This is a genomic window from Streptomyces typhae (assembly GCF_009755605.1).
GTDB classification, from domain to species: domain Bacteria; phylum Actinomycetota; class Actinomycetes; order Streptomycetales; family Streptomycetaceae; genus Streptomyces; species Streptomyces typhae.
The window spans coordinates 683257-739635 of sequence record NZ_WPNZ01000001.1 but is presented as its reverse complement, the minus strand read 5'-3'; the positions used below and the strand labels follow the sequence as shown (position 1 = coordinate 739635).

The following is a 56379-nucleotide window of genomic DNA, read 5'->3' as shown; positions in this document are numbered from 1 at the left end:
GCGGTGTTCGCCGTCTTCCTGCTCGCCTTCGCGGGCATCCCGCTGACCTCCGGGTTCTCCGGAAAGTTCGCCGTCTTCAAGGCGGCGGCGGACGGCGGGGCCGGTGCCCTGGTCGTCGTCGGCGTGATCTCGTCCGCGATCGCCGCGTTCTTCTACATCCGCGTGATCGTCCTGATGTTCTTCAGCGAGCCGAAGACGGACGGCCCGACGGTCGCCGTGCCGTCGCCGCTGACCATGACGGCGATCGGGATCGGGGTCGCGGTGACGCTGGTGCTCGGTGTGGCGCCGCAGTACTTCCTCGACCTGGCGGGAGACGCCGGAGTCTTCGTCCGGTAGGCAGGGCGTCGGCCCGGGGCCAGAGCCCCGCCGGTCCTGTCCGCGCACGGTGCCGCCCGGCACCCCGGCTCCCCGGGGTGCCGGGCGGTGGCGCGTCCGGAACCCGCGCCCGTGCCCGGGGCCAAGATGGCGCATTTGTCACACCGCCGGGGCGAGCCTGTGGATAACTTCGAGGGCTGTCGGCGCCGACCCCTATCGTGGACGCAGTGGTGGAAGCACGCGGTGGTCGAGGCGTGACGTACGGGGCTGGGCGAGGCATGGGATCGGTGGCATGACTGACATGGAAGAGGGCGCGCGTCCGTTCGCGGACCCTTACGAGGACCCGTTCGACGAGCCGTTCGGGGAAGAGGATCCGTTCGCGGGCGAGGACCCGTTCCTGAGCGGCCAGGCGTCCTCGGCCGCGGGCTCGGGCGGGCCGGCGGCCCCGGGCGTCGCCGCGTCCGGCGGCAGCGCCCAGGAGACCCTGCACCGCGTGTTCGGGTACGACTCGTTCCGCGGTGAGCAGGAAGCGATCATCGACCATGTGGTCTCCGGCGGCGACGCCGTGGTCCTCATGCCCACCGGCGGCGGCAAGTCCCTCTGCTATCAGATCCCCGCCCTGGTCAGGCCGGGTACGGGCGTCGTGGTCTCGCCCCTCATCGCCCTGATGCAGGACCAGGTCGACGCCCTGCGGGCACTCGGCGTGCGCGCCGGGTTCATGAACTCCACGCAGGACTTCGACGAGCGCCGGGTCGTGGAGGCCGAGCTGCTCGCGGGCGAGCTCGACGTGCTCTATCTGGCACCGGAGCGGCTGCGCCTCGGCACCACGCTCGACCTGCTCTCGCGGGCCAGGATCTCCGTCTTCGCCATCGACGAGGCACACTGCGTGGCGCAGTGGGGGCACGACTTCCGGCCCGACTACCTGACCCTGTCCGTCCTCGGCGAGCGCTGGCCGGACGTGCCGCGCATCGCGCTGACGGCGACGGCGACCGAAGCCACGCACCGCGAGATCACCCAGCGCCTGGCCATGCCGGACGCCAAGCAGTTCGTGGCGAGCTTCGACCGGCCGAACATCCAGTACCGCATCGTGCCGAAGGCGGAGCCGAAGAAGCAGCTCCTGACCTTCCTGAAGGAGGAGCACGAGGGCGACGCGGGCATCGTCTACTGCCTCTCGCGCAACGCCGTGGAGCGCACCGCCGAGTTCCTCTGCGCCCAGGGCATCGAGGCGGTGCCGTACCACGCGGGGCTCGACAGCGGGACGCGCGCGCTGCACCAGTCGCGGTTCCTGCGGGAGGACGGCCTCGTGGTGGTCGCCACGATCGCCTTCGGCATGGGCATCGACAAGCCGGACGTCCGCTTCGTCGCCCACCTCGACCTGCCCAAGTCGGTGGAGGGGTACTACCAGGAGACGGGCCGCGCCGGCCGCGACGGCATGCCCTCCACGGCCTGGATGGCGTACGGCCTTCAAGACGTCGTCCAGCAGCGCAAGCTGATCCAGGGCAGCGAGGGCGACGAGGCGTTCCGGCGCCGGGCCGCCTCCCACCTGGACGCGATGCTGGCGCTCTGTGAGACCGTCCAGTGCCGCCGCGCCCAGCTCCTGACCTACTTCGGCCAGGACCCCACGGCCGGCTCCTGCGGCAACTGCGACACCTGCCTCACCCCGCCGGAGACCTGGGACGGCACGGTGGCCGCCCAGAAGGTCCTGTCGACGATCGTGCGGCTGCAGCGGGAGCGTGGCCAGAAGTTCGGCGCCGGCCAGATCATCGACATCCTGCTCGGCCGCAGAACCGCCAAGATCATCCAGTTCGACCACGACCAGCTCTCGGTCTTCGGCATCGGCGAGGATCTTGCCGAGGGCGAGTGGCGGGGCGTGGTCCGGCAGTTGCTGGCCCAGGGCCTCCTCGCCGTCGAGGGTGAGTACGGCACGCTGGTGCTCACCGAGGCGAGCGGCTCCGTGCTCGGCAGACAGCGCGAGGTGCCGCTGCGCAAGGAGCCCAAGAAGGCGGCGGTCGCGCGGTCCGCCGCGAAGGGCGAGCGCAAGGCGCGGGCCGCGGCGGCGGTGGCGGAGCTGCCCGAGGAGGCCGTGCCGGTGTTCGAGGCGCTGCGGGCCTGGCGGGCCGCGCAGGCACGGGAACAGGGAGTTCCGGCCTACGTCATCTTCCACGACGCGACGCTGCGGGAGATCGCGACGGTGCGGCCCGCTTCGGTGGGAGAGCTCGGAGGGATCGGCGGGGTCGGCGAGAAGAAGCTGGCGACGTACGGGGAGGGTGTGCTGGAGGTGCTTGCGGAGGCGGGCGCGTAGGCCTCGCGGGGTCGCCCCCCGCGAGGCCCTCCCGGGGCGCCTCAGCCCGTCGCCGGGGCGATGCGTCCTGTGACCTCGCCGAGGCCCACGCGGGTGCCGTCGGGCCCGGGGGCCCAGGCCGTCATCGTGACGACGTCGCCGTCCTCGAGGAACGTCCGCTTGCCGTCGGGGAGTTCCAGGGGGTCGCGCCCGTTCCAGGTGAGCTCGATGAGGGAGCCGAACTGGTCGGGGGAGGGGCCGCTCACGGTGCCGGAGCCGTACAGGTCGCCGGTGCGCAGGGAGGCGCCGTTGACGGTCATGTGGGCGAGCTGCTGCGCGGCGGTCCAGTAGACGGTGGAGAAGGGGGGCTCGGAGATGACGTGGCCGTTGAGGGCCACGGTGATGCGGAGGTCGTAGCCACCGGGCTCGTCCACGACGGACCCGGCGGGCCCCGCGGAGTCGCTGGCGCCGGAGCCGGAGCCGGAGCCGGAGCCGGAGGCGGTGGTGGCTGCGGTGTCGTCCAGGTAGGGCAGCAGGGGCTCGGTGCGCTCGGGCGGGGTGACGCGGGCGGCGTCCAGGGCCTCCAGCGGGGTGATCCAGGCCGAGACGGAGGTGGCGAAGGACTTGCCGAGGAACGGGCCGAGCGGGACGTACTCCCAGGCCTGGAGGTCGCGGGCCGACCAGTCGTTGAGGAGGCAGAGACCGAAGACGTGCTCACGGAAGTCGGCGAGCGGCACGGGGGTGCCGAGCGTGGACGGGGCGCCGACGACGAAGCCGACCTCCGCCTCGATGTCGAGCTTGATCGAGGGGCCGAAGACGGGCGCGGTGTCCGCGGGCGTCTTGCGCTGACCGGTGGGGCGCACCACGTCCGTGCCGGAGACCACGACGGTGCCGGAGCGGCCGTGGTAACCGATGGGCAGGTGCTTCCAGTTGGGGGTGAGCGGGGTGGGCGCGTCCGGGCGGAACATGCGGCCGAGGTTCGACGCGTGGTGCTCGGAGGCGTAGAAGTCGACGTAGTCGGCGACCTCGAACGGCAGGTGCAGGGTGACGTCGGACAGGGGGTGGAGCAGCGGGCGGACGATGTCGCGGTGCGCGGGGACGGTCACCCAGGCGGTGAGGGCGCGGCGGACGTCGCTCCAGGTGCGGCGTCCCGCGGCGAGCAGCGGGCCCAGGGTGGGCTGGGCGAGCAGCGAGGCATAGGGCGAGCCGAGGGCCGCGGCGGCCGCTCCCGCGTCGAGGACGTACGAGCCGAGCCGGACACCGACCCGGCGGCCGTCCGAGGTGGCGGACCCGTCCGAGGTGGCGGACCCGTCCGAGCGGGCGGACCCCTGCGCGGGGGCGTCCGAGGCCCCGGGCCCCGCCGGGGTGAAGACTCCGTAGGGAAGATTGTGCGGGCCGAAGGGGTCACCCTCGGGGAGGTCGAGCGGGTTCTGCTCGGACATGCGTGCCTGCCTCGCTTTCCAATCTGAGTGCCCCACACGTTACGTGGGAAGCCGCGGTTCGGGCAGTGTCTAAAGAGTTCGTAATGTCCGGATAAAGTGCGAGTGGAACTGCCCATTCCTGCCTAGCTTCCATGGGGGGACGCGGACAGGGGGTGGTCCGGGTCGATTCGCAGGGGACGCCTGGGGGGATCCGTGACCGGTTCCAGGGGTGGCGCGGGCTTGGGCCCGGACCGCGGAGTACCCGGACTCATAGTGAAGTTCGGCGACTATCCACTGCACCACGGCGGCGTCGGAGCGATCCGCAGCCTGGGGCGCCTCGGCGTCCCCATGTGTGCCATCACGGAGGACCGGCACACCCCGGCGGCGGCGTCGCGCTATCTGACGCGGGCGTTCCCGTGGCCGACCACGGGCACCGAGGAGCCCGCGCGCCTGGTGGCGGGACTGCTGCGGATCGGTCGGCGGATCGGCAGGCCGACCGTGCTGATACCGACGGACGAGGAAGCGGCGGTGCTGATCGCCGAGCACCAGGAGGAGCTCGCGGGCGCGGATTTCGGCGGGTTCTTGTTCCCGCGGGTCGCGCCCGCGCTGCCGCGCCGTCTCGCCAGCAAGCAGGGCCTGCACGAACTGTGCGCGGAGCACGGCCTCGCCTCGCCCGATTCGGTGTGCCCGCAGAGCCGGAACGAGGTGGAGAAGTTCGCCTTCACGGCGAGGTTCCCGGTCGTGGCCAAGAACCGGGAGGCGTTCCAGCGCCGCGAACGGCCCGCGGTCGCCGGCACCACGCGTATCAACACGCGCGAAGGGCTCCTGGAACTGGCCCGCGACTGGGGTGAGCGGCCCGGCGTGATCCTTCAGGAGTATCTGCCGCGGGAGCAGGCGGAGGACTGGGTCGTCCACGCCTACTTCGACGAGAACTCCGCCCCGCTGGCCCTCTTCACCGGTGTGAAGGTCCGTTCCTGGCCACCGCACGCGGGCATGACGGCGAACGCGTACGTGGTCGACAACCCGGAACTCGCCGACCTCGCCGCACGTTTCGTCAAAGAGATCGGCTTCACCGGCATCATCGACCTGGACCTGCGCTTCGACCGCCGCGACGGCCAGTACAAACTGCTCGACTTCAACCCCCGCGTGGGAGCCCAGTTCCGCCTCTTCGAGAGCGAGGCGGGAATCGACGTCGTCCGTGCGATGCATCTGCATCTGACCGGTCGCGACGTCCCCGAGGGCGAACAGCGCGCGGGCCACCGGTACGTCGTGGAGAACATAGACCTGCCCGCGTATCTCGCCTACCGGCGCAGCGGCTATGTGACCCCGCACGCCCCGGCCCGCGCCACGGGCACGGAACTCGCCTGGCTCGCCAGGGACGACATGATGCCGTTCTTCACCATGCTCGCGCGGTTCGTCCGGCCGGGCGCCAGGCATCTGATCCAGCTGTGGCGGACCAGCCGCCGCGGCGGCACGACCACGAAGTGACGGTGCGGCGTGCGACGGCACGGCGCACACGACGTCCTGGGGAGGGACTTCGTGCATCAACCGAACCGGCCAACGGCCGTCAGCAGTCCCATAGCTGTCATAGGGGCAGGGCCGTACGGCCTGTCCACCGCCGCGCACCTGCGGGCCCGGGGCCTGCCGGTGCGGGTGTTCGGTGAGCCCATGGTGAGCTGGCGGGAGCACATGCCCGCGGGCATGCTTCTGAAGTCGACGCCCGTGGCGTCGAACATCGACGCGCCGCAGCCCGGCCACACTCTCGTCGACTACTGCGCCGCCGCGGGCCTGCCGCGGCTGATCACGGACGAGGACATCATTCCGGTCGAGACGTTCGTCGGGTACGGGCAGTGGTTCCAGGAGAAGCTCGTACCCGACCTGGAGCAGGTGCGGGTGGTGTCCGTCGACCAGCGTCCCGGCGGGGGGTTCGAGCTGAAGCTGGACTCCGGGGAGCAGTTCACGGCCCGCGCCGTCGTCGTCGCCACCGGCCTGTCCGGCCTGGAACGGCTGCCGGCCGAGCTGGCCGCGGCCGTGCCGGACGGGCCCTCGCCCGCGGGCCCCATGTCGCACAGCGCGCAGCACCACGACCTCACCCGGTACGCGGGCTGCGAACTGCTCGTCGTCGGCGCGGGACAGTCCGCCCTGGAGACCGCGGTGCTCGCCGCGGAGGCCGGCGCACGCGTGCGGATCGTCGCCCGGGGCCGGGGCTCCGTGGCGTTCGGCGAGCCGCCGTGGAAACAGCCCAGGCTGCGCCCGGAGTCGCCCTTCGGCCGCGCCTGGTCGCTGTACGTGCTGAGCTATCACGTCCAGGGCTACCGCCATCTGCCCACCGCGGCCCGGCACTTCCTCACCCGCCGCGTCCTCGGCCCGCTCGGGGCCTGGTGGCTCCAGGAGCGGTACGAGGGGAAGGTCGAGACCCGCGAGGTGCGGCGCGTCGTCACGGCCGAGACGCGCGGGGGCCGCCCGGTCCTCACCGTCGAGACCCTGGGCCGCCGCCCTCAGATACTCGCCGCCGACCACGTCGTCGCCGCGACGGGGTACCGCGTCGACCTCGCCGCCCTCAGCTTCCTCGGTCACGCCCTGCGCGCCCGGCTCGCCGTCAGCCGCGGCACGCCCAAGCTGGGCGCGGGCTACGCCTCTTCGGTGCCCGGCCTGTACTTCACGGGCATGCTGGCCGGATCGTCGTACGGCCCGCTGATGCGGTTCGTGTGCGGTACGGAGTTCGCGTCACCGCGGCTCGCGGGGCACGTGGCCGCGGCGTACGGGGCCTGAGGAGCCTGGGGACCCGAGGGTCCCCAGGGGGGACGGAGGGGCCTGAGGGTCCCGAGGGGGAACGAAGGGTCCCGAGGGGGAACGGAGGGAGCCCGCCCGCGCAGGGTCAGCGGTCGAGGACCGGCATCGGTGCGGGACGTGCCTCGCGCATGCGCTCGGGCGTCCAGTACCCGGCGGCGGACGACCCGCCGCGCCCGGCGGGACTGCCGTTCCCGGCCGCACTGTCACTCCCGGCGTGACTGCCACGCCCGGGGGCGTCGGCAGACCCGGCCCCGGCGTCGCGCTCGGCGTCGCCGCCCCGCCCGGTGTCCGGCGACGCGGAGGTGGCCCCCGTCCGCGGATGCGACGAGCCGTTCCCGCCGGTGTCCGCGGCCGACGCCTGCCAGGCGAGGGTCGCCGTGAGGAGCGCGGCGGCGATCGCGGAGGTGAGGGCGAGCTTGCGGTCCTGGCGGAGTGCCATGTCGATCCTTCGGGCCGGGTGATGTGCGGAGGCGCGCGGATACGCGGACGCGTGCCGGGTGACGGGTACCGGACGGAGGCCTGTCCGCTGGGCAGGGGCTCCGCCGGGGAGAGGGACCCCGCCGGGGAGAAGCCCTCCCGCAGAGGGATCCCCCCGTGCCTCTTTGCGACGTGTCCCGAGCGGGAACGGTTCCGTACGACGTGGTGGCCGGCGAGGCCCGGCCCCTCAGCCCTGAACCTCCCGCACCCACGCCCTGAGCCCCGCCACGAACCCCTCCCTGTGCTCGGCGGGAAGCCCGTCGAGCGCGCGCAGCAGCGGCTCGCCGCGGCGGACGACGAACGATTCGAGCAGCGGGCGGTACTCCTCGACGAGGGACACGAGGACCCGGCGGCGATTGGTCTCGTCCGGGGTGCGCGTGACGATCCCGGCCCGCGCCAGACCGCCGACCAGCTCGCTCGCGGTGGGCAGGGAGACCTGTAGCCGGGCGGCGATGCCGCCGACCGTGAGCGGGGCGTCGGCTGCGAGGAGTTGCGGCAGCACGGCGCCGTGGCGCGGAGTCAGGCCCTGGCTCTCCATCGCCGTACGCAGCCGCTCGGGCATCAGCTCGCTCACCACCGCTCCGCGGAAGTAGGGCTCCAGGAGCGGCACGAGCCCGACGATTCGGATCTCGTCGGCGGTCGGGCTCCCGAGGTGTTCGGGCGGCGGCCCGGGTTCTTGCGCGCTCTGCATGCCGCGAGTGTAGTTTGTTTGGAGTTCCAAACTGTTCTGGATTACGAAGTCTCATGTGTGTCCTGCGCGTCCCATGCGTCCTACGCGTCCCGTGCGTCCCATGTGTCCCGTACGTCCCGTCGGCATGTACGGGACGCACGCACGGGACGCATGTACGGGACGTACGCACGGGACGCGCGTACGCAACGTACGGAAGGTGTGTGCGGCATGTCCTCGATCAGCTATCACGACGCCGTCAACGACGCGTTGGAACGACTCGAAGACCTCGGTTACGAACGTGGAGCCGGCGTCGACCTCGCCAATCACGGCCCGATGGGCGCCGAGGCCGTCGCGGTGCTCGGGCACGGCGACGAGGTCGCCCACTGGACCCGCCGCTACCGGCGCGCACTCGATCACCACGAGCCCCCCGCCGCGCGCTTCGCCCTCGACCCCGCCGACGAGGCGTCGTGGCGGCCCGCCCTCGGGGACTTCGGCAGGGCCGGTGACTGGGAGCGGCTGTTCGCGCGCGAACTCGACGACGCGCCCTGGCGCGACGTCCTCGCGCGCTGGTGGCCGCGGCTGCTCCCCGGTCTGTTCGCCGGTCTCACGCACGGCCTGATCCGGACGGCGCACGCGGTGCGCGGACTGGACGCGGCCGGGGACACCGCGACCCGGCTCCAGCGCGACGAGCTGGGCAGGGGGCTCGCGTACTGGGCCGCGCGCTACCACGCGCTGCCCGGCGACCCCGCCCTGCGCGGGCCGCACGCCGTGCCGGGTGCCGTCGCCGCGCTGCCCCGTGTGCCCCTGGACGGCCCGCGCGGACCGGCCGTCGCCCGCGACCGGCTCGACGCCCTCGACCGGCTCCCCGGCTACACCGAGTCGTTGGGGCAGCTCGCGCCGTACCCGGCCGCGCGCCTGCTCAGCGACATGACGCTGCAGTTCGCCGATGTCTACCTGGGGCACCCCGAGGTCTTCCCCGTCCCGCTCGTGCACGGCGTCACCGCGCCCGCCGCCGCGCGTCTGGTCCTGCCGCACCTGCCCCGGGAGTTGTACGAGCCGACGCTCGCCCGGTTGTGGCAGGTCCAGTCGGCCTTCCTGCTCGCGTTCACCGCGGACCGCGGGGACGAGGGCACGACGGCCTGGCGGGCCGAGGCCGACGAACTGCCGCCTCTCCACGAACTCGGCGCGCGCACCGTCGAGCACGGCGACGAACACGTCATCAAGTTCACGGAGGCCTGTCTGCGCGAGTACGCGCTGCGCCCCGACCCCCGCTATCCGGCGGCCGCGTACGCGGCGCAGTGCCGGATCCCGCGGCTGGCGGACGGTGGGGGTGCGGGGGCGGTGGCCGGGGCTGCGGCGAGGTAGTCCCGTACGGGGAGTTCAGGGGAGGTGCCCCGTGCGGGAAGTTCAGGGGAGGCGTCCCGTGCTGGAAGTTCAGGGGAGGTTCCCCGTGCGGGAAGTTCAGGGCGGCGTGCACGCCGTCCGCTGCGGCCCGTCCGCCCAGGACGCCCGCGGCCCGCCCCGATCCGGTGAAACGGGAGCGCGCCCGCACGCGCGGCGCCCTCGTGCGCCCCGGGCGCGCATCACCGTACGCAACCGGGACCGCGACCCGCTGTCTGCCGGGAGTGCGCCGGGCGCACCCCAACCGTCACAGCTCCTGTCACACGTCTTACCGTGCGGCCCCGGATCCGTATTCTTCGGATCATGGCCGCTCCTCTCGCATATGCCCTCATCGCCACTGACCTGGACGGAACCCTGCTGCGCTGCGACGACACGGTTTCCGACCGGTCGCGCAGGGCGTTGGCCGCCGCGCGCGAGGGCGGGGCACGGCATCTCGTCGTGACCGGACGCCCCGCGCCCCGCGTGCGCCCGCTCCTGGAAGAGCTCGACTACGACGGTCTCGCGGTGTGCGGACAGGGGGCTCAGCTGTACGACGCGGGGACCGGCCGCATGGAGTGGTCGGTGACCCTGGACCGGCAGCTCGCGGAGGTCGCGCTGGGGAAGATCGAAGCCGAGGTCGGGCAGGTCTTCGCCGCGGTCGACCAGGACGGCGTCGACGGTCTGACGCTGATCGAGCCCGGGTACGAGATGCCGCACCCGACGCTGCCCGCGGTGCGGGTGCCCCGGCGCGACGTGCTGTGGGAGGAGCCGATCAGCAAGGTCCTGCTGCGGCACCCCGCACTCGCGGACGACGAGTTGGCGGCGGTGGCCCGGGGCGCGGTGGAGTCCCTCGCGACGGTGACGATGTCCGGGCCCGGCACCGTCGAGCTCCAGCCGTGCGGGGTGACGAAGGCCACCGGTCTCGCGCTCGCGGCGGAGCGGATGGGGATCGGGGCCGCCCGGACGATCGCCTTCGGGGACATGCCGAACGACATCCCGATGTTCGCCTGGGCCGCGCACGGTGTGGCCATGGCCAACGCTCATCAGGAACTCAAGGCGGTGGCGGACGAGTTGACGGCGTCGAACGAGGAGGACGGCATCGCGGCGGTCCTCGAGCGGCTGCTGGCGGCGCGGTGACGCGACCCGTCCCGCGCGTGCGGCGTGCGGCCGGGCCGGGTGCGGCTCGCGGATGGCCCGATTGCGGCTCGTGGCGGCCTCGTAGCCCGCTGCCGCGTACGGGTACGCCCCGCGGGCCCGAGCGGGCGTACGCAGGCCCGTGCGGCCCGCGCTGCTCGTGCGGCTCGTGCGGCCCTTACGGCCCGCGCTGCTCGTGTGCTGATTGTGGAGTGGGTGCTGGTTGTGGAACGGGTGCCGGGTGCGGACCGGATGCCAGGTGTGGACCGGGTGCCAGATGTGGACCGCATGCCAGGTGCGGACCGGGTGCCGAATGTGGACCGTGGCCGGAAACCGGCCCGCCGCGGAGGCTTGGCCGGATGCCGTCGAGGGAGGGTTCCGGCGCCTCCGGTTCCACCGCCGCGGAGCCGCCGCGGAGCCGCCGCTTCCCAGCGCGGTGCGGCTGGTGCGCACGTGGCTCGACCCGACGGGACGGCCACGCCACCGGGTGGCCCGGGACCGGCCCGGCGGCCCGGCCGGGAGCCCGCCCGAAGGGGCGCATCACTCCCGCCATGTGGGGCACATCATCCATGGTGCACCATTTCGGTCATTCCATGTCTATCGGGCAGGCTGGTCTCCTCTGCTCGGGCGGGCGCTGGCTGTGATCGAAAGGCGACCGGATACGCTGACTTGAGTGATGGCAGCGACACATCGACAAACCGTGTCATCGACGAATGATCGACCGAGTGATCGACTTGTGATCGTCAGCAGACAGGAGAACCCCTCGTGACCGTCGTCGGGCCCTTCGGGCTGAGCGTGCGGGACCAGGCTCTCGAAGCCGATGTCCAGGCCGGGTTGGCGGCTGTCGAGGAGGGCCTGCTCGAGGCCACCAAGAGCGAGGTCCCCTTCATCACCGAGGCCGCGCAGCACCTCGTGCGGGCCGGCGGTAAACGTTTTCGGCCACTCCTGGTGATGCTGGCGGCCCAGTTCGGCGACCCGTACGCGCCCGGAGTGGTGCCGTCCGCCGTGGTCGTGGAGCTGACGCACCTCGCGACGCTGTACCACGACGACGTGATGGACGAGGCCGATGTGCGCCGGGGCGTGGCGAGCGCCAACCAGCGCTGGGGCAACTCCGTGGCGGTCCTCACCGGCGACTTCCTGTTCGCGCGCGCGTCCCACACCCTCGCCGACCTCGGCCCCGAGGCCGTCCGTATCCAGGCCGAGGCGTTCGAGCGCCTCGTCACCGGGCAGATCCTGGAGACGGCCGGCCCCTCCGACGGGCGCGACCCCGTCGACCACTACCTGGAAGTGCTCGCGGGCAAGACCGGCTCGCTGGTCGCCGTCGCCTGCCGGTTCGGCGCGATGATGTCGGGCGCCGACGAGACCGTGGTGGACGTGCTCACGCAGTACGGGGAGCGGCTCGGCGTCGCCTTCCAGCTCGCCGACGACGTACTGGACATCGCGTCCGAGTCGACCGAGTCCGGCAAGACCCCGGGCACCGACCTGCGGGAGGGCATCCCCACGCTGCCGGTCCTGCGGCTGCGGGAGCGCGTGGAGCGCCTCGGGCTCGCGGAGGACGTCGCGCTCTGCGAACTGCTCGACTCCGACCTCACGGACGACGCGCGGCACGCCGAGGCGCTGTCCCGGCTGCGGTCGCACCCGGCTCTGGAGCAGGCCCGCCGGGACACCGTGCGGTACGCCAAGGAGGCGCGGGCCGCGCTGGCCCCGCTGCCCGAGTGCGACGCCAAGGCGTCCCTGGTCGAGCTGTGCGACCTGGTGGTGCACCGGGCGGGTTGAGCGACCCGCCGCCCCCGGGGCCGGGGCGCGCCGAACGAGCGCGCGTGACGTACATCACAAAGGGAGTTCGAGACTGGATTGAGTCCAGTCTCGGATCCGTTCCGTACCTCTGCCCGTGAGCCGACGCAGGGGGCGTCGGCGTGGCGAGGGGGAGACGCCGATCATGGGTACGACCACTGCAAAGACCAGCACGAAGGCAACGATCAGCGCGACTCGTCGCCGCCGGGTGCGGCTGCTCACCGACGCCGTCGCGGTCGCCGCTGCCACGGGTGTCGCCGCCGTGACCCTGCCGGCGTCGGCGGACAGCGGCAGTTCGGCGGCCGGGACGGCGGCGACGCCAACGACGGCGCCAACGACAACGACGACCACGACTACGACAACTGCGGCGGCAGCAGCGGCGGCGCGGGCGAATGGCAGTGCCCTCTTCGTGGCGAGTCTGAACGGCGCCAACGAGGTACCCGTTGCCGGCGGCCCCGCCGTCGGTGACAAGGACGGTGCGGCCCTGCAGTTCGTCAAGGTCAAGGGCGACAAGGTGTCCGTGACAGTGAAGTGGCGCGGCACCGCCGAGCCCACCGCCCTCCACATCCACCAGGGCGCCAGGGGCACCAACGGCGCCGTCAAGATCGACTTCACCAAGCTGCTGGCCAAGGCGGAGAACCGGCGCGTGACCGGCACGGTGAAGGTCGCGGGCGCCGCCCTGCTCAAGAAGCTGAAGGCGAACCCCAACGGCTTCTACGCCAACCTGCACACCGCCGAGTTCCCCGGCGGTGCCGTCCGCGGTCAGCTCCACAAGGTCACCGCGAACGTCTCCCTGGGCGCGGCGGCCCGCAGCTTCCAGGCATCCGTGGTCAAGGGCAGGCAGATCTACCAGTGCAAGAAGGCCGCGGGCGGCTCCGGCGGCTTCACCTTCCAGCAGCGCGACGTGCGGGCGACGCTCGGCGGCCGTATCGCCCACGACTTCGTCAGGCCGAACTCCGGCACGCCGCGCTGGATCGCGCCCGACCGCAGCGCCGTCACGGGAAGCCTGATCTCCAAGACGCCCAACGGCAAGAAGAACATCGCCGAACTGGACCTGCAGGCCGATCGGGTGGGCAAGAAGCGCGGGCTGCTCGCGGGCACGACGGAGATCCTGCGGCTCAACACCGTCGGCGGGGTGCAGCCGTCGGGCGCCTGCAAGCCGGGCACGCCGAAGAGCGTCGTGTCGGTGCCGTACGGCGCGGACTACGTGTTCGTGGCCCGCTGAACCACCGGCCGGGCCACGGGGCGAGCGATCGGGCGAGCCACCGGGCAAGTGACTGGGCAAGTGACCGTCGAGCGATCGGGCGAGCCACCGAGAGACCACGTGACGTACGTGCGTACCCCCCCCCGTGACGCACCGACCGTCACCGCCCCTGGCGGCGCCTCCCCTTACGGGACGGGGGAGGCGCCGCCTCTTTTTGTCATCCCCAAGCAGTAGGAGGAGTTGCTCCCCGGGTCTGACGCTTCCCGCTGGCCGATTTGGTCGGATGGAGACAGCCGAAGACAGGCGCGGACAACCACTCCTGACCAATTCGGGTGAGAATGGCGGCGCGGGGTGGACGCGTGCACGCGAGGAATGAACGCCGCCGCCGACCACGGAGGTAAGGCAGACAATGGCACCGTACGAACCGGAGCAGGACACCAACGAGGCAGGGGAGCTCAGGGCGGGGCGCCGCAAGGCGGTGCGCTATGTCGTCCCGCTCGCGGTGGCCGGTGTGGCCGCGGCGACCATCGGGCTCGTCCCGGCGCTCGCCACGTCGGGCGACCCCGACCTGCCGGAGATCACCGCGCAGGAACTCATCGAGAAGATAGCCGCGTCGGACACGGAGCAGCTCTCCGGCACGGTGAAGATCAGCACGGATCTGGGCCTGCCGTCGTTCGCCTCCGGCATGACCGGCTCCTTCGCGCCGGGCGCGGGCGGCGGCGGCGAGGACAAGGGCGACGGCAAGGGCTCGGCCGCCGACCCCTCCGCCAAGCTGCTGGAGCTGGCCACCGGTACGCACACGCTGCGGGTCGCGGCCGACGGCCCGGACAAGCAGAAGCTGTCGGTCCTGGACGACGCCGCCGAGTACAGCCTGATCCACAACGGTGACGACGTGTGGGCCTACGACAGCGCGTCCAACGAGGCGTACCACTCCAAGGACGGCGGCAGGGCGGGCGAGCACGCGGACGAGCGCGGCAAGTTCGGCAAGCCCGGCGGCGAGGGGCTGTCGAAGGGCGACGTGCCCGCCACGCCCAAGGAGTTCGCCGAGCAGGCCCTGAAGGCCGCCGACAAGTCGACGTCGGTGAAGGTCGACGGCAGCGCGCAGGTGGCGGGCCGTGACGCCTACCGCCTGGTCCTGAAGCCGAAGGACTCCGGTACGACGGTCGGCCAGATCACCATCGCGGTGGACGCGAAGACGGGGACGCCGCTGAAGTTCACGCTGTCCCCGGCCGGTGGCGGCGCCGCCGTCGTCGACGCGGGCTTCACGAAGGTCGACTTCGGCAAGCCGGCCGCGTCCACCTTCGACTTCGAGCCGCCGAAGGGCACGAAGGTCACCGAGGAGGGCGAGGGCAACGACGCGTCCCGGCACGGGAGCGGCAAGGACTTCAAGGACTTCGAGGACTCCGCGGGCGCCGAGCCCGGCGTGAACGTCATCGGTGAGGGCTGGACGTCCATCGCCGAGCTGAGGCTGCCGGGCGGCCAGGGCCTGCCCACCTCCGCGTCCGACGACGTACCGCAGGAGGCCGCGAAGTTCCTCGACTCCCTCGGCGACAAGGTGCAGGGCGACTTCGGCTCGGGCACGGTCTTCAAGACCCGCCTGGTCAACGCGCTGATCACCGACGACGGCAGGATGTACGTGGGCGCGGTCACCAAGAACGCGCTGGTCGAGGCGGCGAACGGGGCGCAGTAGCGCCCGGACGCGAGCGGAGGACGACCCGGCGGTGGATCCGGGGTGCCGAGCAGTGGGGCACCCCGGATCCGTCGTACGGCGATCGGGCTCCGTGCGGAGGCAACGGCCGTACAGCAGAGGAAACAGCCATACAGCAGAGGGGACGGCCATACAGCAGAGGGGACGGCCGTACAGCAGAGGGGACGGCCGTACATCAGAGAGAACGGCCGTACACCAGGAAACAGCCGTACAGAGGAAACAGCGGCACAGAGGGAACAGCCGCACAGAGGAAACAGAAGGCGCGGGTGCCGGGCAGGCCGGAAACGGGCGGGCCGCGGGCGCCGGACGAACGGGAGGTACGGGTGCCGAGCACCAGCGGGGACCGCACGGTCAGTGTGATCGAGACGTCCGGGCTCACCAAGCGCTACGGCAAGCACCTGGCCGTCGACAGTCTCGACCTCACCGTCCCGCGCGGCAGCGTCTTCGGTTTCCTCGGCCCCAACGGCTCCGGCAAGACCACGACGATCCGCATGCTGATGGGCCTGATCGAGCCGACTTCCGGCCGCGCCAAGGTCCTCGGCCGCCCCATGCCGTACGACGGCCGCAGGGTGCTGCCGCGCGTGGGCGCGCTCATCGAGGGCCCGGCCCTCTACGGCTTCCTGTCGGGCCGCGACAACCTCCTGCGCTACGACTCCGCCGACCCGACCGCCGACCCCCGCACCCGGCGCGCCCGCGCCGAGGCCGCCCTGGACCGGGTCGGCCTGACGGCCGCCGCGAACAAGAAGGCCAAGGCGTACTCGCTCGGCATGAAGCAGCGCCTCGGCCTCGCCGCCGCCCTGCTCCAGCCGCGCGAACTGCTCGTCCTCGACGAACCCACCAACGGGCTCGACCCGCAGGGCATGCGCGAGATCCGCTCCCTGGTGCGGGAGCTGGCGTCGGACGGCACCACCGTCTTCCTGTCCTCGCACCTCCTCGACGAGATCGAACAGGTCTGCTCGCACGCGGCCGTGATGACGCGGGGCAGGCTGATCACGCAGGGCCCGGTCGCGGAACTCGCAGCGGGTGCCCGCGGGCGGCTCTTCGTGACGACCCCGGACACCGCGGACGCGGCCCGCGTGCTCAAGGAGTTCGGCGTGGCCGACCTGGTCGTCGCCGACGACCGGGTCACGGGGGAGCCACCGGGCACGGAACTCGCCGACGTGAACGTCGCGCTGGTCGAGGCGGGCGTCCGCGTCCGCGGCTTCGGCGTCGAACGGGCCTCCCTGGAGGACGCGTTCGTCGCCCTGACGGGAGAGGGATTCGATGTCGCGGGCTGAGGTGGCGGGGCCGGACGGGCGGGCGGGGGCCGCGGGAGCGGGGCCGGACGGGCGGGCGAGCGCCGCGGGAGTGGGGCCGCGCGGGCGGGAGTCGGCGATCACCGCACCTGTTCCGGAAGACGGAACCGGAGGCGGGGGACCCGGAGGCGGCGGCCCCGGAGGCGGGCGGGCCGTGAGTCTCGCCTGGACCCTCGGTCTCTTCCGCAGCGAGCTGTCCCTCACCTTCCGCCGCTGGCGCACCCTCGCGCTGCTCGCGGTGCTCGCCGCCGTGCCCGTGCTCGTCGGCATCGCCGTCAGGATCGAGACGAGCGACGGCGGTACGGTCGGCGGTGGCGGCCCCGACGGCGGTGGCGGTCCCGCCTTCATCGCGCAGGTCACCAACAACGGCCTCTTCCTCGTCTTCACGGCGCTGGCCGCGACGCTGCCGTTCTTCCTGCCGATGGCGATCGGCGTCGTCGCCGGGGACGCGATCGCGGGCGAGGCCAGCGCGGGAACGCTGCGCTACCTCCTGGTCGCGCCCGCGGGCCGCACCCGGCTGCTGCTCGCCAAATACGCCAGCGCACTGGCGTTCTGCCTGGTCGCGACGTTGGTGGTGGCGGTGTCGGCCCTCGCGGTCGGGGCGCTGCTGTTCCCGCTCGGCGAGGTCACCACGATCTCCGGGACCCGGATCAGCTTCGCCGACGGACTGCTGCGCGCGCTGCTGATCGCGCTGGTCGTGGCCGCCTCACTGATCGGTGTGGCGGCCCTCGGCCTGTTCGTGTCGACGCTGACGAGCAGCGGCATCGCCGCCATGGCGACCACCGTGGGCCTGCTCATCACCGTGCAGATCGTCGACCAGATCCCGCAGCTGCACGCGATCCACCCGTATCTGTTCTCGCACTACTGGCTGTCCTTCGCCGACCTGATGCGCGAACCCGTCTACTGGGACGACCTGGTGAAGAACCTCGGCCTCCAGGCTCTGTACGCAGGGGTGTTCGGGTCGGCGGCCTGGGCGAGGTTCGGAACGAAGGACATCGCCTCCTAGGCCCGCTGGTCCCCCTCCGACCCCCCTGGTTCCTCGTACGAGACCCCCGGGTCCTCACACGAGACCCCCTAGTCCTCGTACGAGGACTCGCCGAACGGGAAGCGGGCCAGCGGGACGTCCTCGCGGGTGAGGAACGTCTTGGCGCGCGCCAGGGCCTCGGTGTCGTTCAGGACGTGGCCGGGGCGGGTGCCGTTGCCGAGCAGGACGCCGCCGAAGCGCATCGGGAAGAACGCGGCGGTGTTGCGCAACGTGCCGACCAGCGGGTCCGCGGCGGCCTCGTTGCGGTCGGCGAGGGTGGTCACGCCCCACAGGGTGCGGCCCGCGAGGGTGTTCTTGAAGTCGAGCTCGGGCACCTCAAGCCAGGCGTCCCAGTAGTCGAGGTAGCGCTTGACGGTGGCCGACACCGAGTACCAGTACAGCGGCGACGCGATGACGATGTCCGTCGCGGCGAGCGTGGCGTCCAGGAGCAGCGCCTCGCTGTCGCCCTCGGGCCGGGGGCGGGCCCGGGGCCGGGTCTCGTCGTGCCGCAGGTCCTGGAAGTCCGGGAGCGGATGGTCCGCCAGGTCGATCCAGCGCTGCTCGACGTCCGGCGGCAACTGCTCGGCCGCCTTGCGGGCCAGGATCTCGGTGTTGCCCCGCGGGCGGGCGCTGCCGTGGACGAAGAGGAACGAGCGAGTCATGGGATCCCCCTGGGTGCTTGCGTACGATGATTGCTTGCGTGTGCACTATATGCACGCGCAAGCAATCTCGTCCAGGGGGTTCCGGGACCTGTGGACGGGCTCCGGGGCGGGCCCGGCCACAGGCCCGTCCACAGGTCCGGCGATCAGGAGGACAGCCCCCACACCGCGTACGCCACCGCGTCGCTGTTGCGGTCGAGCGCCGTGTTGTTGATGTTCGACGAGGAGTCGCACGACGCGTGGTAGCAGCGGTCGAACGCCTGGCCCGCCGTGCCGCCCCACTTCTGCGCCTGGGCCGCGGACTTGGTGTTGCTCGCACCGGTGAAGACGCCGCCGACCGGGACGCCCGCGTTCTTGAACGGGGCGTGGTCGGAGCGGCCGTCGCCCTCGCGCTCCGGCTCGGTGCCGATGTTCAGACCCGAGTAGTAGGCCTTGAAGGTCCGCTCGATGGTGGGGTCGTCGTCGTAGACGAAGTAGCCCGGGTTCGGCGAGCCGATCATGTCGAAGTTCAGATAGCCCTTGATCTTCGAGCGCTCGGCGGCCGGCAGGTTGCGGACGTGGTACGTGGATCCGACCAGGCCGAGCTCCTCGGCGCCCCACCAGGCGAACCGCAGGTGCTTGGTCGGCTTGTACTTCTCACGGGACACCGCGAGGGCGGTCTCCAGGACGGCGGCGGAGCCCGAGGCGTTGTCGTTGATGCCGGCGCCGCGGCTGACGCTGTCCAGGTGGGCGCCCGCGAAGATGACCTGGTTCGCGTCGCCGCCGGGCCAGTCGGCGATGAGGTTGTAGCCGGTACGGCCACTGCTGGTGAACTGCTGCACGGTGGTGGTGAATCCGGCGGCGTCCAGCTTGCCCTTGACGTAGTCGAGCGAGGCCTTGTAGCCCGCGGTGCCGTGGGCGCGGTTGCCGCCGTTGGCGGAGGCGATGGACTGGAACTGCGAGAGGTGCGCCTTGACGTTGGCCACCGGGATGTCCGGGGCGGCGGCCGCTCGCTGGGGTGCGGCGGTGCCGGGGGACCCGGTGGCCGCGGTGGATATCGCGCTGGTCGTCAGGAGGGCGGTGGCGGCTATGACGGCCGCTGCCGCACTGCGTCCGGACAGGGAGAGTCTCATGTGGGGGGCTCCGGCTTCCGTTGGGTGTGAATTCGGGTTGCGTTTGAATTCCGAATGAGCCTGGAGTGCCCGATGGTGGAGGCGTGTTGAGTTCACGTCAAGAGCGGGATCCGGACGCGCTGTTCCGCATACCGGTTCCCGGTAGACATTTGGGGTACGTGGCGGGGGCCTCGCACGCCGGGATGTGAAGGGCGGTTCGGGCGGGGAGTTCAGGAGGCGGCCGGGGGCGCGGGTGGGCCTGGCGGGCCGGGCGGCAGGTGGACCTGCCAGCCCGGTGCGTAGGTGTCGGGCACGGGGATCCTGATCCAGTCCCGGGCCCACGCGGGCGCCGCGTGCCGCCGCAGGACGAGGGCGGAGGGGCGGCGGTCGTCCCCTCGGGGGGCGGGCTCGCACCCGGCCGTGTACGCCAGCGGGATCACGGTCGTGTTGCCCCGCAGCAGACAGGGCGGCCGCACCCCGTGCCGGTGCAGCACCTCGGCGACCCGCTGCCAGTCCTCCCTCGCCGCCGCCTGGATACGGGTGTTGCCGGAGGTGAGCGTGGCCTGGACGGTGAGGTGCGCGGCCAGCAGCACCGCGAGGACGCCCCCGGCGAGCACCGGCTGGCGCGCCCGCCGGGCCCACCGCGCCGCGGCGAGCACCCCGAGGGCGGCGGGGACCGCGAGCAGGGCGTGGGCGGGGAGCAGGAAGCGGGGAGCCGTGTAGGGGACGAGGAGGACGTAGGGGAGTGCCGCGCACAGGGCGGTGGTGAGGGCCAGGAGGAGGGCTGCGGCTGGTCGCGTCGGGGCCTGGGGCTCCCGAATCCGTCGTGTCCGCCGCAGTCTCCGTACCGACCACACTCCGAGGGGCACGAACACGGCCAGCAGCAGCCACCACGACAGCGCGGGCACCCGCACGCCGTCCCCGGTGCACGGGCGGCACAGCAGGGGCCCGTCGACGGCTGTGAACTGGTGCCGTGCCGAGTCCGTGAACCGCAGCCCGCCCTGCACCTCGCTGGCGTCGTCGAGGCGTTCGCGTACGCCACCGAAGCGAACGTACGCCTCGACCACCCACGGCAGCAGACCGGCCGCCGCCCCCGCGGCCACGGCGAGCGCCCGGCCGCGTGCGCGCCACAGCGGTACGAGCGTGGCCGCGGCAAGGAGCGGGAGGGCCACGGCGACGCCGTCGTTCGGCCGCATCAGGGCGGCGAGCGCGAGACCCGCGGCGATGCCCGCGTACGTACGCGGGCGGGGCGCGGGGTGCAGGAAGAGGCCCACGGCGGCTGCCGCGCCCATGGCGGTGTAGTGGTTCGGCATGGCCGCGCCCGCGTAGAACAGGGCGATCCACAGGCTGCCGTACAGCGCGGCGGCCACGCCCGCGGCCTCGGGGAACCGGGGCAGGGCCCGCCGCCAAGGGGCGAAGCCGAGGTAGAGCGCGGCTGTCGCCAGGGCCGTCAGCCACAGCCGGAGCAGCACCACCGAGTCGCTCCACGCCGCCACCGGCGCGACGAGCACCGGTACGCCGCGGGTGCGGGGGGCGCTGAACGGGACACCGGGGGCCGCGCCCGGCTCGAAGGGGCCGAAGCGGCTCGCGTAGACGATCTCGTCCCAGCCGAGCGGCAGCTCCAGGGGCACCAGGACCGCCGACGCCGACGCGAACACCATGCAGACGCCGAGGAGCAGGAACCGCGCCCACCGTTCGCGCTCGCGACGCGTACGGGGGGTGCTCCGCGGTTTCCTGTCCTCGACGACGGTCACCTGTCCACGGTAGGAAACGGCGGGCGGGGTGGGGAGTAGGTGAGGGGTGGGCGTGGCGCTCCCGGCACGTGGGCGGCGCCGTTGCGGAGCAACGAAGAAGATAAAGAGGTAAGGGGGATAAGGGAGATAAGGGGGAGGGGGCGGGTTCAGAGGGCGAAGCGGTGGCGGTAGGCCGAGGGCGTGAGGCCGGTCTCCCGGCGGAGCCGCACGCGGAGGTTGGCCGCGGAGCCGAGGCCGCTGAGCCGCGCGACGACGTCGAGCCGCTCCTCGCCCCGTTCGATCAGGCGGCAGGCCAACGCCGTCCGCTCCCCGTTCAACCAGGCCAACGGCGTCGTACCGAGCTGCGCCCGGAACCGGCGGTGCAGCGTCGCCGGACTGACCGCGGCCCGCGCCGCGAGACCCGCGACCGTGAGCGGCTCCCCGAGCCGCTCCAGCGCCCAGGCGAGCACCGGCGCGAGCGACTCGTCCCGCACCTCGGGCACCGGCCGTTCCACGAACTGACGCTGCCCGCCGTCCCGGTGCGCGGCGAACACGAGCCGCCGCGATACGGAGTTGGCGACCTCCGCCCCGAAGTCACGGCGCACGACGTGCAGTCCGAGATCGAGCGCGGCGGCACTCCCCGCCGCGGTGAGGATGTCGCCGTCGTCGACGAACAGGACGTCCGGTTCGAACCGGACCGCGGGAAAGCGGCGCCGGAAGCCGTCCGCCCACTGCCAGTGCGCGGTGGCCCTGCGTCCGTCGAGCACCCCCGCCTCCGCGAGCGTGAACGCGCCGCTGCAGAAGCCGATGAGCCGGGCCCCGCGCGCACGGGCCCGGCGCACCGCGTCCAGGACGGCCCGGCGGCGCGGCACCTCCGTATCGGGCCGGTTCGGCACGATCAGGGTGTCCGCGGTGTCGGCCGCCGCCAGCGGCGCGACCCCGGTGAGCGTGAAGAAGCCGTCCCGCATCAGGGTGCTCGGCTCGGGTGAGCAGAGCGTGAAGTCGTACAGGTCATGGCCGAGTTCGGGCCTGCGCAGGCCGAAGATCTCGATGGCGCAGCCCAGCTCGAAGGGGTTGGAGTTCGCGTCGACGAGAGCGACGACGCGGTGGAGCCGCGCCTCGTGCGCGGGCGCCCGGTGCGACGGGGACCGGTCCGTGGGCGTCCGGTGCGCGAGTGTCCGGTCTGTGGGCGTCCGGTCCGTGGGGGACCGGTCTGTGGGCGTCCGGTGCACGAGCGCCTGGGGGGCGGCCGTCCGGCGCGTGTGCGTCTGGTGCGAGTTTTCTTGCGCCATATGCGATTTCTAGCACTCGTGGGCCGGCCCGGCCAGGGTCCACGATGAACCCATGACCGACGAAACAGCTGTCCACCGGCGTGCGCCCGTCGACCTGAGCAAGGCCCTTGCCTCCTTCGACGCGGTGTGGAGCCCTCGCATCGTCACCCACGTCAACGACTACGACGTACGCGTCGCCAAGTTCGAGGGCGAGTACATCTGGCACGTCCACGACGACACCGACGAGTTCTTCCTCGTCCTGGACGGCGAGCTGGACATCGCCCTGCGCGACGCCTCGGGCGAACGCACCGTCACGCTGACCAAGGGCTCCGTCTTCACGGTCCCGCGCGGCACCGAGCACAAGCCGATGGCGCACGGCCGCGCCTCGGCCCTGCTCTTCGAGCCCACGGGGACGCTGACGGTCGGCGACCGGCACGACGAGGTCCCGGACCGCGTGGACGCGACGACGGGCCACGCGCTGGACTTCTGAGTCCTCTGCGGCCTCGGCCTCAGGGCTCCACGAGGCCTCAGGGCTCTCCGAGACCTCAGGGGCCTCAGGGGCCTCCGAGGCCCCCGCCCGGCCGTGTCAGTGCAGGCAGAACTCGTTTCCCTCCGGGTCGGCAAGCATCACCCATCCCGTGCCCGCCTCCTCCACGAGGCGCAGCACGGTCGCGCCGAGCGCCTCCAGGCGGGCCTGCTCCTCGTCGCGGGTACCGGGTGTGGAGTGCACGTCGATGTGCAGCCGGTTCTTCACGGACTTCGTCTCCGGGACCCGCTGGAAGAGCAGCCGCCGCCCGAGGCCCGTGCCGTTCTCCTCGTCGTACGGATCGTCGGGATGCCGTACGGCGATGAGATCGCGGAAGCTGCGGCGCCCCCGGAATTCGACGGTCTCCGCCTCCGTCACGGCGCCGAAGCCGAGCAGCCGCTCGATCAGGGCGCTGTTGTCCTCGACCTCGTACCCCAGCGTCTCGCTCCAGAAGGCGGCCTGGGCGTGCGGGTCCTGCGCGTCGATGACGAGTTTCCAGTGCAAGGTCATGACGTCATAGTAACCAGTTATAGTGGTTACATGGCAACAGGGAGAGCGGACGGCGCGGCGGAAGCGGGTGGTGGCGCGGGTGCGGGCACGGGTGTGGGGGTGGGTGCGGGTGTGGGCGTGATCATGCGCCCGCCCGACGGGCAGGTCTACCGGTTCGATCCGGGCGCCCTGTGCCTGGAGCTCCTCGCCACCGGCGGCCCCGGCCCCTTCGCCCGCTTCGAGACGCTGCACGGGCCGTCGGAGCTGTCGGCCTGGGCCGCCGAGAGCCGCCTCGGGCCCTGCCCCGGGCTGACCGTCACCGAGCCGGAGCTGGCCGCGGTGCGGCAGCTCCGTGACGCCCTCTTCCTGTTCACGGCCGACCATGCCCACGGCCGCCCCTGGGACCCTCGGCATCTGGAGCTGATCAACGACGCCGCGGCCGCGCCCCCGCTCGCCGCCCGGATCGAGGCGGACGGCAGCCGCTCCTGGGCGCCGGGCGCCACCGGCACCGGGCTCCTCTCCACGGTCGCCCGCGACGCCGTCGACCTCTTCACCGGCCCGTACGCCTCCCGCGTACGCGAGTGCGCCGCCGGCGACTGCTTCCTGCTGTTCGTGGACACCTCGCGCCCCGGGCGGCGCCGCTGGTGCGCGATGGAACGCTGCGGGAACCGGGCGAAGGCGCGCACGCACCGCGCGACCAAGGCGTAACCGGCCTGGCTGCCCCTGCTGCCACCGCTGCCTGCCCCTGCCGCCCCTGCTGCCTCCGCTTCCTCTGCCGCCCCTGCCGCCCCTACGCCTGCGTGTCGGCGGCCGCCGCCTCCGCGGCGATCCGCGCGTCGTACGCCGACCGTGCCGCTGCGACCTCGTACTGGTGCTCCTCCGTCCAGGTCACCAGGGCCCGGATGGTGTGGTGCAGCGTGCCGCCGAGCGGTGTGAGTTCGTAGTCGACGCGCGGCGGCACCACCGGGTGCACCGTGCGTCGCACCAGGCCGTCGCGCTCCAACTGGCGCAGCGTGACCGTCAGCATGCGCTGGCTGATGCCGTCGATCTCGCGCCGCAGCTCCGTGAAGCGCAGGCACCGTCGCTCCAGGAGCGCGATGACGAGCAGCGACCACTTGTCGGCGACCCGGTCCAGGATCTGCCGCACCTGGCAGTCCTCACGGGTGTCCCACTGGAAGGGGTCGTCGCCCCCGAAACCGCCGTCGGTCTCCGCGGTGCCTTCCGCCCGTGCCGTGCCTTCCGTCTCTGCCGTGCCTTCCGTCCCTGCCGTACCTTCCGTCCCCACGGTGCCCTCGCAGTGCCTCGGTGACTTCAAAGTGCCTACTTCCACCTCTGTCGATGCTGCCGCAGCATTCCATTGGTTACAAGAGGGAACTGAGCCTCACCGGAGTAACCATGTGGCCCGCTACTCCCCGAAGGAGTCCTCATGGGCGCCCGCGCCTGGGCACTGCTGCTGGTCCTCTGCGGAACGATCTTCCTTGAGGGCGCCGACATCGCCATGCTCGCCGTGGCCATCCCCGGCATCCGGTCCGACCTCGATCTCTCGACCGGCACCGCGGCCTGGGTGATCAGCGCGTACGTCCTCGGGTACGCGGGCTTCACCCTGCTCGGCGGACGCGCCGCCGACCTGCTCGGCAGGCGGCGGATGTTCCTCACCTGGCTCGGGGTCTTCATCGCCTTCTCCGGGCTCGGCGGCTTCGCCACCGAGGGCTGGATGCTGATCGTCGCCCGGTTCGTGACCGGGGTGTCCGCGGCGTTCATGACACCGGCCGCGATGTCGATCATCACCACCTCGTACGCGGAGGGGCCCGCTCGCGAACGGGCACTGCTGATCTTCGCCGGGACGTCCGCGGGCGGGTTCTCGCTCGGCCTGGTCGTCGGCGGGCTGCTCACCGAACTCGGCTGGCAGTGGGTGTTCTTCGCGCCGGTGCTCGTCGCGGTCGTGATCCTCGCGGGGGCGCTCTGCCTCATCCCGAAACCGGCGGGACCGGTGGGACTGGCAGAACCGGTGGAACCGGTGGAACCGGTGGAGTCGGTGGGACCGGTGGGACCGGTGGGACCGGTGGTGAAGGGCTTCGACCTGCCGGGGGCCGCCGCAGCCGCGGGCGCCATGCTCCTGCTCGCCTTCGGCATCGTCCAGCTCGAACACGGCCTCGCCGACTGGCCCCTGACGGCCGCCGCCCTGGCCGCGGGCCTGCTGCTCGGCGCCGCCTTCGTGCGGATCGAGCGGCGCTCGGCGCAGCCCCTGGTCCGGCTCGGGATCTTCCGTACGGGGTCGGTGGTGCGGGCCGGGCTCGGCGCCCTGCTGTACCTCGGCGCCTTCATGGGCTTCCAGCTCGTCCTGACGCTCTACCTCCAGGACCTGCGCGGCTGGTCGTCCTGGCAGGCCGCCGTCGCGATGGTCGTGCTTGGCTGCGACGTGTTCCTGTCGCCGACGCTCACGCCGCGCCTGGTACGGCGGTACGGAAACCCGCGCGTGATCCTCGGCGGCTTCGTCCTGGCGCTCCTCGCGTACGTCCTGTTCCTGCCGGTCGGCATGGACTGGCCGTATCTGCTGATGTTCCCGACGCTGCTCCTGGCGGGCACCGGCTTCGCGCTCACGCTCGGCCCGCAGATGATCGCGGCGACGGACGGTGTGGCCGAGCGGGAACAGGGCCTGGCGAGCGGACTCCTCCAGACCGCAACGCAGTTCGGCGCCGCGATCGGGATATCCGCGGTGACGGCCGTCATCGGCCTGGTCTCGGCGGGCACGCACACGGGCGCCGGAGCGGTGCAGACGGATCTGTCGGCGTTCCGCTGGGCACTGGTCGTCCCGGTGGTCATGGCAGCCCTCGGCGTGGTCGTGGCGACGGCAGGAGTGCGCGGCGACAAGGAGAGGAACGGAAGGGGTCGCCACGACGACAGGAACGACGTGGGCGGCTACGACCGCCGAAACCGCGGCCCCGCCGGCCCCGCCGGCACAGCCCCCGCAGGCACAGCCCCCGCCCCCAGCCGGTCACCGGCCCCTCAGCCCACCGCCCCGAGCGGGCCCGCCGACGTCCGCCCCGCCACCAGCGAGGCCCGGTAGCCGCTCGGTGCGATGCCGCGGATGCGCTTGAAGGCGTCGCTGAAGCCGTACCCGTCGGCGTACCCCACCTGCCCCGCCACCGCGGCAACCGTCGCGCCCGGCTCGGCGAGCAGCTCCGCGGCGAGCGCCATCCGCCACTCCGTGAGGTAGGCCATCGGGGGCCTGCCGACCAGCTCGCTGAAGTTCCTGGCGAACGCGGCGCGCGAGACCTGGGCGCGCGCCGCCAGCGCCGCCACCGTCCAGGGACGGGCCGGCTCGTCGTGCATGGCCCGCAGGGCCGGACCCACCACGTCGTCGCCGAGCGCGCGGTACCAGGCGGGCGGCCGGGCGTCGGGCAGCTCGAACCACCCGCTCAGGGTGCAGGCCAGCATCCAGTCGAACATGCGGTCCCGCACGAACTGGCGCTCCGGCTTGCCGGAGGCCACCTCGGCGGCGATCAGCTCCACGACGGGCACGTTCTCCGCGCCGGTCGGTACGACGAGCAGCTGCGGCAGCGCGCCGATGAGGCGCCGCCCGACGGAGCCGTCCAACCGGTAGGCCCCGGCGATCAGTTCGCTCTCGCCCACGGCCGGATCCGCCGCGCACACCGTGAACGGCGCGGTGGTGCACACGACCGCGGCGTCGCGCTCCCGCAGGTCGCGCGACTCGCCCGACGCCACCACGATCCGGGCCGCGCCGCGCACCACCACCACCAGTTCGAGCGCCGCGCCACCTGCGCACGCCACCTCCCAGGGGCCGACCTGAACGGCCCGTTCGAACAGCGCGCCGTCCGCGCGCACGCCTCGCAGCAGATCCCCCAGAGCGTCCATCCCTCCACGGTAGACGGACACCCATCAGCCGGAGACGGATGCCCATGTATCCCGTGCGGCAAAGGACGTTGGCTTGAGCCATGACGAACGCAGTGCACGACGCGGAACGGATCCGCGAGCGGAAGGACGCAGAGCGGACCCGACGGCGGAAAGACACGGAACGGACCCGCGAGCAGCAGGACACGGAACAGATCTGGGAGCCGAGCAGCGCCGACCCTCCCGTCCTCGTCCTCGGCGCCACCGGCAGGACGGGCCGCCGCGTGGTGGCGAGGCTCCGCGACGCCGGGCGCACCGTGCGCGCCGCTTCCCGCAGCGCCGAGACCCCGTTCGACTGGACGGACCGCGCCACCTGGGCAGCCGCCGTAGACGGCATGCGGGCCCTCTACCTGGTCGCACCGGCCGACCCGGAGCCGATCGCCGACTTCGTCGCCGAGGCCAGGGCCGCGGGCGTGCGCCGCTTCGTGGTCCTCTCGGGGCGCGGTGTGCACCGGTACGGCATGGCCCTGGAGCCGTCCATGGCCGAGGCGGAGCGCGCGGTCCGCGAGGCCGACGTCGACTGGACGCTGATCCGGCCCAACAGCTTCTCGCAGAACTTCGCCGACGACCTCTACGCGGCACCCCTGCGCGCGGGCCTGCTGACCCTGCCGGTGGGCGCCGTGGCGGAGCCGTTCGTGGACGTGGAGGACGTCGCGGAGGTGACGGTGGCCCTGCTCACCGAGGAGGGCCACACCCACCGTACGTACGAGCTGTCCGGGCCCCGCGCGCTCACCTTCGCCGAGGTGGCCGCGGAGATCTCGGCGGTGTCCGGGCGGCCGACGCGCTTCGAGGCGGTCACCGCGGAGCAGTACGTGGCGGACCTGATCGCGGGCGGCATGCCGGAGAAGGACGCCCGTTCACTCGCCTGCGTGCACGTCTTCCTGTCCGAGGGCCACAACAGCGAGCCGACGACGGACGTCCGGTACATCCTCGGCCGCGAGCCCCGGGACTTCTCGGAGTACGTGAAGTCGGTGGCGGCAGCGGGCATCTGGGCCTGAGCCGCCGCTCCCGCGCACCGGGCGCAGGCGCGGTTCAGACCGCGGGTTCCCGCTCCTCGCGGACGGGCGGCACCGCGCCCTGCGCGGCCGCCGCCACCCGCGCGGCGGTCAGCTTCGCGGCGTTCCGCCGCGCCGTCCGCAGCGCGTCCCCGGTGAGCAGCGCGAGCGCCAGCCACACGAGGGCGAACCCGGCCCACCGCTCGGGCGGCATCTCCTCGTGGAAGTACAGAATTCCGCACAGGAACTGGAAGACCGGCGCCAGATACTGGAGCAGCCCCAGCGTCGACAGCGGCACCCGGATCGCGGCGGCACCGAAGCAGACCATCGGCGCCGCCGTCACCACGCCGGTCGCGGCGAGCAGCGCGCCGTGCCCGAATCCCTCCGTGGCGAACGTCCCCTGCCCCTGGGCGCCGAGCCACACCAGGAAGGCGACCGCGGGCAGGAACTGCACGGCCGTCTCGGCGGCGAGCGACTCCAGGCCGCCGAGGTTGACCTTCTTCTTGACCAGGCCGTACGTCGCGAAGGAGAAGGCGAGACAGAGGGAGATCCACGGCGGGCGGCCGTACCCGACGGTGAGGACGACGACGGATGCGGCGCCGACGCCGACCGCGGCCCACTGCACGGGACGCAGCCGCTCGCCGAGCAGCAGGACGCCGATCGCGATGGTGACCAGCGGATTGATGAAGTAGCCGAGGGACGCCTCGACGACGTGGCCGGCGTTCACGGCCCAGATGTACACGCCCCAGTTGATGGTGATCACCACGGCGGCGATCGTCACCAGGCCCAGCTTGCGCGGCTGGCGCAGCAGCTCGCCCGCCCACGCCCAGCGCCGTACGACGAGCAGCGCGATGCCGACCACCACGAGGGACCAGACCATCCGGTGTGCCAGGATCTCGCCCGCGCCCGCCGGTTTGAGGAGCGGCCAGAACAGGGGGACGAGCCCCCACATGCCGTACGCCGCGAACCCGTTCAGCAGGCCCATACGTGCTTCGGCCCTCGCCTGCGCTGGGGTCACGGCTCCTCCTCGGTACTGGGCGGCCCGACGCTGCCGTGCACGAAGGTAGCGCCCGCGCGGGACGCCTGTCATGCCCGTATCGCCATACGGTCATGACATGTATGTCTCGTAAGACGCACGAGCCCCACCCGGCACATGGCAGGGCCCGGCGGCCGCACACGCCGAGGCCCGGCCCTGACGGATCAGGACCGGGCCTCGGACGCGAAGGCGGGCGGGCTGCGGCTAGCCGACGACCGTCCAGGTGTCGCCGCCGGCGAGGAGCGCGGCGAGATCGCCCTTGCCGTGCTGCTCGATGGCGGTGTCGAGCTGGTCGGCCATCAGCGTGTCGTACACCGGGCGGTCCACGTCGCGGAAGACGCCGATGGGCGTGTGGTGCAGCGTGTCCGGGTCGGCGAGCCGCGACAGCGCGAAGGCCGTCGTCGGGGACGCGGCACGGGCGTCGTGGATCAGGAGATCCGCCTCGTTGTCCGGCGTGACCGCGACGACCTTCAGGTCGCCGGTGGCCGGGTCGCGGACGACGCCCTTGGAACCGTCGGTGCCGAAGCGGATCGGCGCGCCGTGCTCCAGGCGGATCACGGCCTCCTCGGCCTGCTGCTTGTCCTTGAGGACCTCGAAGGCGCCGTCGTTGAAGATGTTGCAGTTCTGGTAGATCTCGACCAGGGCCGTGCCGTCGTGGTCGGCGGCCTGGCGCAGGACCTCGGTGAGGTGCTTGCGGTCGGAGTCGACCGTGCGGGCCACGAACGAGGCCTCCGCGCCGATCGCGAGGGACACCGGGTTGAAGGGCGCGTCCAGGGAGCCCATCGGCGTCGACTTCGTGATCTTGCCGACCTCGGACGTCGGGGAGTACTGGCCCTTGGTGAGGCCGTAGATCCGGTTGTTGAACAGCAGGATCTTCAGGTTCACATTGCGCCGGAGCGCGTGGATGAGGTGGTTGCCGCCGATGGAGAGCGCGTCGCCGTCGCCGGTGACGACCCAGACGCTCAGGTCGCGGCGGCTGGAGGCGAGGCCCGTGGCGATGGCCGGGGCGCGGCCGTGGATGGAGTGCATCCCGTAGGTGTTCATGTAGTACGGGAAGCGGGACGAGCAGCCGATGCCGGAGACGAAGACGATGTTCTCCTTGGCCAGGCCGAGGTCGGGCATGAAGCCCTGCACGGCGGCCAGGACCGCGTAGTCACCGCAGCCGGGGCACCAGCGGACTTCCTGGTCGGACTTGAAGTCCTTCATCGTCTGCTTGCCCTCGGCCTTGGGCACGAGCTTCAGGAGCGTGTCGGAGCCGGTGGGCCCTTCGAGCGTGGTGTCAGCCATCGATGGCCTCCTTGAGAGCCGTGGCGAGCTGCTCGGCCTTGAACGGCATGCCGTTGACCTGGTTGTACGAGACCGCGTCCACGAGGTGTTCGGCGCGGATCAGCGTGGCGAGCTGGCCGAGGTTCATCTCGGGGATCACCACCTTGTCGTAACGCTTCAGGACCTCACCCAGGTTCCGCGGGAACGGGTTGAGGTGGCGCAGATGCGCCTGCGCGATGCTCTGCCCGGCCGCGCGCAGCCGCCGCACCGCCGCTGTGATCGGCCCGTACGTCGAGCCCCAGCCGAGGACCAGGAGGCGGGCGTCACCGCTCGCGTCGTCGACCTCCAGGTCGGGCACCTCGATGCCGTCGACCTTGGCCTGACGGGTGCGGACCATGAAGTCGTGGTTGGCCGGGTCGTAGGAGATGTTGCCCGTGCCGTCCTGCTTCTCGATGCCGCCGATGCGGTGTTCGAGGCCCGGCGTCCCCGGGATCGCCCACGGCCGGGCGAGGGTCTTCGGGTCCCGCTTGTACGGCCAGAAGACCTCGGTGCCGTCCGCCAGGGCGTGGTTGGTGCCGGAGGCGAACTGGGTGCGCAGGTCGGGCAGTTCGTCGGTCTCCGGGATCCGCCACGGCTCGGAGCCGTTGGCGAGGTAGCCGTCGGAGAGCAGGAAGACCGGGGTGCGGTACGTGACCGCGATCCGGGCCGCCTCCAGGGCCGCGTCGAAGCAGTCCGCCGGGGTGCGCGGCGCGACGATCGGCACCGGGGCCTCGCCGTTGCGGCCGTACATCGCCTGCAACAGGTCCGCCTGCTCGGTCTTGGTCGGCAGGCCCGTGGAGGGGCCGCCGCGCTGGATGTCGACGACCAGGAGCGGCAGCTCCAGGGAGACCGCGAGCCCGATCGTCTCCGACTTCAGCGCCACACCGGGACCCGAGGTGGTGGTGACCGCGAGCGAACCGCCGAAGGCGGCGCCGAGGGCCGCGCCGATCCCGGCGATCTCGTCCTCGGCCTGGAAGGTGCGCACACCGAAGTTCTTGTGCTTGGACAGCTCGTGCAGGATGTCCGACGCCGGCGTGATCGGGTACGAGCCCAGGTAGAGCGGCAGGTCCGCCTGGCGCGCGGCCGCGATCAGGCCGTACGACAGGGCGAGGTTGCCGGAGATGTTGCGGTAGGTGCCGGTGGGGAACGCCGTGGCGGCCGGCGCCACCTCGTAGCTGACCGCGAAGTCCTCGGTGGTCTCGCCGAAGTTCCAGCCCGCCCGGAACGCCGCGATGTTCGCCGCCGCAATCTCCGGCTTCTTGGCGAACTTCGTGTTCAGGAACCGCTCGGTGCCCTCGGTGGGCCGGTGGTACATCCACGACAGGAGACCGAGCGCGAACATGTTCTTCGAGCGCCCGGCGTCCTTGCGTGACAGGTCGAAGTCCTTCAGCGCCTCCACCGTCAGCGTCGTCAGCGGCACCGGGTGCACCTGGAAGCCGTCCAGCGAGCCGTCCTCCAGGGGCGAGGTCTCGTACCCCACCTTCTGCATCGCGCGCTTGGTGAACTCGTCCGTGTTGACGATCACCTCGGCGCCGCGCGGCACGTCCCCGATGTTCGCCTTCAGGGCCGCCGGGTTCATCGCGACGAGGACGTTCGGCGCGTCGCCCGGGGTCAGGATGTCGTGGTCGGCGAAGTGCAGCTGGAAGGAGGAGACGCCGGGCAGGGTGCCTGCGGGGGCGCGGATCTCGGCGGGGAAGTTCGGCAGCGTCGACAGGTCGTTGCCGAAGGACGCCGTCTCGGAGGTGAAACGGTCACCCGTGAGCTGCATGCCGTCACCGGAGTCACCCGCGAACCGGATGATCACCCGGTCGACGCGGCGCACATCCTTCCCGTCCCCAGCGGGCCTGCGCTGCCCTCCAACGACAGCTCCGTCGGCTTCGTCGGCCTGCTCGGCCGGGCTACTGACCTGGCTGGTCACTGAACTGGACCTCCCTCGAGGCGGCGACTCGGGAGCGGCAGGCCGCCCTGCGCTCCCAAGGCCCACCCTACGTCTGTAAGGGTCACGTTCTTAGGGTTGCTCGTATGGTGGACGCACCTTTGAGACAGCTGGATGCCCCGATTTGTCATGCTGTGAATCGCCCCCCGGCCTTCCATGAAGACGCTCTCCGCTCATCCTTTAGTTCTAGGACTGAGTCCTTCTAGAACCTTGCTGCGGTGCCGTGTCGTGTCCCGGTGGCGGGACGGCGGCCGACGGGGTCCGGGTCGGCCCGGGGCGGGCGCGGGGCCGGGGCGGACCGGGTCGGCCCGCCCGGTCCCGGTCAGGAGTTCAGGTACCGCAGGACCGCGAGTACCCGGCGATGGTCCCCGTCGCTCGGGGAGAGTCCGAGTTTCAGGAAGATGTTGCTGACGTGCTTCTCGACGGCGCCGTCGCTGACCACCAGCTGCCGCGCGATCGCCGAGTTCGTGCGCCCCTCGGCCATCAGGCCGAGGACCTCCCGCTCGCGCGGCGTGAGGTTCGCGAGGACGTCCTGCTTGCGGCTGCGGCCGAGCAGCTGGGCCACGACCTCCGGGTCGAGCGCGGTGCCGCCCTGCGCGACCCGCACCACCGCGTCCACGAACTCCCGCACCTCGGCGACCCGGTCCTTCAGCAGATACCCCACGCCCCGGCTGGACCCGGCGAGCAGCTCCGTCGCGTACTGCTCCTCCACATACTGGGACAGCACGAGCACCCCGAGCCCCGGATGCCGCGCCCGCAGCTTCACGGCCGCGCGCACCCCCTCGTCCGTGTGCGTCGGCGGCATCCGCACGTCCGCGACCACCACGTCCGGCAGCATCTCCTGCGCCGCCAGATCGGTGATCGTCTTGATCAGCGCCTCCGCGTCACCCACCCCCGCGACGACGTCGTGCCCACGGTCGGTCAGCAACCGGGTCAGGCCCTCCCTGAGCAGCACTGAATCCTCGGCGATGACCACCCGCACCTTGTCCTCCACGATGTTCCGGCCCCCATGCCCTGTTCCCACCCCGTTGACAGGGACCAGCATCCCAGCATTCGGACGAGGCTGCGCCGTGGTGACGTGAAGAGTGGTGTGCGCCTCGGGGCGCACGGGCATTTTCAGCCGTGGCGAGACTGTTTCGGCCCGCGCGCTGCCGCCTTCGGCTTGAGCGGCGTCTTTCAGCCCGTCCGACGTTTTCAGCCCGTCCGGCGTTTGAGGACGAGGCGCGAAGCGCCGATAAGGGGGGTCCAGGGGGCGCAGCCCCCTGGTTACGGGAAGGGGCGGGCCTGGGGCGCCCAGCGAGGGCCCGCCCCGACGACCGGGGGGCACCTACCCCGCGAGGGCCCGCCCCCCCCCAGGCGGGGGCGCCTAGCCCCGCCAGGGCAACTCGGCGGTGACCACCGTGGGCCCACCGACGGGAGACTCGACGACGAGGATCCCGTCGACGGCGTCGAGCCGCTCCCCGAGCCCCGCGAGCCCCGACCCGGCCGAGGCATCGGCCCCACCCCGCCCGTCGTCGAAGACCTGAAGCATCAGCCGCCCCTCCACCTTCCACACATCCACGGAGGCCCGCCGGGCCCCACTGTGCTTACTGATGTTCTGCAGCAGCTCGGACACGGTGAAGTACGCGATCCCCTCGATGGCGGCGGCGGGCCGCGCGGGCAGGTCCACCTCCACGTCCACCGGCACGGTGCACCGTGCGGACAGCGCGGACAGCGCCGCGTCGAGCCCCCGGTCGGTGAGCACCGCCGGGTGGATCCCGCGCGCCAGGTCCCGCAGCTCCTGAAGGGCCACCTTCACCTCGCCGTGCGCCTCGTCGACCATCCGCGCCGCCGCCTCCGGGTCCTCGGCCAGCTTCTCCTTGGCGAGCCCGAGGTCCATGGCGAGGGCGACGAGGCGGGCCTGCGCGCCGTCGTGCAGGTCACGCTCGATGCGCCGCAGGTCGGCCGCCGCGGTGTCCACGACGACACCCCGGTCGGACTCCAGCTCGACCACACGTGACACCAGACGGGAGGGGCCGAGCAGCCCGAAGACCATGACCCGGTCGACCGTCGTCAGGGCACGGATGATCCAGGGCGTGGCCAGCGTGACGAGCAGACCCGTGGCCGAAGTCAGCCCGATCTCAAAGGGGTTGTCCAGATAGACCCGGTGGTGGTCGTCGCCGTAGATCTGTATGCCGTCCTGCCCCGCGTGCATCGGGAACACCCAGAACCACAGCGGGTACGTCAGCATCGCCCAGCCGTACGTCCAGAAGACCACCGACACCGTGAACGAGAAGATCGCCCACGGCATGTGGAGCACCGCGTACACGACGTGCCGCCAGGAGACGCCGCTCTTGAGGACCGCCCCCATCCACGTCATGAACCCGCCGCGGGCCTGCAACGGATGCGGGTCGCCGACCTCCACGCCGAGCAGCGCCCGCGCCCGGATCCGCTCCAGCGCACCGAAGCCGCGCAGCGAGGCCAGGCCGAGGGCGAGCACCGGCACACCCACGAACGTGATCAGCAGGCCCGCGCCGACCGACAGCATCGTCACCGCGAAGACGAAGCCGATGATGCTGAGCGGCAGCGACAGGAGCACGTACAGGAACTCACGCCACGTACGTCCCTCCAGGGGGGCCCGCAGCGCGGCAGGCAGACGCCGGAATCCCGCGCGACCGCGCTCGCCGCTCCCGAGGGGGTATCCCTGTCCGTAATCCGTGGCCATCGGTGCCGTCCGTTTCTCCTCGTACTGCTCACCTGTACATCCAGGATGCGCGCCCCCGACCACCGGGACCATGGAGCACGTCGGCCTCTTCGACCGGGGGTTTTCCCTACCTCGCGGGGGTTCTTCGGGGGCGTTCAAGGCCCCCCGAAGGGGCGCGGGGGAGTGCGTGCTCCGCGCACGAGGGCCGCAGACGTTACTGCGGCGTGCTCAGCGCACCGAGGGCCGCAGACGTGTCCGCGGCGCACGCAGAGCCGCGGCCGCGTCTGCCGCGTTGCTCCGCAGTCGCGTCTGCCGCGTTGCTCCGCAGTCGCGTCTGCGGCCTCTGCCTGGTTGCGCGCGCAGTTCCCCGCGCCCCTTGCGGGGCCCGGTCAGGCGCCCGCGCGGGCCCGGTCCGGCTCACGGTCCCGCCACGGCAGCTCGGCCGTGATGGTCGTCGGACCACCCTGCGGGGAGTCGATGACGAACAGGCCGTCCACCGCGCCGAGCCGGTCCGCGAGCCCCGCCATGCCGGAGCCGCCGTCCAGGCTGGCGCCGCCGTGGCCGTCGTCCCACACCTGTATGAGCAGCCGCTGGTCGGAGCGCCACACCTCGACGCTCGCCGTCCTGGCACCGCTGTGCTTGCTCACGTTCTGAAGCAGCTCGGAGACCGTGAAGTAGGCGATGCCCTCGATCGCCGCCGCCGGGCGGGTCGTGAGGTCGGCGGTCACCTTCACCGGCACCGTGCAGCGCGAGGCGACCGACGACAGGGCCGCGTCGAGCCCCCGGTCGGTGAGCACCGCCGGGTGGATGCCGCGCGCCAGGTCCCGCAGCTCCTGGAGCGCCAGCTTCACCTCGCCGTGCGCCTCGTCGACCATCGCCGCCGCGGCGTCCGGGTCCTCGAGGAGCTTCTCCTTGGCGAGCCCGAGACCCATGGCGAGGGCGACGAGGCGGGCCTGCGCGCCGTCGTGCAGATCACGCTCGATGCGCCGCAGGTCGGCCGCCGCGGTGTCCACGACGATGCCCCGGTCCGACTCCAGTTCGGCGATGCGCCGCTCCAACTCGTCCGAGCGCGACAGCAGACCCCGCACCATCGCCCGGTCGGCGTTGGCGAGGCCCCGCGCGATGAACGGGAGAACCGGCCACAGCACGAAGAGGCCCGTGGCCATCACCGTGAACGTCACCACGCCCCACGGCAGCCGGATGAAGAAGTACAGCATCGTCCGCCAGCCGACCGGGTCCTTCAGGCTGGACCACAGCCAGTTGAGGAAGCTCCCCGACCGCTTCGACGGGCCCGGCATCGGGCTCGGCTCGTCGATCCGCACCCCGAGCAGCCGCCGTGCCCGCGCGCGCTCCCCCCTGCCGAGCAGCCGCGCGCCGAACAGGCCGAGCGCGAGCAGCGGCAGGCCGACCGCCGTGACCGAGAGGAAGGCGCCGACGAACAGCGCCGTCATCACGTACGTGAATCCCACGATGGCGATCGGCAGGTTCACCAGAAGGTGCGCGATCTCCTTCCAGGTGTGCGCGCCGAAGGCGAAACGAGCAGGCGGCGGGTCCTGCGGCGCGTCGTGGGCGCGCATGGTGCTTGCGGTCATACGGAACAGCGTGCCCGGCGCGCCGCCCCGGCGCCATGAGGGGGGCCGCACGATCGCACTGGGGATAACCCCACCTGCGGGCTGCGGGACCCCTGCGCGGTGCCCGCGGATGCCTGCGCGGCGCCCCGTACTCCCCGCCGGACGGCCAGGCCACCCACGGTTGTGCGCCATCGTCGCCGACAGTCGCCGACGGACTGCTTACCTCGCCTTTAGCAGGCCCTAGACTCCCGTGCGTACAGATCGCCCGTACAGAGCGTCGAACAGACGAGCCGGACGGGACGGCAACGCGAGTTTCGGGAGTGAGGGGCCGACGTGCCAGTGACGTGCCAGTGACGACGTACCGCACGGACGTCGCGGCGAGCCGCACGGACGTCGCGGCGAGCTACTTCGAGTCGTACTCCGTCGTCGGGCTGCTCGCCGTCGTCGGGGTGCTGTTCGTCGCCGTCGCCTTCGGCGCGAGCCGCCTGCTGCGGCCCGTGGTGCCGACTCCGGAGAAGCTGCTCACCTACGAGTGCGGCGTCGACCCGGTCGGCGAGGGCTGGGCCCACACCCAGGTCCGCTACTACGTCTACGCGTTCCTCTACGTCATCTTCGCCGTCGACTCGATCTTCCTCTTCCCGTGGGCGACGGTCTTCGCCGCGCCCGGCTACGGCGCCGCGACCCTCGTCGAGATGTTCATCTTCCTCGGCTTCCTCGCCGTGGGTCTGCTGTACGCATACAAGAAGGGCGTGCTCACATGGGCGTGAACCAGGAGCCCGTGCTGCTGCCGGAGCCGAAGCGTCTCGGTGTCCTCTCCCGCCTCGCTCCCGAACCGATGAAGGTCGTCCTCAACTGGGGCCGCCGCTACAGCCTGTGGGTCTTCAACTTCGGGCTCGCCTGCTGCGCCATCGAGTTCATCGCCGCCTCCATGGCGCGGCACGACTTCATCCGCCTCGGCGTGATCCCGTTCGCGCCTGGTCCCCGCCAGGCCGACCTGATGATCGTCTCGGGCACCGTCACCGACAAGATGGCGCCCGCCGTGAAGCGCCTCTACGAGCAGATGCCCGAGCCCAAGTACGTCATCTCCTTCGGCGCCTGCTCCAACTGCGGCGGCCCCTACTGGGATTCGTACTCCGTCACCAAGGGCGTGGACCAGATCATCCCCGTCGACGTGTACGTGCCCGGGTGCCCGCCGCGGCCCGAAGCCCTCCTCCAGGGCATCATCAAGCTCCAGGAGAAGATCGCGCGGGAGTCGCTCGGCGAGCGCTACGCCGCGAACGGCTCCCGGCCGTCCACGGCGGCCCTGCGCAGCGGGCTCGTCACACCGCCCGCGCCCGGCACGCCGGGGGTGGACGCCGGATGACCGGCTGGCTGCCCGCTCCCGTGGAGGAGCTGTTCGGTACGGAGGCGAGCGCCGAGGAGGCGTACGAGGTCCTCACCGTGGACGTCCCCGCGGCCTCCTGGCTCGACGCCCTGCGCACCGCCCGCTCCACGCTCGGCTGCACCTACTTCGACTGGCTCAGCGCCGTCGACGAACCCGGTACGGGGTTCCGGGTGTCCGCCCACGTCGTCGCCCTCGCCCCGGTGCGGCGCCTGCTCGTCCGCACGACCGTGCCGCACGAGGCGCCGGTCCTCGCGACCGCCGTCGACGTGTACGCGGGCGCCGCCTGGCACGAGCGCGAGACCCACGAGATGTTCGGCGTCCGCTTCGACGGCCACCCCCACCTCGTACCGCTGCTGCTGCCCGAGGGCTTCGAGGGCCACCCGCTGCGCAAGGACTTCGTGCTCGCCGCGCGGGTCGCCAAGGCGTGGCCCGGCGCGAAGGAGCCGGGGGAGTCCGAGCACGGCGGCCCGAAGCGCCGTCAGATGCTGCCGCCCGGCGTACCCGACCCGAACGAGTGGGGCCCGCTGAAGGGACAGCTTCCGGCTGCTCCGGCGCGGCCAGCGCGGGGGGCCGGACGTGCCGCGGGCGCCGGCGCCCGCGCCGGGGCCGGGACCGGGGAGCGCCCGGCCCGGCGGACCCGCTCCGCGAGCGCGGGGTCGGCCAGCCAGGCGCCCCCTGCCCCTGCGGGGCCGGCGCCCGCGGACCCTGCCGCCCCGGGCGCCGCCGGGGCTGCCGGGGCCGCCGGGGCCTCTGCGAACCCGGATGCCGTCACCGGGGCCTCCGCCGCCCCGGATGCCGCCACTGGGGCGGGGCGTTCCTCGGACGCTCCGGAAGCCGCCCCCGAGGCGCCCGCCGCCCCGGCCAGGCCGCGGCGCGCACGCAGCGCGAGTGCGGGTTCCGCTTCGCAGCGGGGCGCGGGCGCGGGCCCTGCGACGGGCGGCACCGGGGATACTCCGGCCGGCGCCCCTGCGGACGCCTCGGCCCGCAACCTGGCGGGCGACCCGGCGGGCGCTGCGGCCGGTGCCTCGGCTGGTACCGGGGCGGGCGCTGCGGCCGGTACCTCGGAGGGTGCCCCGGCTGGTACCGGGGCGGGCGCTGCGGCCGGTACCTCGGCGGGCACCCCGGCAGCGAACAAGCCGCGGCGCGCCTCCGGCAGCTCCGACGCCCCGTGGCACCACGCCCGCCCGGCTTTCGACGACCCGGCGACTCCGATGGCCCCTGCGACTCCGACGGCTCCAGCGGCCCCGACGGCTCCAGCAGCCCCGGCGCCCCCGGCAGCCCCGGCGGACGCGCCGCCCGCTGCTCCCGAGCCGGACGCACCGAAGAGGCCCGCGAAGCCGGAGAGCCCTGAGAACCTGCGGGAGCCCGAGAACTCGGCGAAGCCCGAAAACCAGGAGAGCCCGGGGAAGCCCGAGAGCCCTAAGAACCCGGAGAGCCCGGACAACCCCCAGAACCCGGAGAGCCCTGAGAACCCGCGGGAGCCCGAGAACTCGGCGAAGCCCGAAAACCAGGAGAGCCCGGGGAAGCCCGAGAACCCGGAAAACCCGGATAACCCGCGGCAGCCCGAGAACTCGGCGAAGCCCGAGAACCCGGGGGCCCCGGCGAGCCCCGAGACCCCCGTGACCCCCGAAAACCGCCAAGGAGAACCGCAGTGAACGACGCCCTCGACGTCGCCCTGCGACTCCTCGTCGTCTTCGTCGTCTTTCTCGCCCTGCCCCTGGTCATCGGCCAGACCGAACACAAGGTCATGGCGCACATGCAGGGCCGCCTCGGCCCCATGTACGCGGGCGGCTTCCACGGCTGGGCCCAGCTCGTCGCCGACGGCGTCAAGTTCGCGCAGAAGGAGGACGTCGTCCCGGCGGACGCCGACCGCCGGGTGTTCCAGCTCGCCCCGGCCGTGGCCCTGCTCCCGTACCTGCTCGTCCTCCTCGCCATCCCGATCGGCCCGAGCGAGGGCGCGGTCGGTGAGGTCATCGACGCGGGCATCTTCTTCGTACTCGCCGTCATGGGCGTCGGAGTCCTCGGCTCACTGATGGCGGGCTGGGCGTCGGCCAACAAGTTCTCCCTGCTGGGCGGCCTGCGCACGGCCGCGCAACTGCTCGCCTACGAACTCCCGATGCTCCTCGCCGCCGCCTCCGTGGCGATGGCCGCGGGCACCGTCTCGCTGCCGGGCATCGTGCACGCCTTCGAGTGGTGGTGGCTGCCCTGGCAGATCGTCGGCGCCCTCGTCTTCTTCGTCGCGGGCCTCGCCGAACTCCAGCGCCCGCCCTTCGACATGCCGGTCGCCGACTCCGAGATCATCTTCGGTGCGTACACCGAGTACACGGGCCTGCGCTTCGCCCTTTTCCTGCTCGCCGAGTACGCCGGGATCGTCGTCCTGTGCGGACTGACCACCGTCCTGTTCCTGGGCGGCTGGCACGGCCCCTGGGGCGCCGACGGGCTCGGCTGGGTGTGGACCCTCCTGAAGACCGCCGTCCTCGCGTTCGTCGTCATCTGGCTGCGCGTCAGCTACCCACGGCTGCGCGAGGACCAGCTGCAGAAACTCGCCTGGACCCTCCTCGTCCCGCTCGCCCTCGCGCAGATCGCGCTCACCGGAATCGTGAAGGTGGCGATCAACTAGTGCCCCCGATCCCAGGAAGCGGCCTCGCCAAGGGCCTCGCCGTCACCCTGCGCACCATGACGAAGAAGACCGTCACCGAGCAGTACCCCGCCGTCCAGCCCGACCTGCCGCCCCGCACCCGCGGCGTCATCGGCCTGTTCGAGGAGAACTGCACGGTCTGCATGCTCTGCGCCCGCGAGTGCCCGGACTGGTGCATCTACATCGACTCCCACAAGGAGACGGTCCCGGCCGCCGCGCCCGGCGGCCGCGAACGCAGCCGCAACGTCCTCGACCGCTTCGCCATCGACTTCTCGCTGTGCATGTACTGCGGCATCTGCATCGAGGTGTGCCCCTTCGACGCCCTGTTCTGGTCCCCGGAGTTCGAGTACGCCGAGACCGACATCCGCGAACTCACCCACGAGCGCGACAAGCTCCGCGAGTGGATGTGGACCGTCCCGGCCCCGCCCGCGCTCGACCCCGCCGCCGAGGAGCCCAAGGAACTCGCCGCCGCCCGCAAGGCCGCCGAGAAACTGGCCGCCGCGCAGGAGGCCGCACCGGCTCCCGGGGCGTCTCCCGGGGCTCCTGGGGCTGCGCCCGGGGCGGGATCCGCACCCGCACCCGAGGGGGACGCGTGAACGTCGCCGCAGCCGCACCCCAGGGCTTCCTCTCCCCGACGGGCGTCGAGATCGCCTTCGTGCTCGTCGGCCTCGTCACCCTCGGCGCCGCCGTCGTCACCGTCACCACCCGGCAGCTCGTGCACGCCGCGCTGTGGCTGGTGGTGGCGCTCGGCGGGCTCGCCGTCGAGTACCTGCTCCTGACCGCCGAGTTCATCGCCTGGGTCCAGGTCCTCATCTACGTGGGTTCCGTCGTCGTCCTCCTCCTCTTCGGCCTGATGCTCACCCGCGCGCCCATCGGCCGCTCCCCGGACGCCGACTCCGGCAACCGGCCCGTGGCCCTGGCCGTGGCGCTCGCCGCCGCTGCCGCCCTGGTCTGGGTCGTCGTGGACGCCTTCCGCACCCAGTGGGTCGACCTGGGCCAACCGCAGGGCACCACCGACGTCACCGGCTCCATCCTCTTCCGGCACTGGGTCCTGCCCTTCGAGGCGCTCTCGGTCCTGCTCCTCGCCGCACTGGTCGGCGCCATCGTCCTGTCCCGCAGGAACGCCACCGCCCGCGACGCCACCGCCCGCGACGCCACCGCCCGTGACGCCGCAGCCCGCGACGCCGGGTCCCGTGACGCCGTCTCCCACGACACCGGCGACAAGGAGCAGCGCTGATGCACCTCGCCTATCCCGCCGTCCTCGCCGTCCTCCTGTTCTGCGTCGGCCTGTACGGCGTCCTCGCCCGGCGCAACGCGATCCTGGTCCTGATGTCCGTCGAGCTGATGCTCAACGCCGTCAACCTCAACCTCGTGGCCTTCGACGTCTGGCTCCGCGACGCCCTGCACGCCGGCCAGGCCCTGACCCTGTTCACCATCGCCATCGCCGCCGCCGAGATCGGCATCGGCCTCGCGATCGTCCTCGCCGTGTACCGCAACCGCGGCACCTCCGCCGTCGACGACCTCCGCGACACCGCCGAACGCCCCGGTGACGACCCCGGCGACGGCCCCGGCCCCGACGGCGGCCACGGCCCCGGAGACGGGCCCGGCACCGGAGGCGCCACCGCCGACGAGCCCGCGCGGACCGGTGCGTCCGCGTCGCGGACGGCTGCCGCGGCACAACAGGCTTCGGCGTCACAGAAGGCTGAGGCCACCGCGTGACCACGACCACCCTCGCCGTCCTCGTCCCCCTCCTGCCGTTCCTCGGCGCGGTCGCGGGCCTGCTGCTCGGCCGCACGGCCCCCGGCCTCGCCCGCCCCCTCGCAGTGCTGCCCGCGCTGACGTCCCTCGCACTCGCCGCCGTCGTGGCCGCGCGCCAGGGCGGCGACGCCGCCGTCGACGCGGCCACCCAGCTCACCCCCACGGGCTCGGTCCCCATCGACCTCGCCCTGCACATCGACGGCTTCGCGGCCCTCGTCGCCGTCCTCGTCGGCCTCGTCGCGTCCTGCGTGCAGATCTACTCCACGGCCTATCTGCACGACGACCCGCGCTACCCCTCGTACGCCGCGCTCGTCTCGCTCTTCACCTCCGCGATGCTGCTCGTCGTCTACTCCGGCGACCTGATGGTGCTCCTGGTCGGCTGGGAGATCATGGGCATCTGCTCGTACTTCCTCGTCGGCCACTACTGGGAGACGCCCGAGGCGCGCGCCGCCTCCCTGAAGGCCTTCCTGGTCACCAAGCTCGGTGACGTCCCCTTCCTCATCGGCCTGTTCGCCCTCGCCGCGGACGCGGGCTCCTTCCGGATCACCCGGATCCTCGCCACCGTCGCGGACGGCGGCCTCGACCACCCCACGCTGATCGCGCTGCTGCTCCTCACCGGTGTCGCGGGCAAGTCCGCGCAGTTCCCGCTGCACACCTGGCTGCCCGACGCGATGGCGGGCCCGACACCCGTCTCGGCGCTCATCCACGCCGCGACGATGGTCGCCGCCGGTGTCTACTTCGTCGCCCGGCTCCTCCCCGTCTTCGCCGCCTCCGCGGCGGCCCTGGTCGTCCTCGCCCTCATGGCCGCCGTGACCATGGCGGGCTCGGCGCTCGCCGCGCTCGCCCAGGACGACATCAAGCGCGTCCTCGCGTACTCGACGGTCGGGCAGCTCGGCTACATGACCGGCGCCCTCGCCGTCGGCGACCGCGGTGCCGCCGTCTTCCACCTCCTCGCCCACGGCGCCTTCAAGGCGCTCCTGTTCCTCGCGGCAGGCGTGATCATCCATGCCGCGGGCACCAACTCGCTGGCCGCGATGTCCCGCATGAAGGACCTGCGCGCCCGTGTCCCCGACGCCTACTGGACGATGACCGTGGCGCTCCTCGCGCTCGCCGCCGTCCCGCCGTTCAGCGGCTTCTTCTCCAAGGAAGCCGTCCTCGGTGCCGCCGAGCACACGGCCACCGGCCACGCCGGGTCCGCTCCGGCCGCGGCGGGCTGGATCGTCCTGCTCGCCGGCCTCGTCACCGCCCTGCTCACCGCCGCCTACGCGACCCGTCTGTGGCTGCTCGCCTTCCGCGGCAGGGGCGCCGAGGCTCCCGACCACGGCAGGCAGCCCGTCGCCATGACCGCCGTCCTGTGGGTGCTCGCCGTGCCGTCGCTCGCCTTCGGCGTGACCGTCGGCGTCCTCCCGGACTGGTTCGACGGCCACAAGCTCGCCCCCACGCTCACCACCTCCGTCCTCGGCACCGGCTTCGCCTTCGTCGGCGCCCTGGTCACCTACGGCGCGTGGCGGCAGACCACGGCGCTCGCCGCGCGGGTCCCGATCGGCGCCGTCGCCGCGCACCGCGACGGCGACGCCGGACTGGTCGAGGCCGAGGCCATCGCCACCCACACGCCCGCGTACGGAGACGTGGCCGCCGCGCCCGACCCGGCGGACCCCGGCCGGCTCCTGCTCGGCCCGCTGCACCGCCACGCCGCCGCCGGGTTCCGCCTCGACGCGCTGTACGCGGGCCTGTTCGTCCGTCCCGTCCAGGCGGGCGCCCGCCTGGTGCGTTTCCTCGACCGGGAGGTCGTCGAGACGTACGTCCGCGGCGCCGGGGCCGCGCCCCGCTGGCTCGGCGTGGCCGTCCGCCGCGCGCAGACCGGCAACGTGCAGACCTATCTGAGCGCGCTGCTCGCGGGCACCGTCGTCCTGGCGGTCGCCGCCGTCCTCGTCGCCACCGCCGGAGCGTGAGCAGCCGTGATCGATATCAGTGAGTCAGTGATGCAGTTCCTTCTCGCGTTGATCGTCGTCGGTCCGCTCGTCGGCGCCGTGGCCGCTCTCCTGCCGGCTCCCCCCGGGCTGAAGGGGAAGTCCCCCGAGCAGGCCGTGCTCCGCCACGGCGTGACCGTGACCGGGGCCGTCCTCGTCGCCGCGATCGTCCTCGCGCTCGGCTTCGACCACGACCATCCGTCGAAGATGCAGGCCACGACCGACATCAGCTGGATCCCCGCACTCGACGTGCGCATCCACCTCGGCATCGACGGCATCTCCCTCCCCCTGCTGGTCCTGACCGCGCTGCTGACCTTCCTCTGCGCGCTGTACTCCTACTTCAAGATGCCGGCGGGGCCTTCCCCCAAGGCATTCGTCGCGCTGATCCTCGTCCTGGAATCCGGCACCCTCGCGACCTTCGCCGTCCTCGATCTGCTGCTGTTCTTCCTGGCGTTCGAGATGGTGCTCATCCCGATGTACTTCCTCATCGCGCGCTGGGGCGGGGCCGAACGCACGCAGGCGGCTTGGAAGTTCATCCTCTACACGCTCCTCGGCTCCGTCGTCATGCTGCTCGGCCTGCTGCTCATCGGGCTGCGGGCCGGCACATTCGACATGGTGGCACTCGCCACTGACAACGGCTCTGGACTGAGTACATCCGTGCAGGTCATCGCGGTTCTGGCGATCGGGATCGGGCTCGCGGTGAAGACGCCGATGTGGCCGCTGCACAGCTGGCTGCCGGACGCCCACACCGCCGCTCCGACCGTCGGCTCGGTCCTCCTTGCCGGTGTCCTGCTGAAGATGGGTACGTACGGTTTCGTCCGGATTCTGCTGCCGATCGCGCCGGACGGCATGGAGACCTTCGCGCCCTACCTCGCCGCGTTCGCCGTCGTCGGGATCGTCTACGGGTCCCTCGCCTGCCTCGCCCTCGCCAGGCCAGGCGCGAAGGGCGACCTCAAGCGCCTCATCGCGTACTCGTCCGTGGGCCACATGGGTTTCGTGCTGCTCGGCATCTCCACGATGAGCCCGACCGGCGTGAACGGCGCACTGTTCGCCAACATCGCCCACGGTCTCATCACCGGCCTGCTGTTCTTCCTCGTCGGCGCGCTCAAGGACCGCACGGGCACCAGCGACCTCGACGCCCTGTCCCTCCCGTCACCCGGCCACCGCCCCGCAACGAGCGGCTCCGCCGCGCCGGACTCCTTCCAGTCCGGCGCCGCCCTCTACGGCAGGGCCCCGCGCCTCGGCGGCCTGCTCGCCTTCGGCGCCGTCGCCTCGCTCGGCCTGCCGGGGCTCGCCGGGTTCTGGGGCGAGATGCTCGCGCTGTTCGGCGCGTTCAAGCCCGCCGACGGCCTCAGCCGCCCCGCGTTCCTCACGTTCATGGCGATCGCCGCGTTCGGCACCCTGCTGACGGCCGCGTACATGCTCATCGTCGTACGCCGGGTCTGCATGGGGCCCGCGCCCGGGAGTGCGGGTCCCGCGTCCGGAGCGGCGAGTGCGGTGTCGGGGGCCGCGGCTGCGGTGTCCGGGGGCGCGAGTGCGGCGCCCGGCGGAGCGGAGGCGGCGCCCGCAGCCGTGCGTGCGCCGGGAGGCGTGAAGGCGGCGCCCGGAGCCGAGCCCGCACCCCGCCTTGCCGACGTCCACGGATACGAGCTCGCCGCCTGGGCGCCGCTCGTCGCCCTCACCGTCCTCGCCGGCCTGTGGCCCGCGGCCCTCCTCGGCCTCACCGACCCGGCCGTCCAGCAGCTCCTCGCAGGAGGCAAGTCGTGACCGCCGCCGAATCCACCGCGAGCCTCATCCAGTCCGTCGACTGGGCCGCGGTCGCGCCGCCGACGATCGTGGCAGTGGTCGGTCTCGCCGTCCTCGTCGCCGACCTGTTCCTGGGCGAGCGCAACAAGCACCTGCTCGGCTGGTTCTCGCTGGCGGGCCTGGCCGCGGCGGGGCTCTTCCTGCTGCCGCTGACCGACTCGGACCGCGAGCCGCGTTCGACGTTCTGCCTCAGCGGCCCCGGCGAAACCGCGTGCAGCTACACCGTCGACGAGTTCACCCTCGTCATCCAGCTCCTCGTCATCGGCGGCGCGCTGCTCACCGCCCTGCTGTCGATGACCACCCTCAAGGACGCCCGGAGCACCGACAAGGGACTCCCCGAAGGGGAGTACTGGTTCCTGCTGCTCTCCTCGGCCGCGGGCGCCGCCCTGCTGCCCGCCTCCCGGGACCTCGCGACCCTCGTCGTCGCCCTGGAGGTCGCCTCCCTGCCCGCCTTCGCGCTGGTCGGCCTGAAGCACGGCGACAAGCGCTCCTCCGAGGCGGCCCTGAAGTTCTTCCTCTCGTCGGTGACGGCGACCGCCGTGACCCTCCTCGGCGTCAGCTTCGTGTACGCGGCGACCGGCACCATGCACCTCACCGAACTCGGCGCGAAGCTCGGCGACGTCGGCGGGCAGCTGGACACCCTGGCACGGACGGGAGTGGTCCTCACCCTCGTCGGTTTCGCCTTCAAGGTGGCCGCCGTCCCGTTCCACTTCTGGGTGCCCGACACCTACGTAGGCGCGCCCCTGCCCGTGGCCGCGTACCTCTCGGTCGTCGGCAAGGCGGTCGGCTTCACCGGGCTGATCCTCGTCACCGTCGTCGCCTTCCCGGAGTACGCGGACGTCTGGGGCCCCGCGCTCGCCGCGCTCGCCGCGCTCACGATGACAGCGGGCAACGTGGCCGCCCTGCGCCAGCGGTCCACGCGCGCGTACAGCGCGGTCCGGCTGCTCGCCTGGTCCTCGGTCGGGCAGGCGGGCTACCTCCTGGTGCCGATCGGGGCTGCCGGGTACGCCGACCGGAACACCGACGTCCTGGAGAGCACCGGCGCCACCGTCGCGTACGCCCTGATGTACGCCGCAGTGAACCTCGGAGCGTTCGCCGTGGCCGCCCTGGTGGGCCGCACCAAGGCGCTGAACCGCGTCAGCGACTACCGCGGCCTGTACGCGCGGAGCCCGCTGTCGGCCCTGGTCCTCGCCTTCTTCCTGCTCTGCCTCGCCGGGCTGCCCCCGGGCATCATCGGCCTGTTCGCGAAGGTCACCGTCTTCTCGGCGGCGGTCGACGCGGGCCTGGGCTGGCTCGCCGTCGTCATGGCGGTGAACGTGGTGGTCGCCCTCTACTACTACCTCCAGTGGACGGCGCTCCTCTTCCGCGCGCCCGAGGGCGAACCCGTACGGCACCGCATCCCGGCCCCGATCACCGCGGCGATCGCCGTGACGGCCGTCCTCGGTGTCGCGCTCTCCGGGGCACCGCAGCTGGTGCTGCAGTTCGCGGAGCAGGGCGTGCGCTGACGCGGCGCACGCCGTCCGGCGGGGCCGTCACCCGGGCGGCCCACACCACTCCTGGAAGCACAAGGGAACTAGCTCCCTCCGCCTGGCGTTGACCAGTGAGGGAGGGTCCACTGAACAGTGGAAGCACCAGCAAGCAGAGGGTTCCCCCGCGCACCACCAGGAGGGCGTACCGTGCACCGCCGGACCAACGGGCTGAAAACCGCCGTACTCCTCGGGGGACTGTCGGCACTCATCCTCGTCATCGGCAGTTTCTTCGGGCGTACGGGCCTGCTCATCGCGCTAGTCGTCGCACTGGGCACCAACGCGTACGCGTACTGGAACAGCGACAAGCTGGCCCTGCGCGCCATGCGGGCCCGCCCGGTCAGCGAATTCGAGGCCCCCGAGCTCTACCGCATGGTGCGCGAGCTCTCCACGCAGGCCCGCCAGCCCATGCCCCGCCTCTACATCTCGCCGACCGAGGCCCCGAACGCCTTCGCGACCGGCCGCAACCCACGCAACGCCGCGGTCTGCTGCACCGACGGCATCCTGCGCATCCTCACCCCGCGCGAACTGCGCGGAGTCATCGGCCACGAGCTCAGTCACGTCTACAACCGGGACATCCTCATCTCCTCGGTCGCCGGCGCGCTCGCCTCCGTCATCATGTTTCTGGTCAACTTCGCCTGGCTGATCCCGGTCGGCCGCTCCAACGACAACGACGGGCCCGGCATCTTCGGCATGCTGTTGATCATGCTGCTCGGCCCGCTCGCCGCCTCCATCATCCAGCTCGCCATCAGCCGTTCCAGGGAGTACGAGGCCGACGCCTCCGGCGCGCAGCTCACCGGAGACCCGCTGGCCCTCGCCAGCGCCCTGCGCAAACTGGACGCCGGTACCAAGCAGTTGCCGCTGCCTCCCGAGCCACGCCTGGAGACGGCGAGTCACATGATGATTGCGAATCCCTTCCGGCCGGGTCAGGGTATGTCGAAGATGTTCTCAACCCACCCGCCGATGGCGGAGCGCATCGCCCGGCTCGAGCAGATGGCAGGTCGCCAGCAGTGAAGACAGTTCTGAACATCATCTGGCTCATCCTCAGCGGCCTGTGGCTGTGTCTCTTCTACCTGTTCGCCGGGGTGCTGCTGTGCGTCACGATCATCGGCATCCCGTTCGGCCTCGCCGCGTTCCGCATCGGCCTGTTCGCGCTGTGGCCCTTCGGCCGCATGGCCGTCGAGCGCCGTGACGCGGGCGCCGCGTCGCTGATCGGCAACGTCCTGTGGGTGATCCTCGCGGGCTGGTGGCTGGCCCTCGCCCACGTCTTCACCGGCCTGCTGCTGTGCCTCACGATCATCGGCATCCCGCTCGGCCTGGCCAACTTCAAGATGATCCCCATCTCGTTGCTGCCACTGGGCCGCGAAATCGTCCCCACGGACCAGCCGTTCACGGCGGTCGGCCCGATCGGCGGCCCCGCGCCCGCGGCGGGCGGGCCCGCTCCGTACGGGCAGCAGCCGCCGCAGGGGCCCGCCGGGGGCGGGCGGAACTGGTAGACCGCTCCGCCGCGAGGCCGGTGGACCGCCCCGCACGTCCATGTGCCTGCATGTTGAGGCCGTGCCCGCGCGATGAGGCCGCGCCTGCACGATGAGGCCGCGCCCGCGCGATGAAGCCGCGCCCGCGCGATGAAGCCGTGCCTGCACGTTGAGGCCGCGCCCGCACGCCCAAGCCGCGCCCGCACGCTCAGTCCGGGGGAGGGCGGCGCCCCGCAGCCCTCCCCCGCCCCTCGTACACATTCCGTACCCCGTACACGGCGACGCCCGCCACCAGCACCGCCCCGCCCGCCACCACCGAGGCCCCGGGCAGGGCGAAAGCCAGCGTCACACAGCCGACGAGGCCCACGACGGGGGCCACGCGCGCGAGGGGTGCGGAACTGAGCGTCCACGCCGAAGCGTTGGCGACGGCGTAGTACACGAGGACGCCGAACGACGAGAACCCGATCGCGCCCCGCACGTCGGCCGTCGCCGCGAGCACGGCGACCACCGCGCCCACGGTGAGCTCCGCACGGTGCGGCACGCGGAACCGCGGGTGCACGGCGGCCAGCCCGCCCGGCAGACGACGGTCCCGCGCCATCGCCAGCGTCGTCCGTGACACCCCCAGGATCAGCGCGAGCAGCGAACCGAGCGCCGCCACCGCCGCGCCCACCCGCACCACGGGCACGAGGCCCGGCACCCCGGCAGCCCGCACCGCGTCCGCCAGCGGAGCCGAGGCCTTCGCCAGGCCGTCCGCGCCGAGCACCGAGAGCGCCGCCACCGCCACCGCCACGTACACGCACAGGGCGATGCCGAGCGCCACCAGGATCGCCCGCGGAATGGTGCGCGCCGGATCCCGTACCTCCTCGCCCAGCGTCGCCACGCGCGCGTACCCCGCGAAAGCGAAGAAGAGCAGCCCCGCGGCCTGGAGCACCCCGCCGGGGCCGCCGTCCGACGGCCCCGCACCGAAGAGCCCGCCGTCGGCCCCCGCGGCCCCCGACCAGACGGCCCCCGCGCAGACAGCGACGACCCCCGCCAGAACCACGAGCACCACGGCCACGATGCCCCGCGTCAGCCAGAGGGACTTCTGCACGCCTACGTAGTTCACGGCAGTGAGCCCCAGGACGGCAGCCACGGCGACGGCGTGCGCATGCTCCGGCCACACGTATGTGCCCACGGTCAGCGCCATGGCCGCGCACGAGGCCGTCTTGCCGACGACGAACGCCCACCCGGCCAGGTACCCCCAGAACTCGCCGAGCCGCTCCCGCCCGTACACGTACGTCCCGCCGGACGCCGGATAGCGCGCCGCGAGGCGGGCCGACGCCAGGGCGTTGCAGTACGCGACGACGGCGGCGATGCCGAGCCCGAGCAGCAGCCCCGGACCGGCGGCTTCCGCGGCGGGCCCGAGCACGGCGAAGACCCCGGCGCCGACCATCGCGCCGAGCCCGATCACCACCGCGTCGAAGACCCCGAGCGTCCGCCGCAACCCGACCGCACCGGCAGCTTTCTCGGCCCCCGCCTGCTGTGTCATGCGCCGCACCCTACTGACGCCGGGGAACCGCCCGCTCCCCGCACGTCGTCCTCCAGGACAACAGCACACGAAAAGGTACGAAGAGTCACAGGGGAAAACGGGGGCAGAAGAGCCCCACGCACAACAGAACGCGTACGGGCGTCACATGCGGCGGCAGCTCAGCCGCGGACCAGACGCCGAACAGCACGAAACGGCCTTCAGAGGCACGCAACGGCATGAAAAGGCAGGTCACATGGGCATCATCAGCTGGATCGTTCTCGGACTGCTCGCCGGTGCCACCGCCAAGATCCTGCTCCCGGGCCGCGACCCCGGCGGATTCATCGGGACGACGCTGATCGGCATCGCCGGCGCGTTCATCGGCGGCTGGATCTCCGCGCGCTTCCTCGACCGCCCGATAGCCGACCACTTCTTCGACGGCGCGACGTGGCTGGCGGCCATCGGAGGCTCCCTGGTCCTGCTGGTCGCGTACCGCATCCTCTTCGGCCACTCGCGCCGCTGACGGCGACGCCACCACAGACTGCGGCCAGCAGCAAGGGCGGGCACCCGAGCAGGGTGCCCGCCCTCCGTCATGGTTTGCCGAACCCCTACCGGTAGTTCACGAACTGCAGGGCGAAGTCGAAGTCCTGGCCCTTCAGGAGCGCCTGTACGGCCTGAAGGTCGTCGCGGCTCTTGGAGCTGACGCGCAGCTCGTCGCCCTGCACCTGCGCCTTGACGCCCTTGGGGCCCTCATCGCGGATGATCTTCGCGACCTTCTTCGCGTTCTCCTGGGAGATGCCCTCCTCGATGGAGGCGAAGATCTTGTACTCCTTGCCCGACAGCTGGGGCTCGCCCGCGTCCAGGGCCTTCAGCGAGATGCCCCGCTTGATCAGCTTGGACTGGAAGACATCGAGGATCGCCTTGACCCGGTCCTCCGAGTTCGCCTCCATCAAGATCTTCTCGCCCGACCAGGAGATCGAGGCGCCGACGTTCTTGAAGTCGTAGCGCTGCGAGATCTCCTTGCCCGTCTGGTTGAGGGCGTTGTCGACCTCCTGCCGCTCGACCTTCGAGACGATGTCGAAACTGGAGTCGGCCATGTCCTGTGGCTCCTTGTATCGGTGTCTGCGTACACAGCGGGTACACGGCCTTCAGTCGCCGACCGCATCCGCAAAGCCTAGCCACTGCCCCCGCGCGAGGTGCGGGTCAATCGGGTGGCGAAGCACCCCCGGTCATCAGGTATCGTTTACGTCGTTGCCACGGAGCGCCGCGCAAGCGGAGCGAGGCAGCAAACCCGGCGGTGTGCCCGAGCGGCCAAAGGGAGCAGACTGTAAATCTGCCGGCTCAGCCTTCCCAGGTTCGAATCCTGGCGCCGCCACGCTGAGAGAAACCCTCTCCGACCTGCGATCACGTAGGTTCGGAGAGGGTTTTTGCGTATATCAGGCCGCTCCGGTTTTTGCGTATATCGGGCCGCTCCGGGGGCAGCCTTTCGGGCAGAATCGAAACAGGGTGACTTGTCTCACGCTGCGACGGTCGCATCACGGCAGTGAACCAGGGGTGGGTCGAGTCGTGCTCAAGGGCTTCCGGGGGGATGCATGAGGCGCGCACGCAAGAGGTGGACAGCCGCTGTCGTCGCCGTGGTGGCGCTGTCCGGCGGGTTGGCGGCGTCGGCGGCTGACCGGCACGGCGTGCCTTCTTCTGCGGCACTCTCCGTGAGCGAGGTCGACGCTTTGGCGCGGATGGCGCAGAACCATTTGCAGACCCGGGCCAGCATGGTGACCGCGGAGCATCCTCCCCTGAAATCCCTCAGGAGGTCGTCCCTCGCCGCGGCCACCCCCTCCATGGCGGACCGCGCCCAGGACGACTTCACCAAGCTGGTGACCAAGGGCGAGGCGTACGAAGACCTGGACGGTGGCTACACCAAGGCCGTCGTGGACGTCAGCGTCGTCGACTCGTCCGTGGACGGCGACACGGCGACGCTCCGCGTCACCGAGGACACCCGGCTCCACCACCCCTTCACCGCGGCTGAGGTAGCTGAAGGAGCCCCGGAGTACGAGGAGTTCTCCTTGCCGCACACGATGAAGTTCATCCGGGGCGCCCGCGGGGGCTGGCTCCTGGCCTCGGACGTCGCGGACGTCGGCGTCGGCCCGACGCCCAGTACGCAGTTGGAGGCGGCGCAGTAGGCCGAAGGCCGCCAGGAGTGGCGAGAACAGGCCAACCAGTGTGCTTCCAGACACCGTTCGCGAGGAGTTGTCCCCGAACGCACCCGGAATTGTCCGTGATCTGTAACGGGCGGATCCCGGCGCCCGTATGCCTCGTCCTGCCGGTTGGTCGTGACGCGACCGGGGTTGGGCGAGGGACTGGGCGAGAGGGGCGGACATGGCACGGCACGGTGGCGGGCGAGTCTGGTACGGCAAGGTCATCGGGGCGGCGCTCGGGGTGATGATGCTCGCCACCGGCGCCTCGGTGTGGACCGCGCAGGCCGGCGACGCGGACGACTCCCCGCCCGAGGCCACCGCCCCGGCCAAGCCGGGCAACAACGGCAAGCGGGTCTCGACGACCATCGCGCACGCCTCGGACAAGGGGAAGCGCGGCGTCAACATCACCATCGACGACGGCCCCGACCCCAAGTGGACCCCCCAAATGCTCGACCTGCTGCGGCAGTACGAGGTCAAGGCCACGTTCTGCATGGTGGGAACGCAGGCCCAGGCCCACCCGGACATCGTGAAGAAGGTCGTCGCGGAAGGGCACCGCCTGTGCGACCACTCGGTGTCGCACAACACCGCCATGGACAAGGACACCCAGGCCTACCAGTCCCAGCAGATACTCGACGCCGAACGCATGATCACCAAGGCTTCCGGGGGCGTACGGCCCATGTACTACCGGGCGCCCGGCGGCGCCTTCACGCCCTACAGCCGCGACCTCGCCGCCTCCCGCGGCATGCGCCCGCTCGGCTGGAACGTGGACACCAAGGACTTCGAGCTTCCGGGTACGGCCGCCATCGTCGCCACCGTCGAGCGGGAACTGCCCAACGGGCCCACGCTCCTCTTCCACGACGCGGGCGGCGACCGCACCCAGACCGTCGAGGCCCTGCGCACCATCCTCCCCCGGCTCAAGCAGCAGGGGTACTCCTTCGGCTTCCCGGTGCGCTGAGACGGGCACACTGGGCTCATGTCGTCCAGTTCAGCGCGTCGCAGGCACTGCCCCATGTGCCGTCGTGAAATCGCGGTCGTCGGCGGGCGGTTCGCCCGGCACGACCCGCCCGGCCCCCGCGGCGCGGGCGACCTCGTCTCATGCCCCGGGTCCCGTCAGCACGCCCAGCTCACCGGCGTCCAGCCCACCCTCGCCGGGTACGTGGTGCCGGAGTTCCCGGGACAACTGCCCCTGTTCTGACCCTGTCCGACACAGAGGGGTATCTGGTCCGGAGGCCTCCGATACCCGTGGGCATCCGGTCCTGAGGGGCATCCCCCCGAAGGGCGGAGGGCCCGCCGCGGCCCGCCTCAGTTCCCCGCCACCGACTTCACCGCCACCGACACCGGCGTCGACCCGCTGACCAGCTCCAGCGTCAGGCCCGCCGTCGCCGGCGTCTCCAGGAGCTCGGCGAGCACCGCCGCCACGTCGTCGCGCGGGATCGGGCCGCGACCGGTCGAGGCCTCCAGGCGTACGAGGCCCGTGCCCGCGTCGTCCGTCAGCATGCCGGGGCGCAGGATCGTCCAGTCCAGGGCCGCCCGCCCGCGTACGGACGCGTCGGCCTCGCCCTTGGCCCGCAGATAGGCGTCGAAGACCTCGTCGCCGGGGTGGTCCGGGTCCGAGCCCATCGACGACACCATGACGTACCGGCGGACCCCGGCGCGCTCCGCGGCGTCCGCGAGCAGGATCGCCGCGTCCCGGTCCACGGTGTTCTTGCGGTCCACCCCGCTGCCGGGACCCGCCCCCGCGGCGAACACGACCGCGTGGGCGCCCTCCAGATGCCGGGCCACCTCGTCCACGGACGCCGACTCGAGGTCGCACAGCACCGGTTCGGCGCCCGCGTCCCGCAGATCGGCCTCGTGCGCGGAGTTACGGATGGTCCCGGCGGCTTCCTCACCGCGCGCGGCGAGCAGACGCTCCAGCCGCAGCGCGATCTGACCATGACCTCCAGCGATGACAATGCGCATGCTCCCGACCGTACGGCAGCCCGCGCGTGATCGCGGCCGGAACGCCCCGTACCAGGCCACATGCAGCAAGCACCGGCAGCCGGGAGACGTATCGCGGTCCGGGAGGGGGGAGACGTACCGCCGTCCGGGAGGGGGGAGACGTACCGCGGTCCGGCCAGCAGTGGGACGTACCGAGGCCCGGTAGCCGGGAGACATGTCGCCGTCCCGCATCCGGGGGGGGCAACATCGCGGTCCCGCAGCCGCAAGGCATGCACGGCCCGCGACGGGAAGGCGCCCGCGCCCCCGCGGCCGCCTCAAGCCCCCTTCCCGGGCTGCCGCCGCAGCACCCCCTGCCGCGGCAGATCGAGCGCCACCGCCGCCGCGGAGTCGCAGTACTCCCGCACCGCGCTCGTCCGCGCCACCACGCGCCCCCGGTGCACGACGATCCGGCTGTACGCCAGGGACAGGGCACCGGCGAGCGTGTCGCCGCGTACCGCGAGGAGTTCGGCGGGGAAGCCCGCCTCCACCCTGACCTCCGGCAGGCCGAGCGCCGCCCGCGCCGCCGCGCTGACCGCCGCGTACGCCTCCTCGGGGCGCAGCCCGTGCCGGGACGCCAGCAGGTACGCCGCCTCCAGCGGGTCGCCCCGGCCGACCGGGTTCGCCATGTCCCGCAGCGCCCCGCTGCCCGCCGCGAGCCGCACCCCGGCCCCGTGCAGCAGCCGCACCGGCGCCGTGTCCCGGCCCTCCGCGCACCCGCAGCCGCCCTGCGGCAGGCACACCACCGTCACGGCGGCCGCCGCGAGGCGCTCCGCCGTCCGCGCGGCCACGTCCGCCGGCAGCCGCGCGAGCCCGCCGCACGGCCCGATCGCCACCCGCCGCAGCCCGCCCGCCATCGCGGCGAGCCGTGCGACGCGGGCCGGATCCCCGCCGTCCGTATGCAGATCCACCGCGCAGCCGTGCTCCGCGGCCAGGTCGAGCGCCGTCTCCACGTACCCCGTCGGATCGGGGTCCAGATCGGGGCAGCCGCCCACCACGGAGGCACCCATCCTCAGCGCGTCCCGCAGCATCGCCAGACCGTCCGCGCCCGCGACGCCGGTCAGCAGCCGCGGCACCGCCACCACGGACAGATCCACGAGCCCCCGCAGCGAACGCCGCGCCTGGAGCACCGCCTGCAGCGGGTCGAGGCCCTGTACGTCACCGATCCGCACATGCGAGCGCAGCGCCGTCGCGCCGTGCCCGAGCTGAAGCAGCGCGGCCTCGGTGGCGCGCCGCTGCACGACCGTGGCGTCGTACGGGACCGGGCCTTCGGAGAGCGCGGTCAGCGCCGTGTCGCTGTGCGCGTGCGGCTCCGCGGCGGCCGGCAGCAGGAGGTAGCCGCTCAGGTCCACGCGCGCGGCCCGGGTGCTGAGGCTGCCCGCCGTGCCGACCGCCTCGATCCTGCCGTCGCCGAGCCGTACGTCCACGGTCCTGCCGTCCGTGAGG

The 56379-nt window shown here is 72.4% G+C and carries 50 protein-coding genes, 1 tRNA gene and 1 pseudogene (2 of these 52 cut by a window edge); 32 read left to right on the top strand and 20 right to left on the bottom strand.

Annotated features, from left to right (window positions below; genetic code table 11):
• Both nuoN and recQ read left to right on the top strand, forming a co-directional pair.
• A protein-coding gene (gene nuoN / locus GPA10_RS03275; RefSeq protein ID WP_058848051.1) for an NADH-quinone oxidoreductase subunit NuoN crosses the window boundary here: on the top strand, nucleotides 1-336 show its end. It extends 1314 nt beyond the left edge of the window; the window shows 336 of its 1650 coding nt (coding positions 1315-1650); its start codon lies off the left edge, out of view; its stop codon occupies nucleotides 334-336.
• Between the two features lie 271 nt (nucleotides 337-607).
• Nucleotides 608-2617: a DNA helicase RecQ gene (recQ, locus tag GPA10_RS03270; RefSeq protein ID WP_157164044.1), complete on the top strand. Its 2010-nt coding sequence runs from the start codon at nucleotides 608-610 to the stop codon at nucleotides 2615-2617.
• 41 nt (nucleotides 2618-2658) lie between these two features.
• Here the strand turns inward: recQ and GPA10_RS03265 are convergent, their stop codons facing one another.
• The gene (locus GPA10_RS03265) at nucleotides 2659-4038 is read right to left on the bottom strand and encodes a fumarylacetoacetate hydrolase family protein (protein WP_157164043.1); all 1380 of its coding nucleotides are present in this window, start codon (nucleotides 4036-4038) and stop codon (nucleotides 2659-2661) included.
• Nucleotides 4039-4230: 192 nt separating this feature from the next.
• Here GPA10_RS03265 and GPA10_RS03260 point away from each other — a divergent pair, with 192 nt between their 5' ends.
• Together GPA10_RS03260 and GPA10_RS03255 are read left to right on the top strand one after the other, a co-directional pair.
• On the top strand, nucleotides 4231-5505 hold the full coding sequence (locus tag GPA10_RS03260) for a carboxylate--amine ligase (RefSeq protein ID WP_343040241.1): 1275 nt from the start codon (nucleotides 4231-4233) through the stop codon (nucleotides 5503-5505).
• A 51-nt stretch (nucleotides 5506-5556) separates the two neighbouring features.
• Complete coding sequence (locus GPA10_RS03255; protein WP_343040240.1) at nucleotides 5557-6789, top strand: FAD-dependent oxidoreductase; 1233 nt, start codon at nucleotides 5557-5559, stop codon at nucleotides 6787-6789.
• 106 nt (nucleotides 6790-6895) lie between these two features.
• On the opposite strand, the gene GPA10_RS03250 is transcribed toward GPA10_RS03255, so the two are convergent.
• Together GPA10_RS03250 and GPA10_RS03245 are read right to left on the bottom strand one after the other, a co-directional pair.
• Nucleotides 6896-7249, bottom strand: coding sequence for a hypothetical protein (locus tag GPA10_RS03250; protein WP_157164042.1), 354 nt, complete (start codon nucleotides 7247-7249; stop codon nucleotides 6896-6898).
• Between the two features lie 225 nt (nucleotides 7250-7474).
• Nucleotides 7475-7978, bottom strand: a complete 504-nt coding sequence (locus tag GPA10_RS03245; RefSeq protein WP_058848055.1) for a MarR family winged helix-turn-helix transcriptional regulator — start codon at nucleotides 7976-7978, stop codon at nucleotides 7475-7477.
• A gap of 207 nt (nucleotides 7979-8185) precedes the next feature.
• Here GPA10_RS03245 and GPA10_RS03240 point away from each other — a divergent pair, with 207 nt between their 5' ends.
• The 7 genes from GPA10_RS03240 (at nucleotide 8186) to GPA10_RS03210 (ending at nucleotide 17478) form a co-directional block, all read left to right on the top strand.
• Nucleotides 8186-9322 (top strand): questin oxidase family protein, encoded by a 1137-nt coding sequence (locus tag GPA10_RS03240; RefSeq protein WP_157164041.1) that lies wholly within the window; start codon nucleotides 8186-8188, stop codon nucleotides 9320-9322.
• Nucleotides 9323-9661: 339 nt separating this feature from the next.
• Nucleotides 9662-10474 (top strand): HAD family hydrolase, encoded by an 813-nt coding sequence (locus tag GPA10_RS03235; protein WP_058848057.1) that lies wholly within the window; start codon nucleotides 9662-9664, stop codon nucleotides 10472-10474.
• A gap of 762 nt (nucleotides 10475-11236) precedes the next feature.
• On the top strand, nucleotides 11237-12247 hold the full coding sequence (locus tag GPA10_RS03230; protein WP_058848058.1) for a polyprenyl synthetase family protein: 1011 nt from the start codon (nucleotides 11237-11239) through the stop codon (nucleotides 12245-12247).
• A 163-nt stretch (nucleotides 12248-12410) separates the two neighbouring features.
• A complete protein-coding gene (locus tag GPA10_RS03225; protein WP_157164040.1) occupies nucleotides 12411-13490 on the top strand; it encodes a CHRD domain-containing protein in 1080 nt (359 codons plus the stop codon).
• A 388-nt stretch (nucleotides 13491-13878) separates the two neighbouring features.
• Nucleotides 13879-15159 (top strand): LolA family protein, encoded by a 1281-nt coding sequence (locus GPA10_RS03220; RefSeq protein ID WP_157164039.1) that lies wholly within the window; start codon nucleotides 13879-13881, stop codon nucleotides 15157-15159.
• Nucleotides 15160-15500: 341 nt separating this feature from the next.
• Entirely contained in the window at nucleotides 15501-16454 is a 954-nt protein-coding gene (locus GPA10_RS03215) for an ABC transporter ATP-binding protein (RefSeq protein WP_343040238.1), read from the top strand.
• Nucleotides 16441-17478 (top strand): ABC transporter permease, encoded by a 1038-nt coding sequence (locus GPA10_RS03210; RefSeq protein ID WP_157164038.1) that lies wholly within the window; start codon nucleotides 16441-16443, stop codon nucleotides 17476-17478. The genes GPA10_RS03215 and GPA10_RS03210 overlap by 14 nt, the downstream gene beginning before the upstream one ends.
• A gap of 68 nt (nucleotides 17479-17546) precedes the next feature.
• Here the strand turns inward: GPA10_RS03210 and GPA10_RS03205 are convergent, their stop codons facing one another.
• The 4 genes from GPA10_RS03205 to GPA10_RS03190 form a co-directional block, all read right to left on the bottom strand.
• Complete coding sequence (locus GPA10_RS03205; RefSeq protein WP_058848063.1) at nucleotides 17547-18158, bottom strand: flavodoxin family protein; 612 nt, start codon at nucleotides 18156-18158, stop codon at nucleotides 17547-17549.
• Between the two features lie 143 nt (nucleotides 18159-18301).
• Complete coding sequence (locus tag GPA10_RS03200; RefSeq protein ID WP_058848064.1) at nucleotides 18302-19267, bottom strand: M28 family metallopeptidase; 966 nt, start codon at nucleotides 19265-19267, stop codon at nucleotides 18302-18304.
• A gap of 209 nt (nucleotides 19268-19476) precedes the next feature.
• Complete coding sequence (locus GPA10_RS03195; RefSeq protein WP_343040237.1) at nucleotides 19477-21000, bottom strand: hypothetical protein; 1524 nt, start codon at nucleotides 20998-21000, stop codon at nucleotides 19477-19479.
• Nucleotides 21001-21146: 146 nt separating this feature from the next.
• Nucleotides 21147-22271 carry a helix-turn-helix domain-containing protein gene (locus GPA10_RS03190; protein ID WP_246258630.1) on the bottom strand — a complete coding sequence of 375 codons (1125 nt, stop codon included), beginning with the start codon at nucleotides 22269-22271 and terminating at the stop codon, nucleotides 21147-21149.
• Nucleotides 22272-22323: 52 nt separating this feature from the next.
• On the opposite strand from GPA10_RS03190, the gene GPA10_RS03185 reads away from it, so the two are divergent.
• Nucleotides 22324-22740, top strand: coding sequence for a cupin domain-containing protein (locus GPA10_RS03185; protein ID WP_058848065.1), 417 nt, complete (start codon nucleotides 22324-22326; stop codon nucleotides 22738-22740).
• A gap of 96 nt (nucleotides 22741-22836) precedes the next feature.
• On the opposite strand, the gene GPA10_RS03180 is transcribed toward GPA10_RS03185, so the two are convergent.
• The gene (locus GPA10_RS03180; RefSeq protein WP_058848066.1) at nucleotides 22837-23286 is read right to left on the bottom strand and encodes a VOC family protein; all 450 of its coding nucleotides are present in this window, start codon (nucleotides 23284-23286) and stop codon (nucleotides 22837-22839) included.
• A 123-nt stretch (nucleotides 23287-23409) separates the two neighbouring features.
• Between GPA10_RS03180 and GPA10_RS03175 the strand changes: the two genes are divergently transcribed.
• Nucleotides 23410-23973 carry a CGNR zinc finger domain-containing protein gene (locus tag GPA10_RS03175; RefSeq protein ID WP_157164236.1) on the top strand — a complete coding sequence of 188 codons (564 nt, stop codon included), beginning with the start codon at nucleotides 23410-23412 and terminating at the stop codon, nucleotides 23971-23973.
• 82 nt (nucleotides 23974-24055) lie between these two features.
• Here the strand turns inward: GPA10_RS03175 and GPA10_RS03170 are convergent, their stop codons facing one another.
• Nucleotides 24056-24580 carry a winged helix-turn-helix transcriptional regulator gene (locus GPA10_RS03170; protein WP_157164037.1) on the bottom strand — a complete coding sequence of 175 codons (525 nt, stop codon included), beginning with the start codon at nucleotides 24578-24580 and terminating at the stop codon, nucleotides 24056-24058.
• Nucleotides 24581-24691: 111 nt separating this feature from the next.
• On the opposite strand from GPA10_RS03170, the gene GPA10_RS03165 reads away from it, so the two are divergent.
• Nucleotides 24692-26332 carry an MFS transporter gene (locus GPA10_RS03165; RefSeq protein WP_157164036.1) on the top strand — a complete coding sequence of 547 codons (1641 nt, stop codon included), beginning with the start codon at nucleotides 24692-24694 and terminating at the stop codon, nucleotides 26330-26332.
• On the opposite strand, the gene GPA10_RS03160 is transcribed toward GPA10_RS03165, so the two are convergent.
• Nucleotides 26272-27141 (bottom strand): AraC family transcriptional regulator, encoded by an 870-nt coding sequence (locus tag GPA10_RS03160; protein WP_058848067.1) that lies wholly within the window; start codon nucleotides 27139-27141, stop codon nucleotides 26272-26274. The two genes, GPA10_RS03165 and GPA10_RS03160, sit on opposite strands and share 61 nt — an antisense overlap.
• 80 nt (nucleotides 27142-27221) lie before the next feature.
• Here GPA10_RS03160 and GPA10_RS03155 point away from each other — a divergent pair, with 80 nt between their 5' ends.
• Nucleotides 27222-28175: an NmrA family NAD(P)-binding protein gene (locus GPA10_RS03155; RefSeq protein WP_157164035.1), complete on the top strand. Its 954-nt coding sequence runs from the start codon at nucleotides 27222-27224 to the stop codon at nucleotides 28173-28175.
• A gap of 34 nt (nucleotides 28176-28209) precedes the next feature.
• Here GPA10_RS03155 and rarD read toward each other — a convergent pair whose 3' ends face one another.
• The 6 genes from rarD to GPA10_RS03125 form a co-directional block, all read right to left on the bottom strand.
• The gene (rarD, locus tag GPA10_RS03150; RefSeq protein ID WP_246258733.1) at nucleotides 28210-29157 is read right to left on the bottom strand and encodes an EamA family transporter RarD; all 948 of its coding nucleotides are present in this window, start codon (nucleotides 29155-29157) and stop codon (nucleotides 28210-28212) included.
• Between the two features lie 255 nt (nucleotides 29158-29412).
• A complete protein-coding gene (locus GPA10_RS03145; RefSeq protein ID WP_058848069.1) occupies nucleotides 29413-30495 on the bottom strand; it encodes a 2-oxoacid:ferredoxin oxidoreductase subunit beta in 1083 nt (360 codons plus the stop codon).
• Nucleotides 30488-32431 carry a 2-oxoacid:acceptor oxidoreductase subunit alpha gene (locus tag GPA10_RS03140; RefSeq protein WP_343040236.1) on the bottom strand — a complete coding sequence of 648 codons (1944 nt, stop codon included), beginning with the start codon at nucleotides 32429-32431 and terminating at the stop codon, nucleotides 30488-30490. The genes GPA10_RS03145 and GPA10_RS03140 overlap by 8 nt, the downstream gene beginning before the upstream one ends.
• Before the next feature lie 340 nt (nucleotides 32432-32771).
• The gene (locus GPA10_RS03135) at nucleotides 32772-33431 is read right to left on the bottom strand and encodes a response regulator transcription factor (protein ID WP_277819662.1); all 660 of its coding nucleotides are present in this window, start codon (nucleotides 33429-33431) and stop codon (nucleotides 32772-32774) included.
• Nucleotides 33432-33815: 384 nt separating this feature from the next.
• On the bottom strand, nucleotides 33816-35153 hold the full coding sequence (locus GPA10_RS03130) for a sensor histidine kinase (RefSeq protein WP_157164032.1): 1338 nt from the start codon (nucleotides 35151-35153) through the stop codon (nucleotides 33816-33818).
• Nucleotides 35154-35521: 368 nt separating this feature from the next.
• A complete protein-coding gene (locus GPA10_RS03125; RefSeq protein ID WP_246258627.1) occupies nucleotides 35522-36724 on the bottom strand; it encodes a sensor histidine kinase in 1203 nt (400 codons plus the stop codon).
• 323 nt (nucleotides 36725-37047) lie between these two features.
• On the opposite strand from GPA10_RS03125, the gene GPA10_RS03120 reads away from it, so the two are divergent.
• The 12 genes and pseudogenes from GPA10_RS03120 to GPA10_RS03065 form a co-directional block, all read left to right on the top strand.
• The gene (locus tag GPA10_RS03120) at nucleotides 37048-37470 is read left to right on the top strand and encodes an NADH-quinone oxidoreductase subunit A (RefSeq protein ID WP_079086358.1); all 423 of its coding nucleotides are present in this window, start codon (nucleotides 37048-37050) and stop codon (nucleotides 37468-37470) included.
• Nucleotides 37461-38066, top strand: coding sequence for an NADH-quinone oxidoreductase subunit B (locus GPA10_RS03115; RefSeq protein ID WP_058848074.1), 606 nt, complete (start codon nucleotides 37461-37463; stop codon nucleotides 38064-38066). The genes GPA10_RS03120 and GPA10_RS03115 overlap by 10 nt, the downstream gene beginning before the upstream one ends.
• Nucleotides 38063-39742, top strand: a complete 1680-nt coding sequence (locus GPA10_RS03110; protein ID WP_157164031.1) for an NADH-quinone oxidoreductase subunit C — start codon at nucleotides 38063-38065, stop codon at nucleotides 39740-39742. The genes GPA10_RS03115 and GPA10_RS03110 overlap by 4 nt, the downstream gene beginning before the upstream one ends.
• On the top strand, nucleotides 39739-40707 hold the full coding sequence (locus GPA10_RS03105) for a complex I subunit 1/NuoH family protein (RefSeq protein WP_058848076.1): 969 nt from the start codon (nucleotides 39739-39741) through the stop codon (nucleotides 40705-40707). Before GPA10_RS03110 ends, GPA10_RS03105 begins: the two co-directional genes overlap by 4 nt.
• Nucleotides 40707-41321, top strand: a complete 615-nt coding sequence (locus GPA10_RS03100; protein ID WP_343040235.1) for a NuoI/complex I 23 kDa subunit family protein — start codon at nucleotides 40707-40709, stop codon at nucleotides 41319-41321. Before GPA10_RS03105 ends, GPA10_RS03100 begins: the two co-directional genes overlap by 1 nt.
• Nucleotides 41318-41962, top strand: coding sequence for an NADH-quinone oxidoreductase subunit J family protein (locus GPA10_RS03095; RefSeq protein ID WP_343040234.1), 645 nt, complete (start codon nucleotides 41318-41320; stop codon nucleotides 41960-41962). Before GPA10_RS03100 ends, GPA10_RS03095 begins: the two co-directional genes overlap by 4 nt.
• Entirely contained in the window at nucleotides 41962-42444 is a 483-nt protein-coding gene (gene nuoK / locus GPA10_RS03090; protein WP_157164030.1) for an NADH-quinone oxidoreductase subunit NuoK, read from the top strand. The genes GPA10_RS03095 and nuoK overlap by 1 nt, the downstream gene beginning before the upstream one ends.
• Nucleotides 42441-44435, top strand: coding sequence for an NADH-quinone oxidoreductase subunit 5 family protein (locus GPA10_RS03085; RefSeq protein ID WP_343040232.1), 1995 nt, complete (start codon nucleotides 42441-42443; stop codon nucleotides 44433-44435). Before nuoK ends, GPA10_RS03085 begins: the two co-directional genes overlap by 4 nt.
• A gap of 6 nt (nucleotides 44436-44441) precedes the next feature.
• Nucleotides 44442-46220, top strand: a complete 1779-nt coding sequence (locus GPA10_RS03080; protein WP_343040231.1) for a complex I subunit 4 family protein — start codon at nucleotides 44442-44444, stop codon at nucleotides 46218-46220.
• Nucleotides 46217-47764 (top strand): NADH-quinone oxidoreductase subunit N, encoded by a 1548-nt coding sequence (locus GPA10_RS03075; protein ID WP_343040229.1) that lies wholly within the window; start codon nucleotides 46217-46219, stop codon nucleotides 47762-47764. Before GPA10_RS03080 ends, GPA10_RS03075 begins: the two co-directional genes overlap by 4 nt.
• Nucleotides 47765-47935: 171 nt before the next feature.
• Complete coding sequence (gene htpX, locus GPA10_RS03070; RefSeq protein ID WP_058848082.1) at nucleotides 47936-48799, top strand: zinc metalloprotease HtpX; 864 nt, start codon at nucleotides 47936-47938, stop codon at nucleotides 48797-48799.
• Nucleotides 48796-49176: pseudogene (locus GPA10_RS03065) on the top strand (YccF domain-containing protein); the annotation flags it as partial. The gene htpX and the pseudogene GPA10_RS03065, both read left to right, overlap by 4 nt.
• A gap of 292 nt (nucleotides 49177-49468) precedes the next feature.
• Here GPA10_RS03065 and GPA10_RS03060 read toward each other — a convergent pair.
• Complete coding sequence (locus tag GPA10_RS03060; RefSeq protein ID WP_157164028.1) at nucleotides 49469-50788, bottom strand: APC family permease; 1320 nt, start codon at nucleotides 50786-50788, stop codon at nucleotides 49469-49471.
• Between the two features lie 232 nt (nucleotides 50789-51020).
• Here GPA10_RS03060 and GPA10_RS03055 point away from each other — a divergent pair, with 232 nt between their 5' ends.
• Nucleotides 51021-51287 (top strand): GlsB/YeaQ/YmgE family stress response membrane protein, encoded by a 267-nt coding sequence (locus GPA10_RS03055; RefSeq protein ID WP_058848084.1) that lies wholly within the window; start codon nucleotides 51021-51023, stop codon nucleotides 51285-51287.
• An 85-nt stretch (nucleotides 51288-51372) separates the two neighbouring features.
• Here the strand turns inward: GPA10_RS03055 and GPA10_RS03050 are convergent, their stop codons facing one another.
• Nucleotides 51373-51861, bottom strand: coding sequence for a YajQ family cyclic di-GMP-binding protein (locus tag GPA10_RS03050; RefSeq protein ID WP_058848085.1), 489 nt, complete (start codon nucleotides 51859-51861; stop codon nucleotides 51373-51375).
• A 196-nt stretch (nucleotides 51862-52057) separates the two neighbouring features.
• Here GPA10_RS03050 and GPA10_RS03045 point away from each other — a divergent pair.
• From GPA10_RS03045 to GPA10_RS03030, 4 genes are all read left to right on the top strand, one after another.
• A tRNA-Tyr gene (locus tag GPA10_RS03045) sits at nucleotides 52058-52139 on the top strand.
• A 217-nt stretch (nucleotides 52140-52356) separates the two neighbouring features.
• Nucleotides 52357-52944 carry a hypothetical protein gene (locus tag GPA10_RS03040; protein WP_157164027.1) on the top strand — a complete coding sequence of 196 codons (588 nt, stop codon included), beginning with the start codon at nucleotides 52357-52359 and terminating at the stop codon, nucleotides 52942-52944.
• A 196-nt stretch (nucleotides 52945-53140) separates the two neighbouring features.
• Nucleotides 53141-53914 carry a polysaccharide deacetylase family protein gene (locus GPA10_RS03035; RefSeq protein WP_157164026.1) on the top strand — a complete coding sequence of 258 codons (774 nt, stop codon included), beginning with the start codon at nucleotides 53141-53143 and terminating at the stop codon, nucleotides 53912-53914.
• Nucleotides 53915-53932: 18 nt separating this feature from the next.
• A complete protein-coding gene (locus tag GPA10_RS03030; protein WP_079086360.1) occupies nucleotides 53933-54154 on the top strand; it encodes a hypothetical protein in 222 nt (73 codons plus the stop codon).
• 107 nt (nucleotides 54155-54261) lie between these two features.
• Here GPA10_RS03030 and GPA10_RS03025 read toward each other — a convergent pair whose 3' ends face one another.
• Both GPA10_RS03025 and GPA10_RS03020 read right to left on the bottom strand, forming a co-directional pair.
• Nucleotides 54262-54918, bottom strand: coding sequence for an SDR family oxidoreductase (locus tag GPA10_RS03025; RefSeq protein ID WP_157164025.1), 657 nt, complete (start codon nucleotides 54916-54918; stop codon nucleotides 54262-54264).
• Between the two features lie 293 nt (nucleotides 54919-55211).
• A protein-coding gene (locus tag GPA10_RS03020; RefSeq protein ID WP_157164024.1) for an amidohydrolase family protein crosses the window boundary here: on the bottom strand, nucleotides 55212-56379 show its 3' portion. The gene runs 92 nt beyond the window's last position; only the last 1168 of its 1260 coding nucleotides appear in the window; the start codon falls outside the window, past its right edge; its stop codon occupies nucleotides 55212-55214.

What these genes read in the sequence shown, in the direction of transcription:
- GPA10_RS03175 (WP_157164236.1), top strand. Translation starts at nt 23,410, where the DNA reads ATGCGCCCGCCCGACGGGCAGGTCTACCGGTTCGATCCGGGCGCCCTG.
- GPA10_RS03055 (WP_058848084.1), top strand. Translation starts at nt 51,021, where the DNA reads ATGGGCATCATCAGCTGGATCGTTCTCGGACTGCTCGCCGGTGCCACC.
- GPA10_RS03025 (WP_157164025.1), bottom strand. Translation starts at nt 54,918, where the DNA reads ATGCGCATTGTCATCGCTGGAGGTCATGGTCAGATCGCGCTGCGGCTG.
- GPA10_RS03110 (WP_157164031.1), top strand. Translation starts at nt 38,063, where the DNA reads ATGACCGGCTGGCTGCCCGCTCCCGTGGAGGAGCTGTTCGGTACGGAG.
- GPA10_RS03030 (WP_079086360.1), top strand. Translation starts at nt 53,933, where the DNA reads ATGTCGTCCAGTTCAGCGCGTCGCAGGCACTGCCCCATGTGCCGTCGT.
- GPA10_RS03200 (WP_058848064.1), bottom strand. Translation starts at nt 19,267, where the DNA reads ATGAGACTCTCCCTGTCCGGACGCAGTGCGGCAGCGGCCGTCATAGCC.
- GPA10_RS03185 (WP_058848065.1), top strand. Translation starts at nt 22,324, where the DNA reads ATGACCGACGAAACAGCTGTCCACCGGCGTGCGCCCGTCGACCTGAGC.
- GPA10_RS03115 (WP_058848074.1), top strand. Translation starts at nt 37,461, where the DNA reads ATGGGCGTGAACCAGGAGCCCGTGCTGCTGCCGGAGCCGAAGCGTCTC.
- GPA10_RS03220 (WP_157164039.1), top strand. Translation starts at nt 13,879, where the DNA reads ATGGCACCGTACGAACCGGAGCAGGACACCAACGAGGCAGGGGAGCTC.
- GPA10_RS03160 (WP_058848067.1), bottom strand. Translation starts at nt 27,141, where the DNA reads ATGGACGCTCTGGGGGATCTGCTGCGAGGCGTGCGCGCGGACGGCGCG.
- GPA10_RS03235 (WP_058848057.1), top strand. Translation starts at nt 9,662, where the DNA reads ATGGCCGCTCCTCTCGCATATGCCCTCATCGCCACTGACCTGGACGGA.
- GPA10_RS03040 (WP_157164027.1), top strand. Translation starts at nt 52,357, where the DNA reads ATGAGGCGCGCACGCAAGAGGTGGACAGCCGCTGTCGTCGCCGTGGTG.
- nuoK (WP_157164030.1), top strand. Translation starts at nt 41,962, where the DNA reads ATGCACCTCGCCTATCCCGCCGTCCTCGCCGTCCTCCTGTTCTGCGTC.
- GPA10_RS03155 (WP_157164035.1), top strand. Translation starts at nt 27,222, where the DNA reads ATGACGAACGCAGTGCACGACGCGGAACGGATCCGCGAGCGGAAGGAC.
- GPA10_RS03125 (WP_246258627.1), bottom strand. Translation starts at nt 36,724, where the DNA reads ATGACCGCAAGCACCATGCGCGCCCACGACGCGCCGCAGGACCCGCCG.
- GPA10_RS03050 (WP_058848085.1), bottom strand. Translation starts at nt 51,861, where the DNA reads ATGGCCGACTCCAGTTTCGACATCGTCTCGAAGGTCGAGCGGCAGGAG.
- GPA10_RS03180 (WP_058848066.1), bottom strand. Translation starts at nt 23,286, where the DNA reads ATGACCTTGCACTGGAAACTCGTCATCGACGCGCAGGACCCGCACGCC.
- GPA10_RS03210 (WP_157164038.1), top strand. Translation starts at nt 16,441, where the DNA reads ATGTCGCGGGCTGAGGTGGCGGGGCCGGACGGGCGGGCGGGGGCCGCG.
- GPA10_RS03060 (WP_157164028.1), bottom strand. Translation starts at nt 50,788, where the DNA reads ATGACACAGCAGGCGGGGGCCGAGAAAGCTGCCGGTGCGGTCGGGTTG.
- GPA10_RS03130 (WP_157164032.1), bottom strand. Translation starts at nt 35,153, where the DNA reads ATGGCCACGGATTACGGACAGGGATACCCCCTCGGGAGCGGCGAGCGC.
- GPA10_RS03165 (WP_157164036.1), top strand. Translation starts at nt 24,692, where the DNA reads ATGGGCGCCCGCGCCTGGGCACTGCTGCTGGTCCTCTGCGGAACGATC.
- GPA10_RS03265 (WP_157164043.1), bottom strand. Translation starts at nt 4,038, where the DNA reads ATGTCCGAGCAGAACCCGCTCGACCTCCCCGAGGGTGACCCCTTCGGC.
- GPA10_RS03245 (WP_058848055.1), bottom strand. Translation starts at nt 7,978, where the DNA reads ATGCAGAGCGCGCAAGAACCCGGGCCGCCGCCCGAACACCTCGGGAGC.
- GPA10_RS03225 (WP_157164040.1), top strand. Translation starts at nt 12,411, where the DNA reads ATGGGTACGACCACTGCAAAGACCAGCACGAAGGCAACGATCAGCGCG.
- GPA10_RS03035 (WP_157164026.1), top strand. Translation starts at nt 53,141, where the DNA reads ATGGCACGGCACGGTGGCGGGCGAGTCTGGTACGGCAAGGTCATCGGG.
- GPA10_RS03205 (WP_058848063.1), bottom strand. Translation starts at nt 18,158, where the DNA reads ATGACTCGCTCGTTCCTCTTCGTCCACGGCAGCGCCCGCCCGCGGGGC.
- GPA10_RS03190 (WP_246258630.1), bottom strand. Translation starts at nt 22,271, where the DNA reads ATGGCGCAAGAAAACTCGCACCAGACGCACACGCGCCGGACGGCCGCC.
- GPA10_RS03145 (WP_058848069.1), bottom strand. Translation starts at nt 30,495, where the DNA reads ATGGCTGACACCACGCTCGAAGGGCCCACCGGCTCCGACACGCTCCTG.
- GPA10_RS03250 (WP_157164042.1), bottom strand. Translation starts at nt 7,249, where the DNA reads ATGGCACTCCGCCAGGACCGCAAGCTCGCCCTCACCTCCGCGATCGCC.
- rarD (WP_246258733.1), bottom strand. Translation starts at nt 29,157, where the DNA reads ATGGGCCTGCTGAACGGGTTCGCGGCGTACGGCATGTGGGGGCTCGTC.
- recQ (WP_157164044.1), top strand. Translation starts at nt 608, where the DNA reads ATGACTGACATGGAAGAGGGCGCGCGTCCGTTCGCGGACCCTTACGAG.
- GPA10_RS03240 (WP_157164041.1), top strand. Translation starts at nt 8,186, where the DNA reads ATGTCCTCGATCAGCTATCACGACGCCGTCAACGACGCGTTGGAACGA.